The sequence below is a fragment of the Microbispora sitophila genome (genome assembly GCF_014892245.1).
GTDB lineage: Bacteria > Actinomycetota > Actinomycetes > Streptosporangiales > Streptosporangiaceae > Microbispora > Microbispora siamensis.
On record NZ_JADBGC010000006.1, the window covers coordinates 293,138 to 349,015 of the forward strand.

The 55,878-nt window shown below is 71.8% G+C and carries 53 protein-coding genes (2 of these 53 only partly in view); 19 read left to right on the forward strand and 34 right to left on the reverse strand.

All coding sequences use genetic code 11. The features are described 5' to 3' along the window. Both IL992_RS13470 and IL992_RS13475 read left to right on the forward strand, forming a co-directional pair. On the forward strand, window positions 1-42 hold the final stretch of the coding sequence (locus IL992_RS13470; protein WP_226872861.1) for a hypothetical protein. 345 nt of this gene lie to the left of the window's left edge; only the last 42 of its 387 coding nucleotides appear in the window; the start codon falls outside the window, past its left edge; the stop codon is at window positions 40-42. A 124-nt stretch (window positions 43-166) separates the two neighbouring features. Further along, window positions 167-1,765, forward strand: coding sequence for an MFS transporter (locus IL992_RS13475; protein WP_193203676.1), 1,599 nt, complete (start codon window positions 167-169; stop codon window positions 1,763-1,765). Between the two features lie 155 nt (window positions 1,766-1,920). Here the strand turns inward: IL992_RS13475 and IL992_RS13480 are convergent, their stop codons facing one another. Then, on the reverse strand, window positions 1,921-2,943 hold the full coding sequence (locus tag IL992_RS13480) for a hypothetical protein (protein WP_193203677.1): 1,023 nt from the start codon (window positions 2,941-2,943) through the stop codon (window positions 1,921-1,923). 94 nt (window positions 2,944-3,037) lie between these two features. Next, window positions 3,038-3,991, reverse strand: coding sequence for a DMT family transporter (locus tag IL992_RS13485; protein WP_193203678.1), 954 nt, complete (start codon window positions 3,989-3,991; stop codon window positions 3,038-3,040). On the opposite strand from IL992_RS13485, the gene IL992_RS13490 reads away from it, so the two are divergent. From IL992_RS13490 to IL992_RS13510, 5 genes are all read left to right on the forward strand, one after another. Further along, window positions 3,990-5,402, forward strand: a complete 1,413-nt coding sequence (locus tag IL992_RS13490) for an aminotransferase-like domain-containing protein (RefSeq protein WP_193203679.1) — start codon at window positions 3,990-3,992, stop codon at window positions 5,400-5,402. The two genes, IL992_RS13485 and IL992_RS13490, sit on opposite strands and share 2 nt — an antisense overlap. Before the next feature lie 69 nt (window positions 5,403-5,471). Further along, complete coding sequence (locus tag IL992_RS13495; RefSeq protein WP_193203680.1) at window positions 5,472-6,266, forward strand: hypothetical protein; 795 nt, start codon at window positions 5,472-5,474, stop codon at window positions 6,264-6,266. Window positions 6,267-6,472: 206 nt separating this feature from the next. Further along, window positions 6,473-7,018, forward strand: a complete 546-nt coding sequence (locus IL992_RS13500; protein ID WP_193203681.1) for a CGNR zinc finger domain-containing protein — start codon at window positions 6,473-6,475, stop codon at window positions 7,016-7,018. A gap of 38 nt (window positions 7,019-7,056) precedes the next feature. Beyond that, window positions 7,057-7,659 carry a GNAT family N-acetyltransferase gene (locus tag IL992_RS13505; RefSeq protein ID WP_193203682.1) on the forward strand — a complete coding sequence of 201 codons (603 nt, stop codon included), beginning with the start codon at window positions 7,057-7,059 and terminating at the stop codon, window positions 7,657-7,659. A gap of 162 nt (window positions 7,660-7,821) precedes the next feature. Next, window positions 7,822-8,694: a 1,4-dihydroxy-2-naphthoate polyprenyltransferase gene (locus IL992_RS13510; protein WP_079315756.1), complete on the forward strand. Its 873-nt coding sequence runs from the start codon at window positions 7,822-7,824 to the stop codon at window positions 8,692-8,694. A 12-nt stretch (window positions 8,695-8,706) separates the two neighbouring features. On the opposite strand, the gene IL992_RS13515 is transcribed toward IL992_RS13510, so the two are convergent. The 3 genes from IL992_RS13515 to IL992_RS13525 all read right to left on the reverse strand — a co-directional run bounded on the left by IL992_RS13515 (window position 8,707) and on the right by IL992_RS13525 (window position 13,704). Beyond that, window positions 8,707-9,921 carry an FAD-dependent monooxygenase gene (locus IL992_RS13515; RefSeq protein ID WP_193203683.1) on the reverse strand — a complete coding sequence of 405 codons (1,215 nt, stop codon included), beginning with the start codon at window positions 9,919-9,921 and terminating at the stop codon, window positions 8,707-8,709. A 35-nt stretch (window positions 9,922-9,956) separates the two neighbouring features. Then, window positions 9,957-12,857 (reverse strand): BTAD domain-containing putative transcriptional regulator, encoded by a 2,901-nt coding sequence (locus IL992_RS13520; RefSeq protein WP_193203684.1) that lies wholly within the window; start codon window positions 12,855-12,857, stop codon window positions 9,957-9,959. Between the two features lie 67 nt (window positions 12,858-12,924). After that, the gene (locus IL992_RS13525; protein ID WP_193203685.1) at window positions 12,925-13,704 is read right to left on the reverse strand and encodes an SDR family NAD(P)-dependent oxidoreductase; all 780 of its coding nucleotides are present in this window, start codon (window positions 13,702-13,704) and stop codon (window positions 12,925-12,927) included. 143 nt (window positions 13,705-13,847) lie between these two features. Between IL992_RS13525 and IL992_RS13530 the strand changes: the two genes are divergently transcribed. Continuing rightward, window positions 13,848-14,306, forward strand: coding sequence for a GNAT family N-acetyltransferase (locus IL992_RS13530; RefSeq protein WP_193203686.1), 459 nt, complete (start codon window positions 13,848-13,850; stop codon window positions 14,304-14,306). Between the two features lie 71 nt (window positions 14,307-14,377). On the opposite strand, the gene dapB is transcribed toward IL992_RS13530, so the two are convergent. From dapB to rimP, 13 genes are all read right to left on the reverse strand, one after another. Beyond that, window positions 14,378-15,118, reverse strand: coding sequence for a 4-hydroxy-tetrahydrodipicolinate reductase (gene dapB / locus IL992_RS13535; protein ID WP_193203687.1), 741 nt, complete (start codon window positions 15,116-15,118; stop codon window positions 14,378-14,380). Between the two features lie 125 nt (window positions 15,119-15,243). After that, complete coding sequence (locus IL992_RS13540) at window positions 15,244-16,554, reverse strand: M16 family metallopeptidase (RefSeq protein ID WP_193203688.1); 1,311 nt, start codon at window positions 16,552-16,554, stop codon at window positions 15,244-15,246. After that, a complete protein-coding gene (locus IL992_RS13545) occupies window positions 16,551-18,869 on the reverse strand; it encodes a polyribonucleotide nucleotidyltransferase (protein WP_193203689.1) in 2,319 nt (772 codons plus the stop codon). The genes IL992_RS13540 and IL992_RS13545 overlap by 4 nt, the downstream gene beginning before the upstream one ends. Before the next feature lie 283 nt (window positions 18,870-19,152). Next, window positions 19,153-19,422, reverse strand: a complete 270-nt coding sequence (gene rpsO, locus IL992_RS13550) for a 30S ribosomal protein S15 (RefSeq protein ID WP_193203690.1) — start codon at window positions 19,420-19,422, stop codon at window positions 19,153-19,155. A 191-nt stretch (window positions 19,423-19,613) separates the two neighbouring features. Further along, window positions 19,614-20,558, reverse strand: a complete 945-nt coding sequence (locus tag IL992_RS13555) for a bifunctional riboflavin kinase/FAD synthetase (protein ID WP_193203691.1) — start codon at window positions 20,556-20,558, stop codon at window positions 19,614-19,616. 123 nt (window positions 20,559-20,681) lie between these two features. Continuing rightward, window positions 20,682-21,581, reverse strand: coding sequence for a tRNA pseudouridine(55) synthase TruB (gene truB / locus IL992_RS13560; protein ID WP_193203692.1), 900 nt, complete (start codon window positions 21,579-21,581; stop codon window positions 20,682-20,684). Then, window positions 21,578-22,594 carry a DHH family phosphoesterase gene (locus tag IL992_RS13565; RefSeq protein WP_193203693.1) on the reverse strand — a complete coding sequence of 339 codons (1,017 nt, stop codon included), beginning with the start codon at window positions 22,592-22,594 and terminating at the stop codon, window positions 21,578-21,580. The genes truB and IL992_RS13565 overlap by 4 nt, the downstream gene beginning before the upstream one ends. Further along, complete coding sequence (gene rbfA, locus IL992_RS13570) at window positions 22,591-23,079, reverse strand: 30S ribosome-binding factor RbfA (RefSeq protein WP_193203694.1); 489 nt, start codon at window positions 23,077-23,079, stop codon at window positions 22,591-22,593. Before rbfA ends, IL992_RS13565 begins: the two co-directional genes overlap by 4 nt. A 47-nt stretch (window positions 23,080-23,126) precedes the next feature. After that, window positions 23,127-23,426 (reverse strand): DUF503 domain-containing protein, encoded by a 300-nt coding sequence (locus tag IL992_RS13575; protein WP_079315765.1) that lies wholly within the window; start codon window positions 23,424-23,426, stop codon window positions 23,127-23,129. A gap of 68 nt (window positions 23,427-23,494) precedes the next feature. Next, the gene (gene infB / locus IL992_RS13580) at window positions 23,495-26,578 is read right to left on the reverse strand and encodes a translation initiation factor IF-2 (RefSeq protein ID WP_193203695.1); all 3,084 of its coding nucleotides are present in this window, start codon (window positions 26,576-26,578) and stop codon (window positions 23,495-23,497) included. Window positions 26,579-26,762: 184 nt separating this feature from the next. Next, entirely contained in the window at window positions 26,763-27,065 is a 303-nt protein-coding gene (locus IL992_RS13585; RefSeq protein ID WP_193203696.1) for a YlxR family protein, read from the reverse strand. Further along, window positions 27,049-28,038 (reverse strand): transcription termination factor NusA, encoded by a 990-nt coding sequence (gene nusA, locus IL992_RS13590; protein WP_226872862.1) that lies wholly within the window; start codon window positions 28,036-28,038, stop codon window positions 27,049-27,051. Before nusA ends, IL992_RS13585 begins: the two co-directional genes overlap by 17 nt. 23 nt (window positions 28,039-28,061) lie before the next feature. Next, on the reverse strand, window positions 28,062-28,589 hold the full coding sequence (gene rimP / locus IL992_RS13595; protein WP_193203698.1) for a ribosome maturation factor RimP: 528 nt from the start codon (window positions 28,587-28,589) through the stop codon (window positions 28,062-28,064). 174 nt (window positions 28,590-28,763) lie between these two features. Between rimP and IL992_RS48340 the strand changes: the two genes are divergently transcribed. Then, entirely contained in the window at window positions 28,764-29,276 is a 513-nt protein-coding gene (locus tag IL992_RS48340) for a hypothetical protein (RefSeq protein WP_193203699.1), read from the forward strand. Continuing rightward, the gene (locus IL992_RS47595; RefSeq protein ID WP_193203700.1) at window positions 29,269-29,844 is read left to right on the forward strand and encodes a ferritin-like domain-containing protein; all 576 of its coding nucleotides are present in this window, start codon (window positions 29,269-29,271) and stop codon (window positions 29,842-29,844) included. The genes IL992_RS48340 and IL992_RS47595 overlap by 8 nt, the downstream gene beginning before the upstream one ends. 98 nt (window positions 29,845-29,942) lie before the next feature. Here the strand turns inward: IL992_RS47595 and IL992_RS13610 are convergent, their stop codons facing one another. Next, a complete protein-coding gene (locus IL992_RS13610) occupies window positions 29,943-31,685 on the reverse strand; it encodes a proline--tRNA ligase (RefSeq protein WP_193203701.1) in 1,743 nt (580 codons plus the stop codon). Between the two features lie 189 nt (window positions 31,686-31,874). Continuing rightward, on the reverse strand, window positions 31,875-32,405 hold the full coding sequence (locus IL992_RS13615; protein WP_193203702.1) for a hypothetical protein: 531 nt from the start codon (window positions 32,403-32,405) through the stop codon (window positions 31,875-31,877). Window positions 32,406-32,630: 225 nt separating this feature from the next. Here IL992_RS13615 and IL992_RS13620 point away from each other — a divergent pair, with 225 nt between their 5' ends. Further along, window positions 32,631-33,953: an FAD-dependent oxidoreductase gene (locus tag IL992_RS13620; RefSeq protein ID WP_193203703.1), complete on the forward strand. Its 1,323-nt coding sequence runs from the start codon at window positions 32,631-32,633 to the stop codon at window positions 33,951-33,953. A gap of 12 nt (window positions 33,954-33,965) precedes the next feature. Here the strand turns inward: IL992_RS13620 and IL992_RS13625 are convergent, their stop codons facing one another. After that, window positions 33,966-34,610: an NYN domain-containing protein gene (locus IL992_RS13625; protein ID WP_193203704.1), complete on the reverse strand. Its 645-nt coding sequence runs from the start codon at window positions 34,608-34,610 to the stop codon at window positions 33,966-33,968. Between the two features lie 209 nt (window positions 34,611-34,819). On the opposite strand from IL992_RS13625, the gene IL992_RS13630 reads away from it, so the two are divergent. Both IL992_RS13630 and IL992_RS48345 read left to right on the forward strand, forming a co-directional pair. Beyond that, window positions 34,820-35,998 carry a DUF6986 family protein gene (locus IL992_RS13630; protein WP_193203705.1) on the forward strand — a complete coding sequence of 393 codons (1,179 nt, stop codon included), beginning with the start codon at window positions 34,820-34,822 and terminating at the stop codon, window positions 35,996-35,998. Window positions 35,999-36,097: 99 nt separating this feature from the next. Further along, window positions 36,098-37,684 carry an FAD-dependent oxidoreductase gene (locus tag IL992_RS48345; protein ID WP_193203706.1) on the forward strand — a complete coding sequence of 529 codons (1,587 nt, stop codon included), beginning with the start codon at window positions 36,098-36,100 and terminating at the stop codon, window positions 37,682-37,684. 18 nt (window positions 37,685-37,702) lie between these two features. Here IL992_RS48345 and IL992_RS13640 read toward each other — a convergent pair whose 3' ends face one another. From IL992_RS13640 to IL992_RS13650, 3 genes are all read right to left on the reverse strand, one after another. Further along, window positions 37,703-38,383, reverse strand: coding sequence for a copper homeostasis protein CutC (locus IL992_RS13640; protein ID WP_193203707.1), 681 nt, complete (start codon window positions 38,381-38,383; stop codon window positions 37,703-37,705). A 51-nt stretch (window positions 38,384-38,434) separates the two neighbouring features. After that, on the reverse strand, window positions 38,435-39,097 hold the full coding sequence (locus tag IL992_RS13645) for a GNAT family N-acetyltransferase (protein WP_193203708.1): 663 nt from the start codon (window positions 39,095-39,097) through the stop codon (window positions 38,435-38,437). Between the two features lie 216 nt (window positions 39,098-39,313). Further along, window positions 39,314-40,066, reverse strand: a complete 753-nt coding sequence (locus IL992_RS13650; RefSeq protein WP_193203709.1) for a GntR family transcriptional regulator — start codon at window positions 40,064-40,066, stop codon at window positions 39,314-39,316. 556 nt (window positions 40,067-40,622) lie between these two features. Between IL992_RS13650 and IL992_RS13655 the strand changes: the two genes are divergently transcribed. Genes IL992_RS13655 through IL992_RS13665 form a run of 3 tightly spaced genes read left to right on the forward strand, consistent with a single transcriptional unit; the run spans window position 40,623 to window position 42,446 of the window. Beyond that, window positions 40,623-41,156 (forward strand): flavin reductase family protein, encoded by a 534-nt coding sequence (locus tag IL992_RS13655; protein WP_193203710.1) that lies wholly within the window; start codon window positions 40,623-40,625, stop codon window positions 41,154-41,156. Window positions 41,157-41,188: 32 nt separating this feature from the next. Continuing rightward, window positions 41,189-41,944: an SDR family oxidoreductase gene (locus tag IL992_RS13660; protein ID WP_193203711.1), complete on the forward strand. Its 756-nt coding sequence runs from the start codon at window positions 41,189-41,191 to the stop codon at window positions 41,942-41,944. Between the two features lie 10 nt (window positions 41,945-41,954). Then, window positions 41,955-42,446: a TIGR00725 family protein gene (locus IL992_RS13665; protein WP_193203712.1), complete on the forward strand. Its 492-nt coding sequence runs from the start codon at window positions 41,955-41,957 to the stop codon at window positions 42,444-42,446. Here the strand turns inward: IL992_RS13665 and IL992_RS13670 are convergent. From IL992_RS13670 to IL992_RS13680, 3 genes are all read right to left on the reverse strand, one after another. Continuing rightward, window positions 42,436-43,260: an ATP-grasp domain-containing protein gene (locus IL992_RS13670; protein ID WP_193203713.1), complete on the reverse strand. Its 825-nt coding sequence runs from the start codon at window positions 43,258-43,260 to the stop codon at window positions 42,436-42,438. The two genes, IL992_RS13665 and IL992_RS13670, sit on opposite strands and share 11 nt — an antisense overlap. Before the next feature lie 46 nt (window positions 43,261-43,306). Further along, window positions 43,307-44,794 carry a glycoside hydrolase family 3 protein gene (locus IL992_RS13675; protein WP_193203714.1) on the reverse strand — a complete coding sequence of 496 codons (1,488 nt, stop codon included), beginning with the start codon at window positions 44,792-44,794 and terminating at the stop codon, window positions 43,307-43,309. 98 nt (window positions 44,795-44,892) lie between these two features. Beyond that, the gene (locus tag IL992_RS13680; RefSeq protein ID WP_193203715.1) at window positions 44,893-46,269 is read right to left on the reverse strand and encodes an alkaline phosphatase D family protein; all 1,377 of its coding nucleotides are present in this window, start codon (window positions 46,267-46,269) and stop codon (window positions 44,893-44,895) included. Between the two features lie 86 nt (window positions 46,270-46,355). On the opposite strand from IL992_RS13680, the gene IL992_RS13685 reads away from it, so the two are divergent. Continuing rightward, entirely contained in the window at window positions 46,356-47,036 is a 681-nt protein-coding gene (locus IL992_RS13685) for a TetR/AcrR family transcriptional regulator (RefSeq protein WP_193203716.1), read from the forward strand. Next, window positions 47,033-47,713, forward strand: coding sequence for a DNA alkylation repair protein (locus IL992_RS13690; protein WP_193203717.1), 681 nt, complete (start codon window positions 47,033-47,035; stop codon window positions 47,711-47,713). The genes IL992_RS13685 and IL992_RS13690 overlap by 4 nt, the downstream gene beginning before the upstream one ends. Window positions 47,714-47,727: 14 nt before the next feature. On the opposite strand, the gene IL992_RS13695 is transcribed toward IL992_RS13690, so the two are convergent. The 3 genes from IL992_RS13695 to IL992_RS13705 are packed head-to-tail and all read right to left on the reverse strand — an operon-like array spanning window position 47,728 to window position 51,822. Further along, on the reverse strand, window positions 47,728-49,125 hold the full coding sequence (locus IL992_RS13695; protein WP_193203718.1) for an aldehyde dehydrogenase family protein: 1,398 nt from the start codon (window positions 49,123-49,125) through the stop codon (window positions 47,728-47,730). Window positions 49,126-49,135: 10 nt separating this feature from the next. Further along, window positions 49,136-50,539: an NAD(P)/FAD-dependent oxidoreductase gene (locus IL992_RS13700; RefSeq protein ID WP_193203719.1), complete on the reverse strand. Its 1,404-nt coding sequence runs from the start codon at window positions 50,537-50,539 to the stop codon at window positions 49,136-49,138. After that, complete coding sequence (locus IL992_RS13705; RefSeq protein ID WP_193203720.1) at window positions 50,536-51,822, reverse strand: glycosyltransferase; 1,287 nt, start codon at window positions 51,820-51,822, stop codon at window positions 50,536-50,538. Before IL992_RS13705 ends, IL992_RS13700 begins: the two co-directional genes overlap by 4 nt. A 118-nt stretch (window positions 51,823-51,940) precedes the next feature. Here IL992_RS13705 and IL992_RS13710 point away from each other — a divergent pair, with 118 nt between their 5' ends. After that, window positions 51,941-52,558 (forward strand): TetR/AcrR family transcriptional regulator, encoded by a 618-nt coding sequence (locus tag IL992_RS13710; protein ID WP_193203721.1) that lies wholly within the window; start codon window positions 51,941-51,943, stop codon window positions 52,556-52,558. A 30-nt stretch (window positions 52,559-52,588) separates the two neighbouring features. Here the strand turns inward: IL992_RS13710 and IL992_RS13715 are convergent, their stop codons facing one another. The 4 genes in view from IL992_RS13715 to IL992_RS13730 are tightly spaced (each overlapping or abutting the next) and all read right to left on the reverse strand, a layout consistent with a single transcriptional unit that may run on beyond the window. After that, window positions 52,589-53,638 carry an ABC transporter ATP-binding protein gene (locus tag IL992_RS13715; RefSeq protein WP_193203722.1) on the reverse strand — a complete coding sequence of 350 codons (1,050 nt, stop codon included), beginning with the start codon at window positions 53,636-53,638 and terminating at the stop codon, window positions 52,589-52,591. Then, window positions 53,635-54,408, reverse strand: coding sequence for an ABC transporter permease (locus tag IL992_RS13720; RefSeq protein ID WP_319018528.1), 774 nt, complete (start codon window positions 54,406-54,408; stop codon window positions 53,635-53,637). Before IL992_RS13720 ends, IL992_RS13715 begins: the two co-directional genes overlap by 4 nt. Further along, window positions 54,401-55,267: an ABC transporter permease gene (locus IL992_RS13725; protein WP_226872863.1), complete on the reverse strand. Its 867-nt coding sequence runs from the start codon at window positions 55,265-55,267 to the stop codon at window positions 54,401-54,403. The genes IL992_RS13720 and IL992_RS13725 overlap by 8 nt, the downstream gene beginning before the upstream one ends. Next, window positions 55,264-55,878, reverse strand: the 3' portion of a protein-coding gene (locus IL992_RS13730) for a polyamine ABC transporter substrate-binding protein (protein ID WP_193203723.1). Its footprint extends 477 nt past the window's final position; only the last 615 of its 1,092 coding nucleotides appear in the window; the start codon falls outside the window, past its right edge; its stop codon occupies window positions 55,264-55,266. The genes IL992_RS13725 and IL992_RS13730 overlap by 4 nt, the downstream gene beginning before the upstream one ends.

Here is a 55,878-nt window from a genome sequence, read left to right on the forward strand (position 1 = left end):
GCGGCCCTCGCCGCCGCCAAGGCCGCGAACACCCCTGCCTGACCCCCGGCCTGATCCGTGCGGGCCGCAGCCGGCGGTCCGCGCGACGAGCCCCTGTTCTGCCCTTCTTCGGCGACCGGTCCTGTCCCGGCGCTGATTCTGCATGCCCTTTTTAAGAGAGGAAATCATGAGTGGCAACCAGCCTCCCCAGGCGGCGGCCGCGCCGGTGAGCGGCGAGGGTACGCCGGACGCGCGTCAGCTGCGCGCGATCCTGATCACCGTGTCGATCGCGCTGATGGCCGTCATCGCGTCGGTGTCCGGCCTCAGCGTCGCCCAGACCCACATGGCCGTCGAGTGGGGCGCCTCGCAGACCACCGTCCTGTGGATCATCAATAGTTACACCCTTGCCCTGGCCGCTCTGCTGCTGCCACTCGGTGCGATCGGTGACCGATTGGGCCGCAAGCCCATGCTGATCACCGGACTGATCGTCTTCGGTGCGGCCGGCGTCGTCGCCGGGCTCGCCCCGTCGGCCGCAGTGATGATCGGCGCCCGGGTGGCCGCGGGCATCAGCGCCGCGATGATCATGCCGATCACGCTGGCCGTCATCACCTCCACATTCCCCGAGGACGAACGGGGCAAGGCAATCGGTGTATGGACCGGCGTCGCTGGAGGCGGCGGCATCCTGGGCATGTTCCTCTCCGCGCTCCTCGTGGACGTCGCGAACTGGCGGTGGCTGTTCGTGCTGCCCGTGGTACTGGTCGTCGTCGCGCTGGCGATGACCCTGAAGTCGGTGCCCAACTCCCGCGAACGCTCCGCCCAATCCTTCGACACCATCGGCGCACTGGTCTCCACCGTCGCCGTGATCGGACTCATCTTCGTCCTGCAGGAAGGCCCCGAGCGCGGCTGGACCGACCCCGTCACCCTGGTCAGCCTGGCCGTCGGTGTCGTCGCCGCCATCGCCTTCGTGGCCTGGGAGCTGCACCGCCGGGACGCATCCCTGCTGGACGTACGCCTCTTCCGTGAGCGCGGCCTGGCCGGCGGCTCCATCACGCTGCTCGTCGTCTTCGGTGTCCAGGCCGGTATCGCCGTCGTGCTCTTCCCGTTCTTCCAGGCCGTGCTGGGCTGGTCGGGCCTGCTGTCCACCGTGGCGATGATGCCCATGGCCATCATGATGATGATGACGTCCGGCCTGGCCCCCAAGATGGCCGCCAAGATCGGCGCCCACTCCACCATTACCGTGGGCATCGCCCTGTCCACCCTCGGCCTCGCGCTGATGGCGCTGTTCGTCTCCGTCGACGGCGGCTACCTGTCCATCCTCGCCGGCATGCTCGCCATGGGCATCGGCATGGGCCTGTCGATGACGCCCTCCACCGAGGCCATCACCAGCTCCCTGCCCCGCGCCAAGCAGGGCGTTGCCTCGGCCCTCAACGACGTCACCCGCGAGCTCGGCACCGCCCTGGGCGTCGCGATGCTCGGCGCGCTCCTGGCCAACGGCTACCGCAGCGCCATCGACGACAAGCTCGGCGGCATCCCCCAGGGTGCCGCGGACACCGCACGCGAAGGCATCGCCAACGCCGTCGAGGTGGCCCCGAGCACTGGCAGCCACGCCCAGGACCTGTTGCACACCGCGCAGCAGTCCTTCGTCGACGGCTGGCGGCAGGCCTTGTGGGCAGGCGTCGCCGTCATGGGCGTGCTGCTCGTCTACGTCGCTCTTCGCGGGCCGAAGGGCTCAGACCTCGCCATCGCGGACGAGGCGGAGACCACGGAGACCGTCGCCGTCCGATGACCGCGTGACAACTGGGCGGATCATCCGTCTGGCGTCAGGCATCGCGATACCGCGATGCCTGACGCCCCAGCTCAGCAGCGCACGCGCAACGATTACGCCCATGCCGAACGAGCTCCTGGTCACCGTCAACACCGATCGGACCACCCGTCCAGGAGTCAGAAGACCGGGATGATGTCCTCCGGGTCGATGACGTCGACATTCACGCCGTCGATGTCGAGTTCGGGGATCGCGGGGAACTCGATGCCCCACCGCTCGACGATCGCGCGTACGCGGGCCATCGCCAGCCGCCAGTTGTCGGCCTGCTCCTCGTACGACAGCACGCCGAGGCCGCCCTCCCGCGCGTGGTCCATCAGCACGCGATGGTTGTGCAGGAAGTAGGGCGGGAGCTCCCAGAAGCCCTCGGGGGGCTCCCAGAGGATCATGGACAGGAACACGAACCCGGCGCGCAACTGCCGGGTGATCAGGCCGCGTACGTCGTCGGTGAGGCCGGGCCACTCGTTCTCCAGGATCGTCATGCAGATCTGGAGGTGGCGCGACTCGTCCCGGCCGATCTTGTGGAACATGTCCGAGAACAGCGGGTGCTCGGTGCCGGAGGCCATTCCCCGGAACAGCGTCGAGGCCGCCATCTCCCCCATCATGAAGCTCGTGAACAGCACGGCGAGCGAGTACTTGCCCACGGCCGCGTTGTAGCCGTTCCAGTAGCGCCCGCCGTTGTGGTAGAGCCAGCCGATGTTGTTGTGCGCCGCCCGCTCCAGGTCACTGGAGGGCTGCCAGTCGAGCGGGCCGCCGGGCCACAGCCGTGCGATCGTACGCTGGCAGCACTCCTCATGGTTCATCTCGTCACGGGTGATCGAGAAGAAGCACTTGCGGACGGGATCCTCCTCGTGCTTCTCGAACGCCTGGATGGTGGCGCGGGCGAAGACCGCAGGTCCCGAGGCGTCGAAGTTGGCCAGCACGGAGAACCAGTACATGATCCCCAGCCGCTGCTCGGCGGTGAAGTCCCCGGGGTCGAGCAGGTCCCACGGCAGGTCGGCGGGGTTCCAGACCATCCGCTTGGACTTCTCGTAGATCGCCGCGAGCTTCTCGGTCTCCACCCGCCACTCCATCGGGTAGATGTTGGGCTGCGGGATCTCGGGCGCCGGCCAGAACCCACCCTCAGGAACCACGACGTCCGACATCGCCTCACCATCCCGCGCGCTTGTGACCGGCTCGCCTGCGTAACCCCACCTTGTAACACCGTCAGCCTCATCCTGCGCCGTGCCGTCACACCAATCAAGTGCCCACACCGCGCCGCCGGCGGCTGGCCTGTGTGACCGCCACGCACACGAGCACGGCCAGGGCCGCCACGATCGTCGCGGCGCCGATCTCCTCGCGCAGCAGCAGCCAGGCCCACACCAGCGTGAGCAGCGGCTGCGCGAGCTGGATCTGCCCGGCACGGGCGATCCCGCCCATCGCGAGCCCGGCGTACCACGGGATGAACCCGAGGAACATCGACACCAGGCCGACGTACGCGAACCCGGCCAGCGACTCGGCCGAAGGCTCCATGGGCGTGGTGACCGCCAGCACCGCCGTCACGGGCACGGTGAGCGGGGCCGCGAGCACCAGGGCGTACGAGATGACCCGCCAGCCGGGCGTCTCCCTCGCCAGGCGCCCGCCCTCGGTGTAGCCGACGGCGGCCGACAGCAGGGCGAGCACGAGCAACACGTCCGCCCCGGCGAAGCGGCCGGTCCCCCGGGTCAGCGTGAACACGGTGATCGACAGCGCGCCCGCCGCGCAGGCCGCCCAGAACAAGGGTCTCGGCCGCTCCCCCGCCCGCAGCACGGCGAACGCGGCCGTGGCGGCCGGGAGCAGGCCGATGACGACGGCCGAGTGGGCCGTGCTCGCGCCGCCGTCCAGGGCCAGGCCGCTGAACAGCGGGAAGCCGAGGACCACGCCCAGCGCGATCATCGCGTACGACCGCAGGTGGGCGCGGGGCGGCAGGAGCGGCGCCCCGGCGGCCTTGAGGCAGATCACCGCGGTGAGCGCCGCGAGCGCCGCGCGCCCGATCGCGACGAGGTACGGATCGAACCCCCGCATCGCGAACACGGTCGCGGGAAACGACCCCGAGAACGACAGGACACCCGCGCCCGCCAGGAGGCTGCCCCGCCATGCCAGGGGGCGAGGGGCATCCGCGGCGGGGGCGTCCGCTATCGGAAGGACATCGATAGCGCTATCGTCAGCTTTCATGCACGACGATAGCAGTATCGCCCGTCTCGCCGCGATGCTCCGCGAGGAGACGGAACGGTCGCGACCGGGCGAACGCCTGCCGCCCAGCAGGGAGATCATGCGCCGCCACGGCGTGGGCCCGGTGACGGTCTCGCGGGCGATCGCGCAGCTCGCGGCGGAGGGGCGCGTCGTCACCCGTCCCGGCGCGGGCGTGTTCGTGGCCCCGGCCCGGCGGCCGGTCGCGGAGGCGCCCGACCTGTCGTGGCAGACCGTGGCCCTGGGCGACCGGGTGGTGGACGACTCGGCGACGGCGAGCCTGCTGGCCCAGCCGCCCGACGGCGTCGTGCCGCTCACCGGCGGCTATCTCAACCCCGACTTGCGCCCCGTGAAGGCGCTGGCCGCGGCGGCGGCGAGAGCCGTACGCCGGCCGGAGACGTGGAGCATGCCCCCGCTGAACGGCCTGCCGGAGCTGCGCCGGTGGTTCGCCACCGAGGTCGGCGGCGCGGTGACGCAGAACGACGTGCTCGTGGTGAGCGGCGGGCAGTCGGCGCTCACCCTCGCGTTCCGCGCGCTGGCGGCTCCCGGCTCGCCGGTCCTCGTCGAGACCCCCACCTACCCGGGCGCGCTCGCTGCGGCCAAGGCGGCCGGACTGCGGGCGAGCGCGGTGCCGCTCGACCAGGGCGGCGTACGGCCCGACCTGCTGGCGGAGGCGTTCGCGATGACGGGGGCACGGGTGTTCTACTGCCAGCCCACGCTGCACAATCCCACGGGGGCGACGCTGACCCGTGAGCGCAGGGAGCAGGTGCTCGCCGTGGCCCGGGCGGCGGGGGCGTTCGTGATCGAGGACGACTACGCGCGATATCTGGCAACAGGCCCGGTCCCGCCGCCCATGGTCACCATGGACGCTCACGGCACGGTGGTCCACATCCTGTCACTGAGCAAGATCACTTCGCCCAGCCTGCGGGTGGCGGGGCTGACCGCGCGGGGCCCGGCCGCGCACCGGCTGCGGGCCTGCCAGGTGGTGGAGTCGTTCTTCGTCGCCCGGCCCCTGCAGGAGACGGCCGTCGAGTTCGTCGGCTCCACCGCCTGGCGACGCCACCTCGGCGCCGTCCGCCAGGAGATCGGCGTACGGCAGGCCGCGCTGCTGGCGGGGCTCGCCCGCCACGCGCCCGCCGCCGAGGTGCACCTGGCGCCTCCCGGTGGCCTGCACGTCTGGGTACGGCTGCCGCCCGGCACCGACGAGGCGGAGGTGGCCGAGGCGGCGCAGGCACAGGGTGTGCTGGTGAGCCCGGGGCGCATCTACTACCCCTCCGAGCCTCCGGGGCCACGGCTGCGGCTGACCCATACGGCCGCGGCCGGCCTGGCCGAGCTGGAAGAGGGCATCCGCCGCCTCGCCCCGGTCCTGTCCCGTCAGCCACATCAGCCCCAGTAGTGAACCTTTGCCACGGTTGAACCGTCTTTTCTCTGTCGCCCTTCATCCCCCCTTCACAGAGGAGACATTGTGCGCATCCGTTCACTGCTGATCGCGTTATGCGCCGTGCTCGCGTCAGCCGGCCTGCTCGTCGTCCCGTTCGCCGCCGAGGCCGCCTCCGCCGGGGTCTCCTCCGCCTCGGCGGGCTGCTACGGACAGGTCGGGGACCACTGGGAATGCGTCACTCCCGGCGCCTTCTGCCCGGCGGCGGCTCACGGCAGGAACGGAACCTCGGAGGACGGCGACTCCTACCGGTGTGTGCAGGACGGCTCCTCCTGGCGGTGGAAGCCGGCCGGCTCCTCCGGCGGCTCGGCACCGAAGCCGACGGCCAAGCCGACTCCGAAGCCCACACCGACCGCGAAGCCCACACCGACTTCGAAGCCGACGGGGGCGAAGTGCTCCCAGAACTACCTGCCGCTGCCGGACCCGAAGTGCCAGCCGGGGGCGCGTAACCCCGCCGTCACCCAGGAGACGATCAAGTCGACCATCTGCGCGTCCGGCTACAGCAGGAAGGTCGCGCCTCCGGCGAGTTACACCAACGCGCTGCGCGTCACGCAGATCGCCCAGTACGGCTACGCGGACAGGAAGCCGGCGCACTACAAGGAGGACCACCTCATCCCACTGTCCCTGGGCGGGTCGCCCAAGAGCGCGAAGAACCTGTGGCCCCAGCCGGTTCTGGCGGGCAAGGGCAAGACCCCGGCCGACAAGGACGCGGTCGAGCTCACCCTGTGGAGGGCCGTGTGCCACGGCGAGGTGCCGCTCGCCACGGCGCAGCAGGCTATCGCCAAGAACTGGCGGACCGCGGTGCGGCGGCTCGGACTCTAGATCCCTGGGTCATCGGCGCTCCCTCCCGCCGGCGCTCCTCCGACAGGCGGTCGCGGCGCTCCTTGTTTCGCAATGCCAGATAGGCCAGGTAGCTGACACGCATGAGATCCTCCTCGGAAATAGCAAGCACCAGTGAAACGCTTTCGATGGTGTTGGTATTTCGCGACCTCCGACTGTCGTACAGTGGTCACGAGGGGTGATCGATCATGACGGGCCCGGCGGAGCTGCTCCGCGACTTCGTGAACACCTACGACGTCGAGGGAGACGCCGACGAGCTGGCCTCGCCGGCCGAGCTGTCCGTCTGGCTGCGCGAACGGGGGCTGATCGGCGACGACGACCGCGCCGCCGACGAGGACCTCACGGTGGCGACCCAACTGCGCGAAGGGCTGCGGACCGCGCTGCGCGGCAACCACGACGGGGGTCCGTACGAGGTTCCGGAGGGGCTGGACGCGGCGCTGGCGGGACTGCCGGTTCGCGTGACGCTCTCGGCGGGGACGCCGGCGCTCGAGCCCGTGGGGTCCGGAGTGGCGGGCGGGCTCGCGCGGCTCGCCGCGCTGATCCCGGCCGCCCATGCCGACGGCACCTGGCCACGGCTGAAGGTCTGCGCCGAGAGCACCTGTCAATGGGCGTTCATCGACTCCTCGAAAAACCGGTCTCGCTCCTGGTGCTCCATGCGCGTCTGCGGAAACCGCACAAAAACCCGGGCATATCGGGCACGACGCCAGGCGGAAGGTACGCCGAGGCCCTCCTGACCAGTACGGTGTTACAGGCTAAGAAAGGAGCCCGCCGAATGGGTGTTAGAGCTGCCCGCCTCGAGGACGTCGACGCGGTGACCAGCACCCAGATCCGGGCGTGGAAGGCGGTTTATCGCGACTTCCTGCCACCGATCCCGTTGGAGCAGATGACCGGGCCGGCGGCGGAGAAGATGTGGCGCCGCCAGTGGGAGGAGGCGATCCTCTCGCCGCCCACGCCCCGTCACCGCCTGCTCGTCGCCGTCGAGCGGGTGGTGCCCGACACCGACGCGTTCACCGCGCTCGGCCCCGGCGGCATCCTGGCGACCGCGGCCCAGCGTGCCTCCGACCGGGTCGTGGGGCTGGCGTCGCACGGACCCGCCGAGGACCCCGATCTTCACCCGGCCACGACGGCCGAGTTGATGACGTTGCTCGTCGATCCCAACCACATCAGGCGCGGACACGGCAGCAGGTTGCTCAACGCCACCGTCGACCACCTGCGCGAGGACGGCTACAACACGGTCGTCACCTGGGTCTTCGCCGACAACCACCCGATGCTCGGCTTCCTGGAGTCGGCCGGCTGGGGCGAGGACGAGGCCGAGCGCGTCCTCGACATGGGCCGCCCGATCAGGATGATCCGCCTCACCACCGACATCAGCTGAGTCCGCACCGGACCACGATCCACGCCTCCCTTCCCGCCCGTCCGTACGGCTTTCGCCCCCGGCGGCGTCGCCTCCGCCAACCCCGCTGTCACGAGATGACGGGGGATTGGCCAAACTAGGTAGGCCTTCACCGGCTACGCACAGGTAGGAAAAGGGAGTCACGTGGCCACCCCAGCTCAATGGTTAGCGGGCGCACGCCCCCGTACGCTGCCCGCCGCCGTCGTCCCGGTCGCCGTCGGCACCGGAGCCGCCGTCGCGGAGGACGGCGCGGTCTGGTGGCGAGCCCTGCTCGCGCTGTTCGTCGCGCTGGCACTGCAGGTCGGCGTCAATTACGCCAACGACTACAGCGACGGCGTGAAGGGCACCGACAAGGACCGGGTGGGGCCCCTGCGGCTGGTCGGCTCGGGTGTCGCGGCCCCGAAGCAGGTGCTCGCGGCCGCTCTCGGCTGCTTCCTCGCCGCCGCCGTCGCCGGGCTCGTCCTGGTGGTGGCCACCCGCGCCTGGTGGCTGCTGCTCGTCGGCCTCGCGTCCATCCTGGCCGCCTGGTTCTACACCGGAGGCTCCCGCCCGTACGGCTACCGGGCGCTCGGGGAGATCTCGGTCTTCGTGTTCTTCGGCCTCGTGGCCGTCGCCGGGACGACGTACGTCCAGGTGGAGCGGCTGACCTGGCTCTCGCTGGCCGCGGCCGTGCCCGTCGGGCTGCTGGCCTGCGCGCTCCTCATGGTCAACAACCTCCGCGACATCGTGACCGACGGCCCCTCCGGCAAGCGCACGCTCGCCGTGGTGCTGGGCGACAGCCGCACGCGCCTGGCCTACTCGGCGACCCTGGTGCTGCCCTTCGTGTTCGCGCTCGCCCTGGTGCCGGTGCGGCCCTTCGCCGCGCTGACCGTGCTGGCGCTCCCCCTCGTGGTGGCCCCGATCAGGACGGTCCGCTCGGGGGCGACCGGCCCGGCGCTCATCGCGACGCTCCAGCAGACCGGCCGCCTGCAACTCGTCTTCGGCGCCCTGTTCACCCTCGGCCTGGCCCTGTTCTGACCGGTGCCCGTCCTACCGTGAGCGGGCGTTGTTCACCGTGTAGTCGCGGAAGGTGATGTTCTCGGCGGTCTTCCGGGCGATCTTGGCGGCCATGTTCTTTCCCGGCAGGTAGGGCATGATCTTGTAGTAGCGGTTGAGGACCGAGGCCAGGAAGCGGCTGCCGGGGACCATGAGTGCGGCGACGCCGTCGCCCATCTTCTGGCAGCCCTCCGCGTACTCGCGCATCTCCCGCTCGTAACGGGCGAACGCGACGCGGTGGTCGCCGTGCGCGGCGGCCAGTTCGCCCGCCAGGACGTACGCGCCGACCAAGGCGAGGCCGGACCCCATGCCGGACAGGGAGGATGGGCAGTAGGCGGCGTCGCCGACCAGGGCCACCCGCCCTCGGGTCCAGGAGTCCATGCGAACCTGGCCGACCGAGTCGAAGTAGAAGTCCGGCGCCAACCGCATGTCCCGCAGCAGCCGATCGCTCTCCCAGCCGTTGCCGGTGAAGTGCTCGGCGAGGACGGCCTGCTGCCGGGCCACGTCACGGCGGTCCAAGTCCAGGGCCGGCGAGCCGAAGTAGAAGACGGCCTTCGCCTCGGTGTTGTGACGCGCGCTGTACATCGCCACCAGCCTGTTGCCGGTGCGGTAGGCGTGGCCGATGTGGTCGAGGCCGAGGTGGTTGGCGGTGGTGAAGATCGCGCAGTAGAGGCCTAGGTGCCTGACGTAGTCCTCCTCGGGTCCGAAGGCCAGGCGCCGGGTGGTGGAGTGCAGGCCGTCGGCGCCGACGACCAGGTCGAACCGGCGCGGCGCGCTCCGTTCGAAGGTGACGGTCACCCCGTCGGCGTCCTCGGTGAGCGAGGTGATGGAGTCGCCGAAGACATACTCGGTGTGCTCCTTGGTGGCGTCGTAGAGGATGCGGGCCAGGTCGCCGCGGAGGATCTCGATGTCTCCGGAGAACAGGTCGGCGGGCAGCGTGGCCAGCGGCTTTCCGGCGCTGTTGACGTACGACATGGAGCCCATGCCGGTGCCGGCGCGTTCGAGGTCGTCCAGGATGCCCATCCGGCGCAGGATCGACAGGTGCGCCTCACCCCGGAAGTCGACGGCGTAGCCGCCGTCGCGCAGCGCCGGGGCGCGCTCCACGACGGTGGGGGTGAAGCCGTGGCGGTGGAGCCAGTAGGCGAGGGCGGGACCGGCGACGGAGGCGCCGGAGATCAGCACGCTGCGGTTGGTCGTTGCGTTGTCCATGGCGAAGAGCCTGCCGGTGAGGGCTCACCGAAGGCTCACCGCCCGCTCACCGCCGCTGCCAGGGCATCGGAAAGGGCACCGGGAAGCCCCAGCAGGCGCAGTGCGTCCGGGGTGGAGCCGCCTGCCGCCGCAGCCCCGGCGGCCTCCCGGTAGCGTGTCCGGGCCATGGCGTGGTCGCCGCGCGCTTCGGCGACGCGGGCCAGCCCGGCGAGCGTGCGCACCCGGTTGCCGAGGCTTCTGATCCAGTGCGGATCCAGCCGTTGCGCGGCCTCGGCGTACAGCCGTTCCGCCTCGTCCAGGTCGCCCTCCCGCAGGGCGATGTCGCCGAGCCCGCGCAGAGCCGCGCCCAGGCAGGTGGCGCTGCCGGCGCGGCGGGCCAGATCGGCGGCTTTCGCATAGTCGGCGCGGGCCGCCTCCGCGTCGTCGGCGGCGGCGAAGTAGTCGGCCCGGTTGACCAGCAGGTCGGCGGCGTCCTCCTGAGCGCCGAGCCGCCCGGTCAGGGTGAGGGCCTCATCGGTCAGCGCGATCGCCCGCGCGTGGTCGCCGCCTCCGCCCGCCAGCCCGGCGAGCATGTCCAGGGCCAGTGCGGTGCCCCATCGGTCGCCGAGGACGCGGAACTCCTCGGCGGCCGCGCCGAATTCCCGCGCCGCCGCTTCGACGTCCTTCTCACCCAGGGCTCCGAAGCCCGACACGTATCGGGCGACGGCTCGCGCCCACGGCTCGGGACAGTCGTGCTGGGCCGTCAGGAGCGTGAACGCGGCCTGTGCGTCGCTTGCGCCGGCGTTCCGCAGCATCCACAGCAGCAGGGCCGCGGGGTAGTGGCCCGCCCGGTCGCCGGGCCAGGCGGCGGCCAGTGCCCTCTCCGCCGTCGCCCGGTGGCGTCGCCAGATTTCGCGGTCGGACGAGGCAAGCAGCACTGTGGTCGCGTACTCCTCGCCGAGGCCGGGCGGGGGCGTGTCGCCGATCGCGTCGAGCAGCCTGATCGCGTACGGCGCGGCCGTGGCGGACGCGCCCCGGATCCACAGGTAGGTCGAGGCCGAGGCGAGCAGTTCCAGGGCCGTCGCGGCATCCGGAGCCTCGACCGCCCAGCGCACGGCGGCCAGCAGGTTCTCGTGCTCGGCGACGACGATCGGCAGCCATTCCAGTTGCCCGGCTCGCCGCAGATGCGGATCGGCGGTGCGCACCAGTTCCAGGACGTGCCGGGCGTGCGCGTGCCGGGCGGAGTCGCTTTCGCCCGCTTCGTCGAGCCGCTCGGCGCCGTAGGCGCGGATCGTCTCCAGCATCCGGTAACGGCCGTGGGAGACCTCCAGAAGCGACTTGTCGACCAGCGATTCCAGCGTCTCGGCGTCCGTGCCGCACACCCGCCGCGCCGACTCCGCCGTCGCGCTCCCGGCGAAGACGGTGAACCGCCGTGCGGCCCGCTGCTCGGGTTCGGTGAGCAGGTCCCAGCTCCACGCGACCACCGAGCGCAGCGTCCGGTGCCGGCCGTCGGCCGGGCGGCTGCCGCGGGCCGCGACCCCGAGCCGGTCGTTCAGCCGTCCCTCGAGTTCACCGAGGTCCAGCGCGCGCAGCCGCGCCGCCGCGAGTTCGATGGCCAGCGGCAGGTCGTCCAGGGCCGCGCAGATCCGCCGTAGGCGCTGAGGGTCGGCGGCGAAGCCGCGCCGCACCGCGCGGGCCCGATCGGTGAACAGCCGCACCGCCGCGTCGGCGTCGAGCGGGCGCACCTGGTGGAGGTGTTCGCCGATGACTCCCAGCGGTTCGCGGCTGGTGGCCAGGACCCGCAGCCGCGGGCAGGCCGCCAGCAGCCGCGCCGCCAGCGCGGCCGTTTCCTCGATGAGGTGCTCGCAGTTGTCCAGCACGAGCAGGAGCACCCGGTGGGACAGCGCCGCGATCAGGCGGTCGACCGGCGTCTGCGGGCCGTCCTCCACCTGCAGCCCGCGCTCGCGCAGGCCGAGCGCGCCGAGCAGTGCCGGTGCCAGCCCTGCCCCGTCGCCCAGCGCGGCCAGCTCCACGAAGCACACCTCGTCGGCCGCCGCCCCTGCCACCTCGACCGCCACCTCGACCGACAGCCGGGTCTTGCCGACGCCGCCGGGGCCGAGCAACGTGACCAGCCGGGCCACCCGAAGCAGGCCGGCGACGTCGGCGACCTCCTCGTCGCGGCCGACGAAGGAGGTCAGCTGGGCGGGCGGCGCGGCCGGCGACGGCGAAGGATCGGCGCTCAGCAACTCCCGGTGCAGCGCGACCAGCTCGGCCGAAGGATCGGCGCCCAGTTCCTCCGCCAGGTGGCGCCTGGTCTCCTCGAACACGACCAGCGCCTCGGCCCGCCCGCCCTCCGCGTACAGCGCGCGCATCAGCAACCCGGCCGGCCGTTCCCTGAGCGGGTGGCGGCCGGCCAGCTCGCGCAGCTCCGGAATCACGGCGCGGTGCTCGCCGAGCCGCAGTTCGCCCTCGATCCGGTCTTCCAGCGCCGCCAGCCGCAGCTCCTCCAGCCGCGTCGCGGCGGCCCGGGCCGTCTCGCTCTCGGCGAGCTCGGCCAGCGCGGTCCCGCGCCACAGATCGAGCGCCTCGCGCAGCAGCGTCACCGCTCGTTCCGCCTCGCCGTCGCGCAGCGCCATCCGGCCCTGCCCGGCCAGCCGCTCGAACCGGCAGGCGTCCACGTCGTTGTCCGCGACCACGATCCGGTATCCCGATCCGCTCCGCTCGATCGCGGCCGCCGGCCCCAGCGCGGTGCGCAGCCGGGACACCTGCGACTGCAGCGCGTGCGCCGACAGCACGCCGTCAGGATCGATCTCCTCGGTCAGCCGGTCGGACGGCACGACCTGACCGGGACGGATCAGCAGCAGCGCCAGCAACCCACGCCGCGCCGGTCCGCCCAGCGGGACCTCGGTCCCGTCGTCGCGCCACACCCGGGTCTCGCCGAGGATTCCGAACCGCATGCCGGTGATTATCCCGTGATATCCCCCGGCAGCCCGCCGACGATCACAGAGACGATCACGGTGGAGATCATGCGGGGACGATGGGCCCCAGGTAGGTCCCGCCCGACACGTCGACGGTCTGCCCGGTCACCCACCGGCCGCGCGGACCCGCCAGGAACCCGACCACGTCCGCGACGTCCTCCGGCTCGCCCAGCCGTCCCAGCGCGACCATCGCCTCCAGCCCCGCCACCACCTCGGGGATCGAGGTGTAGCCGGCGGTCATGTCGGTCCGGACCGCGCCGGGTGCCACCGTGTTCACGGTGATACCGCGCCTGCCCAGCTCGTTGGCCAGCGACGGGGCCATCGACTCCAGCGCCGCCTTGCTGATGGTGTAACCGATCTGTATGGTGACCGCGAACCGGCTGGCCGTCGAGCCCATGTTGATGATCCGGCCGCCGTCGTTCAGCAGCGGCAGCGCCCGCTGGATTACGAAGAACGGCGCGCTCACGTTGATCGCCAGCAGCCTGCCGAACTCCTCCTCGGTGACCTGCGCGACAGGGCTGACGGAACCGATGCCCGCGTTGTTGACCAGGATGTCCAGGCCGTTCGCGCCGTGTTCCGCCAGCCCGGCGGTCAGCCCCTCGAACAGCCTGTCCACCGCGCCGTCCTCGCCGAACCGGGCCCGTACGGCGAGCGCCCGGCCACCCGCCTCCCGGATCCGCGTGACGGTCTCCTTGGCCGCGTCCTCGTTACCGCTGTGATGGACGCAGACCAGAGCCCCCTCAGTGGCCAGCCGCACCGCGACCGCGCGCCCGATCCCCCGCGATCCACCCGTCACCAGCGCCGTCTTGCCGCTCAGCTCGCCCATCGTCGTGTTCCCTCTCCGAGGCCGGTCCCCGGTGGATCCGGCGTCGGCTCAACACTGACGACGACCGCTCACCGTTCCCTCACCGCCGGCTCACCGGCCTGCCATCGGTCGCGGCGCCTCCGACGATCCGGTAAGGAGGTCGTATGACCGTCATAGGGTTGCGGCCGGCGACGCAGGCCGACAGCGAGTTCTGTTTCCGGCTGCACAAGGCCGCCCTGGGCGAGTACGTCGCGGCGATCTGGGGCTGGGACGAGCAGGATCAGCGGGGCCATCATGCGCGCGTGTTCGACCCCGGCAACACGCGGATCGTCACCGTCGACGGCGCCGATGCCGGCATGCTCAGCGTCGACTACCGGCCCACCGAGATCTACCTCGGCCGCATCGAGATCGACCCCGCCTATCAGGGGCGCGGGATCGGCACCCACCTCATCACCGCGCTGCTGGACGAGGCCCGGCGGCGAGGTCAGGACCTGCTCCTTGACGTTCTGACGGTCAACCACCGCGCTCACGCCCTCTACCGGCGACTCGGTTTGGAGGACGTGGCACGCCACGGCGACGGCGACATCAAGATCAGAATGCGCTACACCCCGCCGCCTCGCTGATCGGAAAACTCAGCGGCCGCCCGGCCTGTCCGGCGTGGCGTGCTCGGTGCGGGACAGGCCGGGCGGCGCGACTACTGCAGGTCGAGAAGGCGCTCCAGGCCCACGGTGAGGCCGTCGAGCCCCTGCACGCGGCGTACGCCCAGCAGGACGCCCGGCGTGAACGACGCCCGGTTCATCGTGTCGTGCCGGATCGTGAGGGTCTCCCCCTCGCCGCCCAGGATGACCTCCTGATGGGCGATCAGCCCGGCGAGCCGTACGGCGTGCACGTGGACGCCGTCGACGTCCGCGCCCCTGGCGCCGTCGAGCGCGGTGGTGGTCGCGTCGGGAGAGGGGCCGAGCCCCGCCTCGCGCCGCGCCCGCGCCACCAGTTCCGCCGTACGGCGGGCCGTGCCGGAGGGGGCGTCGGCCTTGTGCGGGTGGTGCAGTTCGACGATCTCGACCGACTCGAAGTGCTTGGCCGCCTGCGCGGCGAAATGCATCATGAGCACGGCCGCGATGCCGAAGTTGGGGGCGATGAGCGAGTTCGTGCCGGGGTTGGCGGCCAGCCAGCCCCGCACGGTCTCCAGCCGTCCGGCGTCGAAGCCGGTCGTGCCCACGACGGTGTGAATGCCGTGGGAGACGCACCACTCGAGGTTGCCCATGACGACGTCGGGGTGGGTGAAGTCCACCACCACCTCGGCGCCGGTCAGCGCGTCGAGCGGGTCGCCCTGGTCGACCTCCGCCACGAGCTCCAGGTCATCGGCCGCCGCGACGGCCTTGCACACTTCCACACCCACGCGCCCGCGGGCGCCCAGAACACCGACCTTAATCACGCGCCCAAGGCTATACGTGACGGCGAGGGGCGGGACGGCGAGGCGCGGGCCGACGCGCCCGCGCCCGTGGAACGACGAGGCCGCGCCGGCCCTGAAGGGCACCGGCGCGGCCTCCAACGGCACGGTCAGGCGATGGCGGAGCCGAAGTCCTTGTCGGAGTAAGGCCCGATCACCGCGAGCGTCAGCGGCCGGTTGAGGATGTCCTCGGCGACCGCGGCGATCTCCTCGGGGGTGACCGCCTCGATGCGCCCGAGCACCTCGTCGACCGTCATGAGCCGCTCGTACACGAGCTCGCTCTTGCCGATCCTGGACATGCGCGACCCGGTGTCCTCCAGGCCGAGCACCAGCCCGCCGCGCATCTGGCCCTTGCCGCGGGCGATCTCCTCGAGGGTGATGCCCTCGGCCACGACCCTGGCCACCTCGTCACGGCAGATCTTCAGCACGTCGTCCACCTTCGAGGGCAGGCAGCCCACGTAGATGCCGAACTGGCCGGTGTCGGCGTACTGCGAGGTGTAGCTGTAGGCGCTGTAGGCCAGGCCCCGCTTCTCCCGGATCTCCTGGAACAGGCGCGACGACATGCCGCCGCCGAGCGCGGCGTTCAGGACGCCGAGGGCGAAGCGCCGGTCGTCGTTGCGGTGGAAGGCGGTCATGCCGAGGACCAGGTTGGCCTGCTCGGTGGGCCGGTCGAGCACCCGGACGCCGGTCCGGACGTCCACGCCGGGGCCGCCGATGCGCGGGGCCGCGGGCGCGGCGGAGCCGCCCAGCGCGCCCGCCCGCTCGTACGCCGCCGCGACCAGCGCGACCACCCGCTCGTGGTCCACGTTGCCCGCAACCGACACGACCGTGCGGGGCGGGACGTAGAACCGCTGGTAGTACTCGCGGATGCGGTCACGGGTGAGCGCGTTGATCGACTCCTCGTTGCCGAGGATCGGGCGGCCGATCGGTGTGTCGCCGTACAGCTCGGCGGAGAACTGCTCGTGCACCACGTCGGAGGGGTCGTCGTCGTGCATGGCGATCTCTTCCAGGATCACGCCGCGCTCCGACTCCACGTCCTCCTCGGTGATCAGCGAGGAGGTCACCACGTCGGCGAGCACGTCGATCGCCAGCGGCAGGTCCTCGTCGAGCACCCGGGCGTAGTAGCAGGTGTACTCCTTGGCGGTGAACGCGTTGATCTCACCGCCGATGCCCTCGATGGACGCCGAGATCTCCATGGCGTCGCGCGTGGGCGTGCCCTTGAAGAGCAGGTGCTCCAGGAAGTGCGTGGCCCCCATGTGCTCGGGGGCCTCGTCACGCGACCCGATGCCCACCCACAGGCCGACCGCCACACTGCGCACGGTCGGCATCGTCTCGGTCACGACCCGCAGGCCGCCGGGGAGGACGGTGCGGCGGATGACCCCCGCGCCGTCCTTGCCCGGGAACAGGGTCTCGGTCGTCACGAGTTGCGCTCGTCCCGGCCGCCACGGGTGCGGCTGCGGCTGCGGCGCGGAGTCCGCGGCTGCTCCTCCTCCGCCGGCGCGGCGGCCTCCACCGGAGCGGGCGCGGCCTCGCCGTTCTCGGCCGCGGCGGCCTTCTCGGCGGCCTCCTTCTCGACCACCTCGACCGGGACCAGCGAGAGCTTGCCGCGCGAGTCGATCTCGGCGATCTCCACCTGGATCTTCTCGCCGACGTTCATGACGTCCTCGACGTTCTCGATCCGGCGGCCGCCGTGCAGCTTGCGGATCTGCGAGACGTGCAGCAGGCCGTCCTTGCCCGGCAGCAGCGAGACGAACGCGCCGAAGGCGGCGATCTTGACGACCGTGCCCAGGTAACGCTCGCCGACCTCCGGCATATGCGGGTTCGCGATGCCGTTGATCAGCGTACGTGCGGCCTCGGCGGACGGGCCGTCGGTGGCGCCGATGTAGATCGTGCCGTCGTCCTCGATGGTGATCTCGGCGCCCGTGTCGTCCTGGATCTGGTTGATCATCTTGCCCTTGGGGCCGATGACCTCGCCGATCTTGTCGACCGGGACCTTGATCGTGATGATGCGCGGCGCGGTCGGGTTCATCTCCGCCGGGCTGTCGATGGCCTCCTGCATCACGTCGAGGATCGCCAGCCTGGCGCCCCTCGCCTGCTTCAGCGCGGCGGCGAGCACGTGGGCCGGGATGCCGTCCAGCTTGGTGTCGAGCTGGAGCGCGGTGATCAGATCCTTGGTGCCGGCGACCTTGAAGTCCATGTCGCCCATGGCGTCCTCGGCGCCGAGGATGTCGGTCAGCGTGACGTAGGTGTCGCCCTCGCCGATGAGGCCCATCGCGATGCCGGCGACCATCTCCTTGAGCGGGACGCCCGCGTCGAGCAGGGCCATCGTGGAGGCGCAGACCGACCCCATGGAGGTCGAGCCGTTCGACCCGAGCGCCTCCGACACCTGGCGGATGGCGTACGGGAACTCCTCGCGCGACGGCAGCACGGGGATCAGCGCCCGCTCGGCCAGCGCGCCGTGGCCGATCTCGCGGCGCTTCGGCGAGCCGACGCGGCCCGTCTCGCCCGTGGAGTACGGCGGGAAGTTGTAGTTGTGCATGTAGCGCTTGGTCCGCTCGGGATTGAGCGTGTCGATCATCTGCTCCATGCGCAGCATGTTCAGCGTCGTGATGCCGAGGATCTGCGTCTCACCCCGCTCGAACAGGGCCGACCCGTGCACCCGCGGCACCACGTGGACCTCGGCGTTGAGCTGCCGGATGTCCTTCGGGCCACGGCCGTCGATGCGGACGCCCTCGCTGATGACGCGCTCGCGCATCAGCTTCTTGGTGAGCGACCGGAACGCGGCGCCGATCTCCTTCTCACGGCCCTCGAAGTCGGGCAGCAGCTTCTCCGCCGCCAGCATCTTGACGCGCTCGATCTCCAGCTCGCGCTCCTGCTTGCCCGCGATCATCAGCGCCGAGGCGAGCTCGCTCTTGACGGCGGCGGTCACGGCCTCCAGGGCGTCGTCCTGGTAGTCGAGGAAGATCGGATACTCTGCGGTCTCCTTGCCGGCGACCTCGGCCAGCTTCGACTGGGCCTCGCAGAGCACCTTGATGAACGGCTTGGCGGCCTCCAGGCCCTGGGCCACGGCCTCCTCGGTCGGGGCGACCGCGCCCTCGGCGACCAGCTTGAGCGTGTCGCGGGTCGACTCGGCCTCGACCATCATGATCGCGACGTCGCCGTCGGCCAGGACGCGTCCGGCGACGACCATGTCGAACGTGGCGCGCTCGAGCTCGGTGTGGGTCGGGAACGCCACCCACTGGCCGTCGATCAGCGCGACGCGCACGCCGCCGATCGGGCCGGAGAACGGCAGCCCGGCGAGCTGCGTGGACATGCTCGCGGCGTTGATCGCGATCACGTCGTACAGGTGCTCGGGGTGCAGGGCCATGACCGTCGCGACGATCTGGATCTCGTTGCGCAGGCCCTTCACGAACGACGGGCGCAGCGGCCGGTCGATGAGGCGGCAGGTGAGGATCGCGTCCTCGGACGGCCTGCCCTCCCGGCGGAAGAACGAGCCGGGGATGCGGCCGGCCGCGTACATCCGCTCCTCGACGTCGACCGTCAGCGGGAAGAAGTCCAGGTTCTCCTTGGGATGCTTGGACGCGGTGGTCGCGGACAGGATCATCGTCTCGTTGTCCAGGTACGCGACGGCGCTGCCCGCCGCCTGCCGGGCCAGCCGCCCGGTCTCGAACCTGATCGTGCGCGTGCCGAACGGACCGTTGTCGATAACGGCCTCTGTGCTGTGGACACCCTCCACGGGGGACCTCCTCTTCGGGTCGGTCTCCCCACGTCCTCGGTCGCCGGGCTCCCCGTTCAGGTGCAGTGCCGGTCTTCGATCGAAGCGCCCGGTCCGTCCGCGCGGCTCTCGCCGTGCCGACCGGGGGCCACTACCGAGGACCGGCCCTCTCACGCCGCGGGATCGCGCTGCGGCTTGCGTGCGGACGCGGGGCACTGTGTCTCGGCTATTCAGTTGTTTCGCTCGGGCCATTGTGGCCGGTTATGGAAAAGGAGCGGCGAAGAATCGCCGCTCCTTCCTCACCTTATCGGCGAAGGCCCAGACGCTCAATGAGGGAGCGGTAGCGGGTGATGTCCTTGGCCTGCAGGTACTTCAGCAGCCGGCGCCGGCGGCCCACCAGCAGGAGCAGACCACGGCGGCTGTGGTGGTCGTGCTTGTGGGTCTTCAGGTGCTCGGTGAGGTCGCTGATCCGCTTGCTCAGAAGCGCGATCTGGACCTCCGGCGACCCGGTGTCACCCTCGGTGGTGCCGTACTCGCCGATGATGGCCTTGGTGGTAGCGGCGTCAAGCGACACTGCTTCTCCATTCTGGTGAAATGGCACGCGCAACGATTCCGAGCCCGCGAACGACCGTGCGTGCCTACAGTCGCCGTGACAGGACAGCCGGGTGGCCAACGCCACCTGAGCATGGCTGACATACAACCCTACCAGCTCGTCGGACACACCCTGTCACGACGCGCCACGCAGAAGGTTCGGGAGTGGCAGGTTCAGGAGGTGAACTCGCGGGCCCTGGCCACGTCGTCGTGCATCTGCTCGATCAGCGCCTCGATCGAGTCGAACCTGAGCGTGTCGCGCAGCCGCTCGCCGAAGTCCACCGCCACGTGCGCGCCGTACAGGTCCAGGTCGTCGCGGTCCAGCGCGTACGCCTCGACCGTGCGCTCCACCCCGTCGAAGGTGGGGTTGGTCCCGATCGAGATCGCGGCCGGCCACCGCTCCCCCTCGTACGGCGAGGGGCTCTGGGTGCACTGCAGCCATCCCGCGTAGACGCCCTCGGCGGGGATGGCGGTGTGCTGCGGCGACTCCACGTTGGCGGTGGGGAAGCCGAGCGCCCGGCCGCGCTGGTGGCCGCGGACCACCACGCCCTCCACCCGGTGGGCACGGCCCAGCAGGACGGCCGCGCCCGCGACGTCACCCACGGCCAGCCGCTCCCGGATCAGCGTGGAGGAGATGGCGTCGCCATCGCTGACCAGGGGCACGCCCTCGGCCTGGAAGTCGTACTTCTCCCCCAGCGTCCGCAGGGTCTCCAGGTCGCCCGACGCCTTGTGGCCGAAGCGGAAGTTCTCCCCCACCACGACCCCCGCCGCGTGCAGCCGGTCGACCAGAGCCGTCTGGACGAACTCATCCGGCGACATCCGGGAGAACTCCAGCGTGAACGGCAGCACACACACCGCGTCCACGCCCAGCGCGAACAGCAACTCGGCCCGGCGGTCGGTGGTGGTCAGCCGCGGTGGGTGGCTGCCCGGCCGTACGACCTCGTCGGGGTGCGGGTCGAAGGTGACCGCCACGGCGGGCAGCCCCAGGTCGCGGGCCATGTCCACCGCCCGGGCCACCATCCGCTGGTGACCGAGATGCACGCCGTCGAACACGCCGATCGTGACGACGGACCTGCCCCAGTCCTGCGGGACCTCGTCCAGCCCGTGCCAGCTCTGCACCTCGACCTCGCTTCTGTTCCGATTGCCTTGCCTTCGGCAAGGCGGCTGAGCTGCCTCGCCTGGGACGCGCGCAGTAGACAAGACTGCCATGCCCCGCGGGGTGCCGGGGAACCAGCCCCGACGTCAGGAGGCGAACACCACCAGAGGCCTGGCCGTCCCGCCGCTCTCCTCGGCGAGCGCGAGCAGCGCGCCGTCCGGCCCGAAGACGCCGATCGGGCCCGGTCCGAGGCCCGCCGCACGCAGCCTCCCGCCGTGCGCGACCAGCCGCGCCTCGTCCTCGCCCACGTCCCTGCGGGGGAAGGCCGCCGCCACCGCGTCGGCCATGGGCATGATCACGCACTCCCGGGCGAGGTCCTCGATCGTGCGCGCCGCCTCGATGCCGTACGGCCCGACCCGGGTGCGGCGCAGCCGGGTGAGATGGCCGCCGACACCGAGGGACGCGCCGAGATCGCGGGCCAGCGCCCGGATGTAGGTGCCGCTGGAGCAGGTGATCACGGCGTCCAGGTCCACCGTCTCCGGGGTCCGCCGGATCTCCCCCACCTCGAACGCGTGGATCGTGACCGGCCGGGCGGCCAGCGCCACCTCCTCGCCGGCGCGGGCCCGCTTGTAGGCCCGCTGCCCGTCGACCTTGATGGCGCTGACCTGCGGCGGCACCTGCATGATCTCGCCGGTGAGCGCGGCGACGCCCTTGCGCACCTGCTCGTCGGTCACGTGTCCGGCGAGGGTGGTGGCGACCACCTCGCCCTCGGCGTCGTCGGTGTTCGTCGTCACGCCGAGGCGGATCGTCGCCTCGTAGACCTTCTCGGTCAGCGCGAGGTGCCCGAGGAGGCGGGTCGCCTTCTCCACCCCGATCACCAGCACGCCGGTGGCCATCGGGTCGAGCGTGCCCGCGTGGCCGACCTTGCGGGTGCCCGCGATGCCGCGCATCTTGCCGACGACGTCGTGCGACGTCCAGTCGGCCGGCTTGTCCACGATGATCAGACCGCTCGGCGGCGGAGTCCTTCTGGCTCTGGCCGTGCTCATGACCGGCTCCCTTCCGGGGCGAGGAGGGGGCGCAGGGCGGCCATCGTGTCCGCCACGGACAGCGCCGAGGAGAACCCGGCGGCACGCGGATGGCCGCCGCCGCCGAGCGCGGCGCAGGCGCGCGCCATGTCCACCGCGCCCTTCGACCGGGTCGAGACGTTCCAGCCGGCCTCGTCGTCCTCCTTGAGCACGACCGCGACCTCCGCCTCGTCGACCCGGCGCACGACGTCGATCATGCCTTCCACCTCGTCGTACGGCAGGCCCTCCGCCGCGCGGTCGGCCCGGCTCACGTAGGTCCACACCAGCCCAAGGCCGCCCGCGGCGTCCGGCTCCAGCGTGGCCCGCCCGAGCGCCGTGCCGAGCACCCGCAGGTACGCGAACGGCGAGCGGTCCCACAGTTCCCTGGCGATCTCCTCCGGACGCAGCCCCGTGGCCAGCAACCGGCCGGCCATGGCGTGCGCGGCCGGGGTGGTGATGGAGTGCCTGAAGGAGCCGGTGTCGGTCACCAGGCCCGCGTACAGGCAGGTGGCGACCTCCCGGTCGATCGTCAGGCCGAGCCGGTTCATGAGCTCCTCGACGACCATCGTGGTCGAGGCCGCCGCGGGATCCACGAGGTGGACCGTCCCGAAGCCGGTGTTCGACACGTGGTGGTCGATCACGACGAGTTCGCCGGCCTTGCCCGCGTGGGGCGCGAGCAGGCCCAGCCGCTCCATCGTGGACGCGTCGAAGGCGACCATCAGCTCGGGCTCGGCGGGGTACGCCGAGGGCTCCACCAGCAGGTGCTGCCCGGGCAGGAACCGCAGCAGCCGGGGCACGGCGAAGACCCGGTCGCCGAAGGAGGCGACGACCTTCTTGCCCGTACGCGCAAGCGCCAGTCCGAGGCCCAGCATCGAGCCGAGGGCGTCCGCGTCCGGAGACACGTGACAGGCGAGCGCCAGCGTGCCGGCGGAGCGGATCAGTTCGATCGCGCGCCGCCAGTCCGCCTCGCCGAGGGCGCTTTCGTTCGTGGTCACCGGGCGGGGTGCCCCGCCCGGCCGGTGGGCTCGTCCTCGCCCTCCTCCTCGGCCGCCTCGGCGTCGAGGTCCTCCTCGAAGCGGTAGGGGTCGGCGTCCCCGGCGAACTGCGCGCCCTCCGCCTGGCGGGCGATCTCGGCGTCCTTCGCCTTCGCCAGCGCGAACAGGTCGTTCATGTGGCGGGCGCTGTCGGGGAGCGGGTCGTGCACGAACGTGAGGCCGGGGGTGTGCCGCAGGCCGGTCTGCCGCCCGACCTCGGATCGGATGATGCCCTTCGCGCTCTCCAAGGCGGCGGCCGTGTCGGCCCGCTCCGCCTCTGAGCCGAAAACCGTGTAGTAGACGGTCGCGTCGCTCAGGTCCGCGGTGACCCTGGCGTCGGTCACCGTCACGAACCCCAGCCGCGGATCCTTGATCCGCCGCTCCAGCATCTCCGCGACCACCTGCTGGATGCGATCGGCCAGCTTCCTGGCACGCGCTGCGTCCATGCTCACGCTCCCTCGTATCTGTACGGCTGACGGCGGGCCCCGGCCGTCTATTCCTCGTGGTCGTTGAAGAGCCGCCGCCGCGCGGACAGCAACTCGATCTCGGGGTGGTAGGCGACCAGTCGTTCGCAGGCGTCCAGCACCTCGTCGCAGTTGGCCGCGGACGCCGACACCACGGCGACGCCGATTTCGGCGCGCCGGTGCAGGTCGTGGTGGCCCGCCTCGGCGACGGCGACGGCGGGATACTTGCGCTGGATCTCGGCGATGATCGGCCGGACCACCGACCGCTTCTGCTTCAGCGAACGGACGTCGCCGAGCAGGATGTCAAGAGTAAGAGCACCGATGAACATGGGTTGTCACCACGTCACGGACGACCGGCCGCCGCCCCCGCGCATGGCGGGGGCGGCGGGACGGCGCGTCAGACGCGCGGCTTCTCCTGCATCTCGAACGTCTCGATGACGTCCTCGACCCTGATGTCGCTGTAGCCGATACCGATACCGCACTCGAAGCCCTCGCGGACCTCGGTCGCGTCGTCCTTGAAGCGGCGCAGCGACGAGACGGTGAGGTTGTCGGCCACCACGACGCCGTCGCGGATGAGCCGGGCCTTGCTGTTGCGGGTGATCACGCCCGAGCGGACGATCGAACCGGCGACGTTGCCGATCCGCGGGACCTTGAAGACCTCGCGAATCTCGGCGGTTCCGGTCCTGACCTCCTCGAACTCCGGCTTAAGCATGCCCTTGAGGGCCGCCTCGATCTCCTCGATCGCCTGGTAGATGACCGAGTAGTACCGGATGTCGACGCCCTCGCGCTCGGCCAGGTCGCGCGCCCGCACCTCGGGCCGCACGTTGAAGCCGATGATGACGGCGTTGTCGTCGCCCATCGCCAGGTTGACGTCGTGCTCGGTGATGGCGCCGACCGCACGGTGGAGCACCCGCAGGCGCACCTCGTCGCCGACGTCGATCTTGAGCAGCGCGTCCTCCAGGGCCTCGACGGAACCGGAGACGTCACCCTTGATGATGAGCTTGAGCTCGTCGACCTGGCCCTTCTCGAGGTCCTTGAACAGCTCCTCGAGGGTGCGCCGGCGGCCGGACTTGGCCATGTCGGCGATCCGCTGCCTGGCCGCCCGCTGCTGAGCGATCTGGCGGGCCATGCGGTCGTCGGTGACGACGATGAAGTTGTCACCGGCGCGCGGGACGGCCGTCAGACCGAGGACCAGGACCGGACGCGACGGGTCGGCCTCCTCGACCGTCTCGCCGTTGTCGTCCAGCATCGCGCGGACGCGGCCGAACGCCTCGCCACAGACGATCGAGTCGCCCACCCGCAGCGTGCCGCGCTGCACGAGCACGGTCGCCACCGGGCCGCGGCCCTTGTCGAGGTGCGCCTCGATCGCGAGGCCCTGGGCGTCCATTTCCGGGTTGGCCCGCAGGTCGAGCTCGGCGTCCGCGGTCAGCAGGATGGCCTCGAGCAGGTTGTCGATGCCGACGCCCTGCTTGGCGGAGATGTCCACGAACAGGGTGGAGCCACCGAACTCCTCGGCCACCAGGCCGTACTCGGTGAGCTGGGCCCGCACCTTGGTCGGGTCCGCGCCCTCCTTGTCGATCTTGTTGACCGCCACCACGACCGGGACGTTCGCCGCCTGGGCGTGGTTCAGCGCCTCGATCGTCTGCGGCTTCACACCGTCGTCGGCCGCGACCACCAGCACCGCGATGTCGGTGGCCTGCGCACCACGGGCACGCATGGCGGTGAACGCCTCGTGACCCGGGGTGTCGATGAAGGTGATCTTCCGCTGCTCGCCCTCGTGCGTCGTCGCCACCTGGTAGGCGCCGATGTGCTGGGTGATGCCGCCGGCCTCGCGGGCCACCACGTTGGTGTGGCGGATCGCGTCGAGCAGCTTCGTCTTACCGTGGTCGACGTGACCCATGACGGTCACGACCGGCGGACGCGGCGCGAGGTCGGCCTCGTCGCCCTCGTCCTCACCGAACTCGATCTTGAAGGACTCGAGGAGCTCGCGGTCCTCCTCCTCCGGGCTGACGACCTGGACGTCGTAGTCCAGCTCGGCGCCGAGGAGCTGCAGCGTCTCCTCATTGACCGACTGGGTCGCCGTCACCATCTCGCCGAGGTGCAGCATGATCTGCACGAGCGAGGCGGGGTTGGCGCCGATCCGGTCGGCGAAGTCCGACAGGGACGCGCCACGCGGGAGGCGGATGGTCTGGCCGCCGCCGCGCGGAACCTGCACGCCGCCGATCGCCGGGGCCTGCATGTTGTCGAACTCCTGGCGCCTCTGGCGCTTGGACTTGCGGCCACGGGTCGGACGGCCGCCCGGACGCCCGAACGCGCCCGCCGTGCCGCCACCGCGGCCACGGCCGCCGCCGCCACCCGGACGGCCGGCGAAACCGCCGCCACCACCGCCAGGACCGCCGCCGGGACCACCGGGGCGACCGGCACCCGTGGCGCCGCCGGGACGCGGACCGCCGAAGCCCCCACCGGGACGACCGCCGCCGCCACCCGGACGGCCACCGCCACCGGGACCACCGGGGCGACCGCCGCCGCCGGGACGCGGGCCACCGCCGCCCGGCGCGGCCGGACGGCCCTGCGGCATCATCATCGGGTTCGGACGCGGACCACCGGGACGCGGACCACCGGCACCGGGGCCGGGGCGAGGACCGCCCATGCCCGGCCCGGGACGCGGACCCGCGGGTCCGGGACGCGGGCCGCCGGCGCCCGGAGCGCCGGAACGCGCGCCCGGCGGACGCGGCATGCCGCCGTCGCGCGCGCCGTCACGACGCGGCTCGCGGGGGGCGCCGTCGCCACGCTCGGGACGGTCCCCGCGGTCGGGACGACCGCCGTCACGGCCGCCTGGCCGCGCGGGGCGCTGGCCCATGCCGCTTGCGGTCGAGGAGAACGGGTTGTTGCCCGGACGCGGGCCGCGCGGACCCGGCTTGGGCGCGCCGGGGCGCGGAGCGCCACCGGTGGGCGCGCCGGGACCGGCGGGTGCGCCACCCGGGCGCGGGGCCGGGGCCGGCCTGGGGCCCGGCTTGGGCGCACCGGCGCCGGGGACACCCGGCCTCGGGCCGGCGGCCGCGGGACGCGGGGCCTCCGGACGAGGCGCCTGCGGACGGGCGGCCTCGGGGCGCGCCGCGTCCGGCTGTGACACCGGCGGGTGAGGCATCGGAACCGGACGCGGAGCGGGCCGCGGACCGGGCTTCGGGCCCGGCTTGACCACCGCGCCGGTGGACTGGGAAACGGGCGCCTGTGGGGCGCCCCCGTTGGCCTGGCTCTCTGCCGGCCTCGGCGCAGGCTTCGGCTGCGCCGGACGGGCGGGCTTGCCCCCGCCCTTGGAGGCGTCACCCTTGAACGCCTCGGTCAGTTTGCGGACGACCGGCGCCTCGATTGTCGAGGACGCCGACCTCACGAACTCGCCCATTTCGGTGAGCTTGGCCATGACGACCTTGCTCTCGACCCCGAACTCCTTGGCGAGCTCGTATACCCGGACCTTCGCCACTGCACTCCCTAACTCGGCCCGGGAGGCTCGCAGTGCCGCCGGACCGTCGCTACCTGAACGTACTCATCGCCGCGTGCTCATCAGGCGCTCATAGCAATCTGACTCCGCCCATCAACTCGGCGTCCTACATGACAATTTCGTGCCCTGGCTCCCGGAGCCGATACCGAGGGCCAGCGGTAACCATTCACCCGGACCGCCCCGGCGTCAACCCCTCCAAGTGAGCTTGCAAGAGCGACGTGTCAAGCGATCCCTCCGCGCGGAACGCGCGTGGGAACGCCCGGCGACGCTCTGCGAGCTCCAGACAGCGCGGGGACGGGTGCAGCGAGGCACCGCGTCCCGGGAGCCGTCCTCGCGTGTCGGGGACGATCACGCCCTCGACCACGACCAGGCGGAGCAACTCGGACTTTACCGTGCGAACCCGGCAGCCCACACACGTTCTCAGTGGGGCTGCCTGGTAACCATATTCCAGCTTACCTTGCCGACGCATCAGCGGGATCAGCAGGTGCCTGCTCGGTGTCCGGCCGGATGTCGATCCGCCAGCCCGTCAGACGGTTGGCGAGGCGGGCGTTCTGGCCCTCCTTGCCGATCGCCAGGGACAACTGGTAGTCGGGCACGATCACCCGCGCGGTGCGGTTGTCGGCGTCGACCACCTCGACACGGGAAACACGCGCGGGCGACAGGGCATTCCCGACGAACTCGGCCGGATCCTCCGACCAGTCGATGATGTCGATCTTCTCGCCGTGCAGCTCCGTCATGACGTTGCGCACGCGCGAGCCCATCGGGCCGATGCAGGCGCCCTTGGCGTTGACGCCGGGCTTGCGCGACCTCACCGCGATCTTGGTGCGGTGACCGGCCTCGCGGGCGATGGCCGCGATCTCCACCGTGCCGTCGGCGATCTCCGGCACCTCCAGCGCGAAGAGCTTCTTCACGAGGTTGGGGTGCGTGCGCGAGAGGGTGACAGACGGCCCCTTGGGCCCCTTCTTCACCTGCACCACGTAGCAGCGGATGCGCTCGCCGTGCGCGTACTCCTCGCCCGGGACCTGCTCGTTGTGCGGCAGGATCGCCTCGATCTTGCCGAGGTCGACCAGCACCACCCGCGGGTCCTTGCCCTGCTGGATGACGCCCGCGACCAGCTCGCCCTCGCGGCTGGCGAACTCGCCGAAGTTGACCTCGTCCTCGGCGTCGCGCAGCTGCTGGAGGATCACCTGCTTGGCCGTGGTGGCGGCGATCCGGCTGAAGTTGGACGGGGTGTCGTCGTACTCCCGCACGACCTCGCCGTTCTCGTCCAGCTCGGCGGCCCAGATGATCACATGGCCCGTGTCGCGGTCCAGCTCGGCCCGCGCCTTCTGCGCCGCGCCCTCCGTGCGGAAGTACGCGATGAGCAACGCGTCCTCGATCGCCTTGACGACCAGGTCGAAGGAGATGTCCTTCTCCCGCTCCAGGCTGCGCAGGACGCTCATGTCAATGTCCACAAGGCTCCCCCCTAGCCCTCGTCGTCGGCGTCGTCGATGTCTTCGTCGACATCGAGGTCCTCATCAAGTTCGTCGTCGAGCCCGGCCTCGCGCCGGTTGAACTCGACCTGCACCCGGCCGCGCACCAGCTCGCCGTACGCGATGCGGCGCGCACCGTCCAGCTCCACGCCGGTCTCGTCGGCCTCGGTCACGCGGCCCTCCGCGGCGGTGCCGTCACGCAGCTCCGCCTTCACCAGCCGCCCGCGCGCCCGGCGCCAGTGGCGCGGCTCGGTGAGCGGCCTGTCGACTCCGGGAGAGGTGACCTCGAGGACGTACGGGCTGCCGCCGAGGACGTCCACCTCGTCCAGCCGCTTGGAGACGGACTGGCTCACGTCGGCCACGTCGTCCAGGCTCACGCCGCCGTCCCGGTCCACCACGACGCGCACCAGTCGCCGGCGACCCGCCGGTGTGACCGTGACGTCCTCCAGGTCGAACCCCTCGGCGGCGACCACCGGGCCGAGCAGCTCAACCAGGCGGCCGCGTCGAGCGTCGCTGCCCATGCCGACCTCCCAATGACCGTGTGGCTGTGACCGTGTGCCTAGCCCGATGTGCCAACAGCCTATCGACACCGGGAGGTGGAAACAGCGCCACACCCGAGCGGCGATCCGACACGTGCACGATCATCAGGGTCACGGGCGATGACCAGTGGGCGGCGCGCCGTACGATGCTGTGTCGTGAGACACAGCGGCGGGGCACAAGTGACGAGACGCGCGTTGCTGGGCTCCGCCGCCGCGGCCGGTCTGGCCGCGGCCGGCTGCTCCTCGGCCCCGCGGAAACCCGCCGCGCCGGCCCCTCCGGATCCGCAGACCGTGCTGCTCACCTCGCTGATCGCGGGCAAGGAACAGCTGCTGTCGCTCTACGGGCGCGCGGCCTCCGCCCTGCCCGGCCGGGCCGCCGCGCTTGAGCCGTTCCGCCAGCGTCACGCGGCCCATCTGCAGGCCCTGCGCGCGCTCCTGCCCGCCGGGAGCGGCACGGGAACGTTCCCCGCGAGCCCCACGCCGTCGGCCTCCGCGTCCCCATCGGGGAGCCCGGTCTCGGTCGGGGCGCTCAGGGACGCCGAGCGGCGCGCGGCGTCGGCGCGGCCGGCGCAGATGGCCACGGCCTCCCCCGCGCTCTCCCAGCTCCTGGCGAGCATCGGCGCGTGCGAGGCCGTCCACGTCGTCGCCCTGGGGAGGGTGCGTGACTGAGAGCGCGACCGAGCCCGCCCGGGCGCCGGTCGGCGACGCGCTCGGCCGGGCCCTGTCCGCCGAGCACGCCGCCGTGTACGCGTACGGAGTGATCGGCGGGAAGACGAGCGGCGCGCTGCTCAGGCGCGCCACCACGGGGTTCGACGCCCACCGGGCGCGGCGCGACCAGCTACGCGCGCTCATCACCCAGCGGGGCGGCACGCCCGCCGAGCCCGGCCCCACCTACCGCCTGCCCTTCGAGGTGCGCGGACCGGCCGACGCGGTGCGCCTTGCCGTGCTCGTGGAGCAGCGGATGACCACCGCCTACCTGGAGCTCGCCGCCGACCGCGACCCGGCGCTGCGGCGGATCGCCGCGCTGGCCGCGCAGGAGTGCGCGACCCGGGCGTACGGCTGGCAGCCGAAGATCGGTGACCCGTTCCCGGGTATGGGCCGGGACGGCGCCGATTTCGACGTTCCCACGCCGGAGGCCGAGTCTTCGTCTGCGGCCTCCTCCGGACCGGCCGGGTCCGCGGGGACGTCCGGTTCTGAGGAGGCCCAGCCGGAGCCGTCCGCGCCGGACGGCCAGTAGCCGGCCCACGGCACGGCACGGCCCTGTGCGGCTCCTGCGAAAGGCGGCGCCGCCGCCCCCTGTGAGCACGAGGGACGGCGGCGCAGGATGTTCGGCGATCAGGACCGGCAGGCGGCCAGCACCCGCTCGACGGCCTCGTCCAGCGGGATCTCCTCCTTGGTCCCGGTGGCCCGGTCGCGCAGCTCGACCACGCCGTTGGCCAGGCCCCGGCCGACGATCAGCACGGTGGGCAGGCCGAGCAGCTCGGAGTCCTTGAACTTGACGCCGGGCGACACACCGGGGCGGTCGTCCACGAGCACGCGCAGCCCCCGCGCCTCGAGGGTCTCGGCGAGCGTGCTGGCGACCTCGATCTGGTTCTCCTTGCCGGTGCCGACGATGTGCACGTCGGCGGGCGCCACCTCCCTGGGCCACACCAGGCCCAGCTCGTCGTGGCGCTGCTCGGCGAGCACGGCCACGGCCCGGGACACGCCGACGCCGTACGAGCCCATGGTGATGCGGATGGGCTTGCCGTCGGGCCCGAGCGCGTCGAGCTGGGCGGCGTCGGCGTACTTGCGGCCGAGCTGGAAGATGTGGCCGATCTCGATGCCCCGGTCGATCGACAGCGGGTGCGCGCAGCGGGGACAGGCGTCGCCCGCCCGCACCTCGGCGGCCTCGATCGTGCCGTCGGGCTGGAAGTCGCGGCCCACGACGACGTGCGCGGCGTGCTTGCCCGGCTCGTTGGCGCCCGTCACCCAGGCCGAGCCCTCGACCACGCGCGGGTCGACCAGGTAGGTGATCCCCAGGTCCCTGAGCACCTGCGGGCCGATGTAGCCGCGCACCAGCCCGGGGTGGCGGGCGAAGTCCTCGGCCTCGAAGATCTCCGGCACGCCGGGCGAGAGCGCCGCCTCCAGGCGCTTGAAGTCGACCTCGCGGTCGCCGGGCACGCCGACGATCACCGTCTTGACCTCGTCGGAGCCCGGCGTGCGGACCTTGACGACGAGGTTCTTCAGCGTGTCGGCGGCGGTGATGCCGAGACCGTGGTGCTCGTTGACGTACGAGACGAGCGACTCGATCGTCGGGGTGTCGGGCGTGTCGAGCACCTTCATGGGCGGCTGGGTGGCGGTGACGGCGGGCGGCGCGGGCGTGACGACGGCCTCGGCGTTGGCCGCGTATCCGCAGTTGTGACAGGCCACGAAGGTGTCCTCACCGGTCGAGCAGGGGGCGAGGAACTCCTCGGAGGCCGACCCGCCCATCGCGCCCGACATCGCGAAGCAGATCCGGTAGTCGATGCCGAGACGCTCGAAGATCCGGATGTACGCCTCGCGGTGCATCTCGTAGGACCGCTTCAGGCCGTCGTCGTCGAGGTCGAAGGAGTAGGAGTCCTTCATGACGAACTCGCGGCCCCGCAGGATGCCCGCCCGGGGCCGGGCCTCGTCGCGGTACTTGGTCTGGATCTGGTACAGCGTGACGGGGTAGTCCTTGTAGGAGGAGTACTCTCCCTTCACCATGTCGGTGAACATCTCCTCGTGGGTCGGCCCGAGGAGGTAGTCGGCGCCCTTGCGGTCCTTCAGCCGGAACAGCGTGTCGCCGTACTCGGTCCAGCGGCCCGTGGGCTCGTAGAAGTCCCGGGGCAGCAGCGCGGGGAACAGCACCTCCTGCGCGCCCATCCGGTCCATCTCCTCGCGCACCACCCGCGCGACGTTCTCCAGCACGATCTTGCCGAGCGGCAGCCAGGAATAGATGCCCGGCGCGACGCGGCGGATGTAGCCGGCGCGGACGAGCAGCTTGTGGCTCGGCACTTCCGCGTCCGCCGGATCCTCACGCAGGGTGCGCAGGAACAGGGTCGACATACGCAGCAGCACGGCTACTCCTTGCTCGTGAGAGGTCTCGTCCGCGGCGCCTCCTCGGGATGCCCGCGATGCGGATCTCCTCGCGGACCCTCGGAGACGACCTGAGAGACGAGACGAAGACGATGTGCTCCCAAGGCTATCGACTCCGGGGGCCCCACCGCCTCACGTAAACGACGGGCGGGTCGATATCAGTCGCCGATATCAGCCGCCGAGCAGTTCCTCCCAGTGCTGACGGGACCGCCCGCCCGTGCCGACGGGCCCGGCCGGGCCGTCCAGCGCGGCCGACAGCCGCCACAGGCCTGGCCTGGTCCGCAGCCGCTCCATGCCGAACGGGTCGATGGCCCGCAGCACGAAGGTGACGCCCATCACGTTCAGCATCGCCGTCGACGTGGTCGCCGGGCCCGCGGGCGCCGCCCGCACGGCGTCCGGGCCCGGCTGGCCGATCCGTTCCAGGAGCAGCGCCGCCACCTCGGCGGCGTACGGGCCGTCGCGCCACTCGATGTGCCAGGAGCGGTCGGTGCCTCGCCACCACGTGAGGTCGCGGCACGCCTCCAATGTCTCTGCCTCGCCGGACAAGGCGGCCATGACCCGCCCCAGCGCCTCGTACCTGAGCCCGTCCGGCCCGGAGCCGTGCGGCGGTGGCGCGTCGCCGTCCTCTTGACCGTTCTGCGGGCCGTACACCGTGGCCGGTGAGGCCCCGGGCTCGTCCCGCCCCCCGCGGAGTCCCCTCATGTCAGGGAGGGTGCCACCGCCCGGCCTTCTCGTCCGCGGGTTTCCCCGTCTTTTAGCCCCACTGCCCACGGGCATCACTTTGATCGTGGCCGCCTGGTCGCCGCAACCCCGCGAACCATCACAACACGGATGACAATCCGGTCCCACGGCACGGCGTTCCCCTGGCAGGGCGACCGGCGGTGATAAAGAATCATTGATAGGGAGCGCCCGCCGCTGCTGGAGGCCATGGTGACACTGCGCGTCGCGATCGTCGGGTCGGGCCCGGCCGGGATCTACACGGCCGAGGCGCTGGTCAAGCAGTCGCACGATCCCGTCGAGGTGGACGTCCTCGAACGCCTGCCGACGCCGTACGGGCTCGTCCGGTATGGCGTGGCCCCCGACCACACGTCGATCAAGTCGATCGCCGGCTACCTGCGGAGGGTGCTGGAGACCCCGGGAGTGCGCTTCCTGGGCGGCGTCGAGCTGGGCGCGGACCTCTCGGCGGACGACCTCCTGTCCTGCTACGACGCCGTCGTCTACTGCACCGGGGCGATGGTCGACAGGCACCTCGGCGTCCCGGGCGAGGACCTGCCGGGCAGCGTCGCGGCGACCGACTTCGTCAACTGGTACTGCGGCCACCCCGACGTCCCGCCGGACACGTTCTCCCTCGACGCGGAGGAGGTCGTCGTCATCGGCGTCGGCAACGTCGCCGTGGACGTGGTGCGGATCATGGCCAAGACGGCCGACGAGCTGCGCGGCACCGACGTGCCCGAGGAGGTGCTCGACCGGCTGGCCGCCTCGCGGGTCAAGCGCATCCACATGGTCGGCAGGCGCGGCCCCGAGCACGCGAAGTTCACTTTGAAGGAGCTGCGCGAGCTCGGCGAGCTGCTGAACGCCGACGTCCTCACCTTCCCCGACGAGATCGCGGTCGCCGACCTGACCACGCTGTCGCGCCAGGTCAGGGGCAACGTGGACGTGCTTCGGTCGTGGTCGGAGCGCAAGCCTGCCGACCGGCCGCGCCGCCTGGAGGTGCGCTTCTGGCTGCGCCCCGTGGAGATCCTCGGCGTGTCCCGGGTCGAGGGCGTACGGCTGGAGCGGACGCGGCTGGAGAACGGGCGGGTCGTCGGGACGGGGGACTTCGAGACGATCCCGGCGGACATGGTGATGCGCTCGGTGGGATATCAGAGCGTGGCGCTGCCGGGGGTGCCGTTCGACCCGGAGTCGATGACGGTGCCGAACACCGCAGGCAAGGTGACGGACCGGCAGTACGTCGCGGGCTGGCTCAAGAGGGGGCCGACGGGCGTGATCGGGACCAACAAGTCCGACGCCGCGGAGACCGTGCGCACGCTGCTCGCCGAAGCGGTGCCGGGGACCGCGACCGCCCGGCTGGACGACCTGCTCGCCGCGCGCGGGCTGAGCCCGGTGACGTACGAGGACTGGCTCGCGATCGAGGCCGCGGAGGCCGCGCTGGCCGGCAGTCTGCGGCGGGGCGAGCGGGTGAAGCTGGTGGGCAGGGACGCGATGCTGGGCGCGTGCGGCCGGCTGGCCCGGCCGGGGGGCGCGTCCTGACGGGTGTCCCGGTCAGGACCAGTGGGCCGGCCGGTGGTAGCGCGCGCCGTCGCGGCCGGGCACGAGTTCGGGCAGCTGCGACTGCCGGATGAGCGCCTCGCCGAGGGGGAACCAGGCGTCGCTCGCGAGGCGCAGGCCGTCCGAGCGCCTGCCGGGCGGGAAGACGGAGACGACCCGGGTCTTGCCGCCGCGCCGGGCGTCCACCTGGCGCACCGCCTCGATGGCCGCGCACAGGTCGGAGTCCGCCGACAGCAGCAGCACCATGTCCACCAGGTCGAGCGCCACGTCGCCGACCAGGGCGGCGGCCAGGGCGACGTCGGACTGCTTTTCCTCGTAGGTCCGCCAGGAGACGTCGCAGGCCCGGCAGGAGGCCCGCTGCTCCTGGAAACGCCCGAGCACCACCTCGACCCCCAGGCTCTCCAGGGCCGCCTGGTAGGTCTGCTGGCGGGCGAGGGCCCGAGCGTCGCCCCGGATGGGGGCGGTGAAGTAGCGGACGGCGGTCAGCGTCTGCCCGGTCCTCAGCAGCCGAAGGGCCAGCGCCCGTAGATCGAGCCAGAGGTAGCGGCGTCCCCGCAGGGAGCGCAGTCCGTAGTAGAGGTTGAACCCGTCGACGTAGACCCCGACACGCACGACTTGGGGAACGAGGTTGTCGCGCACCGCCATCATCTCCTAACATGGAGTCACCGCGCCCGCGGCTACGTCCCCGGGCTCTACGGCCCCCGACAGGGGGCCGTTTCTTTATCTCCACCGATTCGCTCACCTGTTCGATCGGCTGTTCGAGGAAAAGGGTAGCCAACGCTGCGTTGTCATGCAGCGACGTTGCGTGATTACCCTCGCCGTGGCGGGACTCTGCGAGGATCGTCCCCATGGAGACGACGCTGACCGGCGTGGACGGGCTGCTCGACGGCTTCGCCGGCACCCATGAAGAGCAGCTCGCCCGGTTTCCCGAGCGGGAACCCGTGTGGCAGCCGGTGCACACGGTGTACGTGCCCGCGGACCGGGTGACGGCGGAGATCGTCCAGCAGTGGCGCCACGCCGCCACCGACCTCCTCCACCGGCTCCTGTTCACTCCCGCCGAGCTGGCCGCGCTGTTCGAGCTCGACCCCGAGCTGGCCCAGCCCGTGCACGACCGCGTACGCAGGAAGCTGCACGCCGAGCCGATCGAGGACCTGCGGATCGACTTCGAGGACGGGTACGGCCGGCGCTCCCCGGAGGAGGAGGACCGGCACACCGAGTCGGCGGCGGCGGCCGTGGCCGCGATGCACGAGGCGGACACACTGCCCCGCAGGTGGGGGCTGCGGGTGAAGTCGTTCGCCGACGGCGACCCCCTGCGCTCGGTGCGCACGCTCGACGGGTTCCTGACGGGGGTCGTGCGGCGGGCCGGCCGGCTCCCCGACGGGTTCACGGTGACGTTCCCCAAGGTCCTGATGGAGGACTACCTGCGGCAGTTCGCCGGCTGCCTGGAGGCGCTGGAGCGGGCGTTGCGCCTGCCCTCCGGCATCCTGCGCTTCGAGATGCAGGTGGAGGCCCCGCAGACCGTGCTCATGCTCCAGCGGTCGGCCGGCCTGGTGCCCTCGCTGGGCGGCCGGCTGGCGGCCGCCCACTTCGGGGTGTTCGACTACACGGCCGCGCTCGGGCTGCCGCCGGACGAGCAGCGGCTCGACCACCCGGCCTGCGACCACGCGCGGCACGTCATGCAGACGGCGCTGTCGGGGACGGGGGTGGAGCTGTCGGACGGCTCGCTGGCCGCGGCGCCGGCCTCGGACGCGGCGGCCGACGTGCACGCCCTGCTGCGCAGGCACTCGGCGCTGGTGTCGCACTCGCTGGCGCACGGCTTCTACCAGGGCTGGGACATGCATCCCTCGCACCTCGTCAGCCGCTTCACGACCGTGTACGCGTTCCACCTCGCCTGCTACGAGAAGTATGCCGACCGGGTGCGCGCCTGGCAGGAACGGCGCGAGGCCGCGGGGGGCGTGCTGGACGAGCCCGCGACGATCAAAACCCTGGTCGCCGCGCTGGCCCGGGCCGACCGCACCCTCTGCTGAGATTTGCCATGTCGGCAAGGTTTCTTGCCGCTCTCGCCGCCTGTGCCGCACTGTTCGACAGCAGACATCTGAAGCAGCCGTCGGCACAGGAGGCACGGGGTGGACGAGAAGAAGTACGACGTGGTCGTGGTGGGCGGCGGCCCCGCGGGGCTCAGCGGCGCCCTGGCGCTGGCGCGGGCGCGGCGGTCGGTGCTGGTGGTGGACGCAGGAGAGCCGCGCAACGCACCGGCTGCGCACATGCACAACTACCTCGGCCGGGACGGCACGCCGCCCGCCGAGCTGCGGGCGGCCGGGCGCGAGGAAGTCATCGGGTACGGCGGCGAGATCGTCGCCGGGCGAGCCGAGACCGCGACGCGGGAGGGCGACGACTTCCTCGTGACGCTGGACGACGGGCGCGCCGTCCGGGCCCGCCGGCTGCTGGTGACGACCGGGGCCGTGGACGAGCTGCCCGACGTGCCGGGGCTGGCGGAGCGGTGGGGCCGCGACGTCCTGCACTGCCCGTACTGTCACGGTTGGGAGGTCCGCGACCGGCGCATCGGCGTGCTGGCCACCGGGCCGCTCGCCGTCGAGCAGGCCCTGCTGTGGCGGCAGTGGAGCCAGGACGTGGTGTTCCTGGCCCACCACTGCCCCACGCCGTCCGAGGAGGAGGCCGAGCGGCTCGCCGCGCGCCGGATCCCCGTCGCCGACGGTCCGGTCACGGGGATCGAGGTGACCGGCGACGCGCTCACCGGAGTGCGGCTGGCCTCCGGCGAGGTCGTCGCGCTCGACGCGCTCGTCGTCGCCGCGCCGCTCACCGCCCGGTCCGGGGTGCTGGAATCGCTCGGGCTCAAGCCGGTCGAGGTGGAGCTCGGCGGTCACGTGGCAGGCACCCGGATCGCGGCGGAGCCGACCGGGGCGACCGCCGTGCCCGGTGTCTGGGTGGCGGGGAACGTGACGGACGTACGCGCCGTGGTGATCGCGTCCGCCGCGGCGGGCCTGGCCGCGGGGGCGGCGATCAACATGGATCTCATCGCCGAGGAGACCCGGGAGGCCGTCGACGCCTACCGGCATGAGGTGCGCACGTTGTTCGAGGAGGCGGCCTGGGAGGAGCGCTACCGCTCCCGGCCGGCGATCTGGAGCGGCCGTCCGAACCCGCAGCTCGTCGCCGAGGCCGCGGAGCTGCCCCCGGGCCGGGCCCTCGACGTCGGCAGCGGCGAGGGGGCCGACGCCGTCTGGCTCGCCGCGCGGGGCTGGCGGGTGACGGGAGTCGACATCTCGGCCACGGCGCTGGAGCGGGCCGCCGCCCACGCCGCCGAGGCGGGCGCGGACGTCGCGGACCGCACCGAGTGGGTGCGCGCGGACCTGCGCGACCACGCCTTCCCCGAGGGCACGTACGACCTGGTGTCCGCGCAGTACATGCACCTGCCGGGCGAGGCCAGGCGGACGCTGTTCGCCCGGCTGGCCGCCGCGGTGGCCCCGGGCGGCACCCTGCTGATCGTCGGGCACCATCCGTCCGATCTGCTCACCAAGGCACGGCGGATGCACTTCCCGCAGATGATGTTCACCGCCGAGGAGGTCGCGGCGTCGCTCGATCCGGCCGATTGGGAGGTCGCGGCGGCCGAGGCCCGGCCGCGCACGGCGGTGGACCCGGAGGGAGGCGAGGTCACGATCCGCGACGCCGTCCTGGTCGCCCGCCGCCGCGCCTGAGTCTCAGCGGCCGGGCGGTCACAATCGGTCGACGATGCGGCGCCAGCGCCTGACCCGGTCGGGGTCCACCGGCTCCCGCCACGAGCCCCGCACGGCGGTGCCCACGTGGAAGGCGCGGACGCCGTAGTCGAGCAGCACCGGGACGTGCTCCTCGCGCAGGCCGCCGCCGGCGAGCACGAGCGAGGCGTCTCCCGCCTCGGCCCGCGCGCGTAACACGCCGAGGCCGCTGCCGACGCCCTCGGGCGAGCCGGACGTGAGGACGGTCGCCAGGTTCGGCAGCAGCCGTACGGCACGCCAGGCGGCCCGCACGTCGGCGGCGTGGTCCACGGCGCGGTGGAAGGTCCAGGGCAGCGGCGAGACCGCGTGGATCAGCGCGTCCGTCGCCTCCCTGTCGACCGACCCGTCCTCGGAAAGGAAGCCGAAGACGAAGCCCGCCGCGCCGGCCTCGGCGAGTTCCTTGACGTGGCCGCGCAGCCGGTCGAGCTCCTCCGAAGTCACGGTGAACCCGGCGTTGCAGCGGAGCATGACCATCTGCGGCAGCCCGCACTCGCGCGCGATCGCCGCGACGAGGTCCGCCGAGGGGGTGAGCCCGCCCGAGTCCATGTCGGACACGATCTCCAGGCGGTCCGCTCCGCCCTCCTCGGCGGCCACGGCGTCACGCAGGTCGAGCGCGATCACTTCAAGGAGGGATCCCGTCATGAAGTGAACAGTATCCGGTCCCTTTGCGGCGCCTCACGGCATCCGCCCTGTTCAGCACTCGATCAACTCGTTGTGCGCAGTGATGTCAAGAACCCTCCAGGCTTGCGCCGCATGTCCCGAGCGCTGGGCCGGCACCGCCGGCGTGCGGCGATAGGACGACGCGGCCGGGATCGCGGCGGAGGCGTCCCGCTCGAACAGCGCGCCGGAGGCGCGGTGCGGCAGGTCGACGGTGCGGACGTGCCGGAAGCCCGCCTTCCGGTAGTACGACTGCAGGCGGGCGTTGTCCTTGGCGCAGTCCAGCCGCAGGTACGGCCGGTCGTGAGCGGCGGCCCGCAGGGCGGCCCAGTCGAGCAGCGTCTCCCCCAGGCCCTGGCCCGAGTAGCTCCTGCTCACGGCGAGCTTGTGGACGTAGAGCGCTGCGCCGGGACGGTCGGCGGGGGTCCAGAACTCCGGGTCGGCATGGCCGTCCACGGCGATCGTGGCGGCCGGCACGCGTCCGGCGGCTTCGCCGGCGTCCAGAAGGTACATGACGCCCTCGGCGATCAGCGGTTCGATGCGCTCGGCCGGAAAGCCCCCGGCGGGCCACTGCCGTACGCCGAGGCCGTTCAGCCACCCGGCGGTGCGCGCCAGCAGGGCGAGGACCCCCTGCAGGTCGGCCGGGGTGGCGCGACGCAGCGTGAGTTCCGTAACAAGATCCAGGGTGTTCGCAGGCATGCCTGATTCCTTTCGTGCCGACGGCGGCGAATTGATCACTGAGAGTGACGGCGGGATGCCGTACAGCGTCCGTCCGGAGACGGCGGCCCTCGCTAGGGCGCGCGGGTGCGGCGTGGTCCCCTGCCGGGGTCAGGACGGGAATCGCGGAAACGGCCCTCCGGAGGAGGGCCCGGCGGCCGGGGACGCCCGCTCAGGCGAGGGGGCGTCCGGGCCTCGTCAATGACGTTCCAGCTCGTATCGGATCAGATGCTTGTCTGCGGGCAGCACGGACACGGCGACGCGGACGGGCGTGTCGTCGGCGTCGTAGCCGACCCTGGTGTGAACGACGACCGGAGTGCCGGGCTCCAGCTGGAGCCGTGACGACTCGTCAGAGGTCGGCATGCGGGCCGACAGGTCGTCGATCACGCGAACCTGGAGATGACCCAGCTCCTCCAGCACCCGGTTGGCCCCGCGCGTGATGTCGCCGGGCCGGGCGATCTCGGAGTCCCCCACGATCTCCAGGGGGAAGTACGAGTCCAGCGTGTTGTAGGGCTGGCCGTCCACGAAGCGCAGCCGGCGGCGCACGACGGCCAGCGCGCCGTCGGCGAGGGCGAGGCGGGTGGCCACGTCCTCGGGCGGCTCGACGATCGAGACCTCGATCCTCTGGTCCGCCGTACGGCCCTCGGAGCGGACCGCGTGGACGAACGTGTCGAACCGCGGCCCCTCCTGGTCATGCGGGAGGAACTCGTCCTGGGGGCGCATGAGGAGGGGGCGGCGCTCGCGTACGAACGTTCCACGCCGGCGCATCCGCAGGATGAGACCCTCGTTCTCCAGCTCGCCCAGGGCCAGCCGCACGGTGTTTCGGCTGACGCCGTGCGCCTCCATGAGGTCGGCCTCGGTCGGGATTTGGTCGCCCGGCGCGAGTTCGCCCGCATAGATGGCCCTGCGTACCTCAGCGGCCACCTGCTGGTAGAGCGACGATCGTGCCATCTTTCCTCAATCCACCCTTTTGTTCCAACAAATCTAGAGGATCTCGGTCTACCGGGAAACAACCCCTTGACCTGAGCCCACCCGGCCGCGCATTATCCAAACGTTGGTACAAATCCATCCAATGGAGGTGGGCCCGTGAGGGCGGTCGGTGCGGTAACGCCGAACTCGCCCTGGCGCGAGCCCCCAACGCAGACCTACAGAGCCCAGACCTATCAGAGCGACGGGAACGACATGTCAGAGCTGTCGGTATCCACCGACATGACCGCCTTGTGCGGGAACGGCGTGACATGCCCGAGCACGCGGTACCACCGCACGCCGGAGCGGCCGGTCGAGGACGGCCGTTCCCCCTGGACTCCGTGCGATTGAACGAGATCTCGACCCCAACCCTCGCCGGGGTCGAGGTCTCGCGCCGGGGCGGAGCGGGGGGGGGGGGGGGGGCCCCCCCCCCCCCCCCCCCCCCCGCCACCGTTAGGTCGTGTCCCTACCGCCGGGAATGCATCGCCTCCGGCCCTCCTTGAGTTTCTTGGGGAGGCGCGACCGAGGAGGCACCTGCGCGATGAGCACTCCTGTGTCCAGGAGGGTCGGCCATGACGGCGCCAGGAGGATTCCGGCCGTCAATCCCCAGCACTTCAGGAACGTCCTCGGCAGGTACGCCACCGGCGTCGTGGCCGTCACCGCGATCGACCCGGAGAGCGGGGAGCCGTGCGGCCTGGCCGTCAACTCCTTCACGTCCGTGAGCCTCGATCCGCCGCTGGTCTCGTTCTGCGTCTCGCGGACCAGCACGAGCTGGCCGCGCCTCAAGGCCGCGACGACCCTGTGCGTCAACGTGCTCGCCGACCACCAGGGGCAGGTGTGCGAGCGGCTCGCCGCGAAGGGCGGGGACAAGTTCTCCGGCCTGTCGTGGGCCCTGTCCCCCGGCGGCGCGCCCGTGCTGGACGGCGCGCTCGCCTGGATCGACTGCACCGTGGACCAGGAGCATCCGGCCGGCGACCACGTGATCGTCGTCGCCCGGGTCACCGGGCTCGACCGGTACGACGACGGCGGCCCGCTGGTGTTCTTCCGCGGCGCGTACGGGAGCTTCACTCCCTGACGCGGGAACCGACCGGTCGGTATGCTGCCCGCATGACTCTGTTCTCGGTGGAAGGCAAGACGGTCGTCGTCACGGGCGGGTCCCGGGGCATCGGGAAGATGATCGCGCGGGGGTTCCTCGACGCGGGCGCCGTCGTCTACATCTCCTCACGGAAAAAGGACGAGCTGGAGGCGACGGCCGCCGAGCTGGGCTGCCACGCCGTACAGGCGGACCTGTCCACTCCCGACGGCGTCGAGGCGCTGGCGCAGGCGGTGTCGGAGCGGGAGAGACGGCTCGACGTGCTCGTCAACAACGCGGGGGCGAGCTGGGGCGCTCCGCTGGAGGAGTATCCGGAGCACGCCTTCGACAAGCTCTGGAACATCAACGTCAAGGGCGTCTTCTTCCTCACCCGCCGCTTCCTGCCGCTGCTGCGCGCCGCCGCGTCGCCCGACGACCCGGCACGCGTGATCAACATCGGGTCGATCGACGGGCTCCGGGTGCCGTTCATGGAGAACTACGCGTACTCGGCGGCCAAGGCGGGCGTCCACATGCTGACCCGGCACCTGGCCCGCCAGCTCGCCCGGGAGTCGATCACGGTCAACGCGATCGCGCCGGGTCCGTTCGAGTCGAAGATGATGGCCTTCGCGCTCGACGACCCCCAGATGCGCGGCGCGATCGAGAGCAACGTCCCGCTGGGCCGGATCGGCAGGCCCGACGACATGGCCGGCGCGGCCGTCTTCCTGGCCTCACGCGCCGGGTCGTACCTGACCGGCACCGTGATCCCGGTGGACGGCGGCATCTCCGCCTAGCCTTGTGCGCATGTGGCAGGTGGCGGTGTGCGGGCCGGGCGAGTGCACCCCGCAGGAGGCCGAGGCGGCCCGCGCCGTGGGCCGCCTGCTGGCCGAGCGCGGCGCGGTCGTGCTGTGCGGCGGGTACGGCGGGGTGATGGCCGCCGCGGCGGCGGGGGCGCGGGAGGCCGGAGGCGTCGTGGTCGGCGTCCTGTCCGGCCGGGACCGCGCCGGGGCGAGCCCGGACCTCACCGTGGCCCTTCCCACCGGCCTGGGCGAGGCCCGCAACGCGCTGATCGTGCGGGCCGCCGACGCGGTCGTCGTCGTGGGCGGCTCCTGGGGCACGCTCTCGGAGCTGGCCCTCGCCCAGCGGGGCGGCACGCCGGTCATCACGCTCGGGGGCTGGCGGGTCCTCGACGCCGAGGGACGTCCGGTGCCCGGTCCGGTGGCCGCCGCCGGCCCGGCCGAGGCCGTACGGCTGGCGCTCGCCGCCGCTGAGCGGGCCCGCCCGCTCAGCCCTTGAGCATCTCGGCGAGGGTCTCGGCGAACAGGTCGGGCGCGGCCAGTTCGTCCCGCAGGAACAGGTAGGGCTCGGTGAGCTCCAGCTCGATCAGGACCGGCTCGCCGTCCGGCATCCGCACCAGGTCCACCCGCGCGTACAGCAGGTTCTCCGGCACGGCGGCCAGGACCCGCTCGGCGAGGGCGAACTGATCGTCGTCCGGGTCGCGCAGGGTGGCGCGGTTCTCCGCGGTCTCCGCCTCGCCGGTGAGCATCGGGTGCCGCCGTACGGCGTGGCTGAACTGGCCGCCGAAATACAGCAGCGACAGCTCCCCCTCCTGCTCGACGGACGGGATGTACGGCTGCACCATGACCGTGCGGCCCGCGGCGAGCAGCGTCGCCGCGTGGCCGGCGGCGGCGTCCCGGTCCGTGGTGCGGATGGTGTCGCGGGCCCCCGCGGAGACGGCGGGCTTGACCACGTACTCGTCCCATTCGGGCAGGTCCGTTCCGGATTCGGCCCAGTGGGTGGGAACCGTGGGCACGCCGAGCGTGCGCAGGTAGGTCTTGTCGGTGTTCCACTCGATCACCGGCGCCGGGTTGAACAACCGCGTCACCGACTCCACCCGGTGGGCCCACGCGACGAACTCGTCACGGCGCTCGATGTAGTCCCAGGCCGAGCGGACGACCGCCGCGTCGAACTCCGACCAGTCGACGCGGGGGTCGCGCCAGTTCACCGGCGAGCCCTCGATGCCGGCCCCGAGCCAGGCGGCGAGGGCGATCTCCCGCTCGTCGTCCTGCTCGGCGGCCGGATGGTCCGTGGTGACGTAGGCGACCTTCATGACGCTCCCATTCGCATGTCAGCAGTGACCAATGCTATGGGAAATGTCAGGCGAGACCGGCCAGCACCTCGGCCGCCGCCTGGCCGCAGACCCGGGCGGCGCCGTGCGTGGCGATGTGCACCGCCCCCAGATCCGTACGGCCCGGCAGCCCCATCTCGACCACGACGCCGTCCGGCCGGGCGGCCAGCAGGCGCTCCAGCAGGTCGGTCTGCCAGGGGTGGCGGTGGGCGTCCCGCACCACGATGACGAGGGGCCGGTCGGCGGCCTGGCTCAGCACGGTGCCGGCGACGCCGTTGTGGACGTCCGGCTGCCGCAGCCGGGCGACCGTGGTGCCGGGCAGCAGCTTGCTCAGCGGCTCCCCCGCGCCCCACGGCATGCCCTTGTCGATCGCGAGGTTGGTCTCCGGCGCCAGTTCCACCACGTGCGGGGCGGCGGCCAGCGGCAGCACGCCGTCCGCCCCGCGCCGGGTCACCCGTAGGGCCCGGCGGGCGGCGACCAGCCCGATCTCGTCCTGGCGGTCGTCCAGGGGCGGCGCCTGCATCTGCCAGGCGGTCAGGGCGCGCACCCGCGCGGCCGCGTCGGCGAGCCGCTCCTCCGACAGCCTGCCCTCGGTCACCGCGTCCGCGACGGCGTCGCGGATGTGCTCGTGGGTCGCCTCGTCGGCGTTCTCCCCGCCCACGCAGACCGCGTCGGCCCCCGCCGCCACGGCCATCGCGCTCGCGCCGCCCAGGCCGTACCGGCCGGAGACGGCGGCCATCTCGATGCCGTCGGTGACGATCAGGCCCTCGAAGCCCAGCTCCTCCCGCAGCAGGCCGGTGAGGACGCGGGGGCTGAGCGTCGCCGGCAGGTCCTCGTCGTACGCCGTGACCAGCAGGTGGCCGGTCATGATCGAGCGCACGCCCTCGGCGATGGCCACCCGGAACGGCCACAGCTCGACCTCGGCCAGCTCCTCCCGGGAGACCGTGACGCGCGGGACGCCGTGGTGGGAGTCGACCGACGTGTCGCCGTGCCCGGGGAAGTGCTTGGCGCAGGCCGCCACGCCGGTGGACTGCAGGCCGCGGATCCAGGCGGCCGTGTGCCGCGCGACGAGCAGCGGATCGGCGCCGAACGACCGCAGGCCGATGACCGGGTTGTCCGGGTTGGAGTTGACGTCGGCGGCCGGGGCGAAGTCGATGTTCACCCCCGCCGCCCGCAGGTCCCGCCCGATGTCGCGGGCCACCCGCTCGGTCAGCTCCACGTCGTCCACGACACCCAGGGCGTAGTTGCCCGGCCGTGAGCTGCCCGTGCGGGCCTCAAGCCTCGTCACCTCCCCGGCCTCCTCGTCGACGCCGATCAGGATCTCGGGATTCTCCGCGCGCAGGGCCGAGGTGAGTGCGGCGAGCTGGGCCGGGGTGTCGACGTTCCGGGAGAACAGCACCACACCGGCGAGCCCGCCGGCGAGCCTCCGCCGCACCCAGTCGGGGGCGGTGGTCCCGGTGAAGCCGGGCAACAGGACCGTGTCGGCCAGACGGAGCAGGTCAGGGCTTCGCTTCATGCTGCGCCCGCAGGGCATCGCTCAGGCATGCCCCGCAATCTAATAGGAAAGTTTCCTATTTGCTAGGGGGCAGGCCTGGGTTGTCGCCCGTTTCCCGATCACACGTCGGTGCGGTGGAGCCTGTTCTCCTTCACCTCGAAGCCGGCGATCGTGGTCAGCGGCGCGCCGGGACGGTCCACGAAGGCCACGGCCCGGTAGTCCGCACGGAAGTTCTCCATGTCGGCCACACAGGACACGTAGCCGTGGCGGCTGTCGAAGAACGCGATGTGCGGGTTCAGCTGGAGGATCGCGCTCGCGTCGGTGATGCCCGGCATGCTCGTCACCGACGGCCCGACGAACTCGACCCCGAGGGCGCGGGAGGCCGGATCGGCCCAGTCGGCGCGCACGTCGCAGGCGTACGCGCTGTGCACGTCGCCGCTCAGCACGACCAGCCCGTCGGGGGCGGCGGCGAGCACGCGGGCGCGCGAGTCGGGATAGCCGTCCCAGGCGTCGGCGCTGACGGGTTCGAGCGGGAACTTGCGCTGGGAGAAGAACACCGCCTGCGCGAGCACCTTCCACCGGGCCGTCGATCCGTGCAGCCGGTCGGTCAGCCACTTCTCCTGCTCGGCGCCGAGCATGTCGCGCCCCTCGCGATACTGCCGCGCGTCGGCGAGCAGGAAGTCGGCCACCCGGCCGTACGGCCGCCGGCGGTAGTTCTGCAGGGCGGACCCGGACGGGCGGACACGCAGCGGCTGGTGCTCGTAGTACGCCTTGAACGCGGCGGCCCTGCGCTTGAGGAAGGCGGCGGGGCTGCCGCCGTCACCGGGCAGCGCGCCCGCCCAGTTGTCGCGGACCTCGTGGTCGTCGGGGATCGCGACCCACGGTGCGGCGGCGTGGGCGGCCTGCAGGTCCGGGTCCATCTTGTAGCGGGCGTAGCGGTCGCGGTAGGCGCCCAGCGTCGTGCACTCGGCCGTCGACTCGAGCGGGCGCACCCAGCGGCCCGGTTTGGGGTTCTTCGGCTTGCCGTACTCGTAGATGTAGTCGCCCAGGTGGAGGACCAGGTCGGGCCGCTCGCCGGCGAGGTGGCGCAGCGCGGTGAAGTAGCCGTGCTCATAGCGCTGACAGGAGACGAAGCAGAACCGGACGGGGGCGGTCGAATCCGGGCCGGGCGCGGTCCTGGTGCGGCCCACCGGGCTGACGTGGCCCTCGATGGAGAAGCGGTAGAAGTAGTCGGCCGCGGGCCGCAGCCCGGTCACCCGTACGTGCACGCTGTGCGCCCAGTCCGGCTGCGCGGGCGCGGTGCCCGACTGGACGACCTTCGTGAATCCCTCGTCCTCGGCGAGCTCCCACCGTACGGTCATCGCCCGGTTGGGCATGCCGCCGGGCTGTGTCGGATGCAGCGGCTCGGGGGCCAGACGGGTCCACAGGATCACGCCGTCGGATAACGGCTCTCCTGACGCCACCCCCAACGTGAACGGATACCCCATTTTCGCCATGGGTTCGATCCTGCCCTACCGATCCCGCCCGTGCGGGGAGGTCGGCCGAGGCGAGAATGTGAACAAGCTCTTGCTCAACGGCCATAATGGGAGCCGTGAACCAGCGTAAGGACTCCGGCGGCACGGCCGCGCCGGTCAAGGCGAAGCGGGGGACGGCCGGTTCGGCGTCCGAACGGCGCGACCACCTCGTCAAGCTCGCCGCCGAGTTGTTCGCGCGCAAGGGCTTCCAGGCCACCACGGTGCGGGAGATCGCACTGGAGGCCGGCATCCTCTCCGGCAGCCTCTACCACCACTTCGACTCCAAGGAGACGATCGTCGACGAGGTGCTGCGCACCTTCCTCGAGGATCTGATCACCCGCTACCGCGCGGCGCTGACCACGCACGCCGACCCGCGTTCGGTCCTGGCGGAGATGGTCCGCATCGGCTTCGGCACGCTGGAGGTCCACCGGGCGGCCATCACGGTCATGCAGAACGACTGGAACTACCTGCGCTCGCTGCCCGGCGACCGGTTCGACTACCTGGTGCGGGCCGAGGACGAGGTCGAGCGCATGTGGGTGGAGCAGATCACGAGCGGCCAGGCCGCCGGCCAGTTCCGCCCCGACGTCGATCCCAAGCTCACCTACCGGATGATCCGCGACACGATCTGGGTGACCGTGCGCTGGTTCCGCCCCGGCGGCAGGCTCGACACCGACGCCCTGGCCGACCACTTCGTCAAGCTGCTGTTCGACGGCCTGGCGACGGGCGAGCGGGCGAGCCAGCCGTCATGACGCTACTCAAGGCCGTACGGCACGCGCTGACCGAGCTCGCCGACCCCGCGCGCGCCGCCTCCATGCGGTCGTACATGAAGTCGGAGATGCCGTTCCTCGGGGTGACGGCCGTGCCGAGGCGGGCCGCGCTGCGCAAGGTCTTCGCCGAGCACCGGCTGGACAGCGCCCCCGAGTGGCGCAGGGCGGTGCTGGCACTGTGGCGCGAGGCGGAATACCGCGAGGAGCGCTACGCCGCCATCGAGCTGTCCGCGCACCGCTTCTACCGGTCCTGGCAGACGCTCTACACCATCCCCATGTACGAGGAGATGGTCGTCACCGGGGCCTGGTGGGACCTGGTCGACGACATCGCCGTGCACCGGATCGGCACGCTGCTGCGCCTGTATCCGGAGAGCATGCGCCGCCTGGTGCTGGAGTGGGCGCACGACCCCGACCTGTGGAAGCGGCGCACCGCCATCCTGTGCCAGAACTCCTTCAAGGATCGGACGGACGTCCACCTGCTCTACGCCTGCATCGAGCCGAGCCTGTCGGACACCGACTTCTTCGCCCGCAAGGCGATCGGCTGGGCGCTGCGGGAGTACGCGAAGACCAACCCGCAGGAGGTGCTCCGTTACGTGAAGCACCAGGGCATCAGCGGGCTGAGCCGCCGCGAGGCGCTGCGCAACATCCCCGGCGCGTAGCGCGGACGGGCCGATCAGGCGGGGCGGAAGGAGTCGCGCGCCTGCGGGGCCGCGTGCTTGATCATGAGGTGCCGGGTGACCGAATACTCCTGCACGGCCTCCTGGCTCATGTCCTTGCCGAACCCGCTGCCCTTCACGCCTCCGTGCGGCGCCTCCGAGGCGATCGGCAGGTGGTCGTTCACCCATGTCACGCCCACGTCCAGCCGGTGGGAGACGCGCAGGGCGCGGGCCACGTCGGTGGACCACACCGACGAGGCCAGCCCGTACGGCGTGGCGTTGGCGAGCCGCACCGCCTCGTCCTCGCCGTCGAACGGCATCGCCACCAGCACCGGGCCGAAGACCTCGCTTCGCACGATCTCACTCGCCGGGTCGGCGTCGGCGATCAGCGTCGGCGCGTAGTGGAAGCCGGGGCCGTCGATCGGCGCGCCCCCGTGGACGACGCGGCCGGACGCCCGGGTCACGAAGCCGTGGACCCGCTCACGGTGCTCGGCGCTGATCAGCGGGCCGATGTCGGCGTCCGGCGCCCAGGGGTCGCCGGGCCGGACGCGGGCGACGGCCTCCCGCAGCGCCTCGACCGCCTCGGCGTACCGCGATCTCTCGACGTACACCCTGGTCGCGGCCGTGCAGTCCTGACCGGTGTTGTAGGTGGCGCCCATGACCACCCCGGCGGCCATGTCCTCCAGCGAGGCGTCGGCGAACACGAGCGCGGGGGCCTTGCCGCCCAGCTCCAGATGGACCCGCTTGAGGCCGTCCACCGCGCCGCGCATGACCTCGCGGCCGGTGGCCGTGGACCCGGTGACGCTGACCATGTCCACGCCGGGGTCGGTCACCAGGGCCCGCCCCACGTCCGCACCGCCGGTCACCACCCGTACGAGACCCTCCGGGGCCCCGGCCTCGGCGAACAGCTCGGCGAGCCGCAGCGTGGTGCGGGGCGTCCGGGGAGCCGGCTTGATCACGACGGCGTTCCCCGCGGCGACGGCCGGGCCGATCTTCCAGACCGCCATGATGAGGGGGAAGTTCCACGGCGCGATCGCGCCCACGACCCCGATCGGCCGCCTGATCAGCACGGACGTGTATCCGGCGCTGAACACGCCGGCGCCCGTGCCGTCCAGGGACCTGGCCGCGCCGGCGAAGAACCGGAGGTTGTCGACGGCGAACGGCAGCTCGCCGTCCCGGAACACGGCGGCGGGCTTGCCCGTCTCCTCGACCTCCAGCCGGGTCAGCTCCGCGGCGTCCCGCTCGACCAGGTCCGCCAGGCGAAGCAGCACCAGCGCCCGCTCCCCCGGCGTGGTCTCGCGCCACTGCTCGAAGGCCTCCCGGGCCACGCGTACGGCCCGCGCCACCCCGTCGACCGGGGTGTCGGGCACGTCCTCGACGGCCCGGCCGTCGGCGGGATTGATCAATGTCGTCATGAGGTCGTCCTCAACTGTCGAAGCCGATGCCGAAACGGTCGAGTGACCGCAGCCAGGGCCCCCTGCGGCCCTCGTTCTCGTCGGCGCGGGCGAGTTCGCGGCGGGTGAGCTGCACCACCGGCCAGCGCAGCGGCTCGGGCGGGAACGGCACCGGGTGGCGGCGGGCCATGCCCAGCCGCGTCCGCGCGGTGGACCGCCGGGCCAGCAGGTCGAGGCCGGTCAGCGCGCCGAACCTGGACGCGCCGACGCCGAGGCCGGTGTATCCGAGGGCGTAGGCCAGCCGCCCGCCCATCGCCGTGCCGAAGAACGGGGTGAACCGGCTGGTCGAGTCGATCATCCCGCCCCACCTGTGTGTGAAGCGCAGGCCACGCAGCTGCGGGAACGTCGCGAAGAAGTGCCGCGCGAGCCGCTCGTGTGTGGCGTCGCGCTGTTCGGAGCCGCCGCCGCCGAAGTTGTAGATCGCGTCGTAGCCGCCCCACAGGATGCGATCGTCGCGGGTGAGGCGGTAGTAGTGGAACCGGTTGCCCGCGTCGGTCAGGCCCTGGCCCTCCGGCCACCGGAGCGATGCCCGCTGCTCGGGCGACAGCGGCTCGGTGACGAGCACGTAGTCCCAGACCGGCAGCACGAACAGGCCCAGCCTGCGCAGGGGCGAGGGGAAGGCGTTGGTGGCCAGCAGCACCTGCCCGGCGCTCACCACGCCGTTCACCACACCGCGGCCTCTCGTCCCGGCCTCCACGCCGGTCCGCGTCCGGGTCAGCGCGGTGACCTCGGTGCCCTCGTGGATGCGCACCCCGAGCCGCGCCGCGACGCGGGCCAGGCCCCACGCGAGCGCGGCGGGGTCGAGGACGCCGCCGGTGCCGCGCAGGCGCAGCCCCGCGAGGTAGGTGGGCGACTCGACGTCCGCGCGCATCTCGTCGCGGCCGAGGAACACCGCGTCCTCGCCGTGCCCGCGGTGCAGCTTCTCGGCCCGCCTCAGCTCCTCCACCTGGTGGGGCGCCACCGCGACAGTGGTCTTGCCGACCAGGCGGAGGTCGGCGTCGATGCCGTGGTCGTCGACGAAGCGGGCGATGGCCGCGAGGTTCGCCCGCCCGAGCGCGAGCAGGGCCGCGTTCTCCGACGGCCACAGCCTCGCTCCCTGGCCCAGCCCGTGGGTCAGGGAATCAGAGATGAACCCGCCGTTGCGGCCGCTCGCGCCGTACGCGATCGAACGCGCCTCCAGGAGGACGACGTCGCAGGCCGGGTTCTCCTCCTTGGCCAGCACGGCGGCCCACAGGCCGGTGAAGCCGCCGCCGACCACCAGCAGGTCCGCCGTGGTGCGGCCGTGCAGGGGCTCGTACGGGCCGGGCGCCCCGGGCCGGTCGGTCCAGAAGACCCGTGGAGCGGCGTCCTCGATCAGCCGTCTGCCCCTGGTCATTTGGTCGCGATGTTCTCGATGACGTCCGCGGCCACGCGCAGGCCGTCGCGGCGGCGGATCTCCTCGCCGGCCGCCGCGAGCCGGTCGCGCAGGTCCTGGTCGCCGAGCAGTCTCTCGATGGCCCCGGTCAGCTCCTCGTCGGCGAATCCGTAGGTGTCCAGGCGGACGCCGTGCCCGGTCTCGTGCACGCGCTGGGCGTTGTCGTACTGGTCCCAGAACAGCGGCATGACGATCATGGGCTTGCCGAAGTGGAACGCCTCGGTCGTCGTGTTGTTGCCGCCGTGCGTGATCACCAGGTCGACCAGCGGGATGATCTTCGTCTGCGGCACGAACTCCGCGCCCCACATGTTGGGGGCCAGCTCGATCTCCTCGTGCAGCGGGCCCTTGGAGACGATGTACCGATGCGGCGTGCGGGCCAGCACGGAGATCACGCGGCGCATCAGCTCGACGTCGGCCGAGCCGAGCGAACCCAGCGAGAAGTAGATCAGCGCGCCCTCGCCGGGGATGTCCGGCAGCGTGAACTCCTCGTCGGTCTCCCGTACGGACGAGTCGACGCGGGTCCAGGAGTCCCCCAGGGGACGCTCCGCCGTGTAGTCCGCGATCTCGGGATACACGTACAGGTTCGCGTCGCCCTCGTGGATGAACTCCAGGTCCTGCAGGGCCGGGGCGCCCTGCTCGACCACCCACGCGTTGAACGCCTCCCACATCTCACGGTGGGTCCGGTCGTACTCCGCCCGGAACTCCGCCCAGCCGGTGCCGTCGGCCGGCAGTCCGGAGAACGGCGGGGCCACGCCCGGGCCCTTCACCTCGAGCGGGTTGCACGAGACGATCCGTACGAACGGGACGCCCGCCGTCACCAGGGCGGGGAAGGCCACCACGTTGTCCTCGACGATCACGTCCGGCCGCACCCGCTCGATGATGGCCTTGAGCTGCGGCTCGCAGTACTTGGCACCGTCGATGAGCGCCTCCCAGATCGGCTTGATGACCGTCTCCAGCTGGTCCAGGGTGCTCTTGCGGTACTCCGGCGCCGTGTCGCGAATGAAGTCCTTCCAGAACTGGCCCGCGTCCTGCTCCGCCCCGTCCTCTTCCGGCGCCGGCGGCGCAAGGTCGACCAGATCCTCCTCGAAGCCCAGCGCCTCCAGCTTGCCCTTCCACGACGCCTCTGCGGCGAACACCACGCGGTGGCCGCGGCGGCGCAGCACGTCGCCGATCCCGACGCAGTTGTTCGTCGGCCCGTAGGCGCTCTCCGGCATGAACAGGATCGTCAAAGGCGTGGCCGTCATTCGGGGCTCCTCAAATGCTAGTTGAAGCGTGATTCAAATACCTCGGTGATACACCCGTCAAGACCTGGAGGGGTATCGTGTCGGGCGAAATGAAGCGAGGTGCAATGACAGGGGTGGGATGACTCAGCGCAAGAGCAAGGCGGACCGGCGGCTCGACCTCATCGAGGCGGCCCACAGGGCGATGCTCCTGCACGGCGCGGAGGGGGTCCATCTCAACCAGATCGCCGAAGAGGCGGGGCTGACCTCCGGCGCGGTGCTCTACCACTACCCCGACCTGCGCGAGCTGCTGATCGAGGCCCAGCACGCCGGCATGGAGCGCTTCTACGAGCGGCGCATGAAGAAGATCAGCGGCATCTCCGACCCTGCGGACAAGCTCATCGTCACGATCCGCTCGGGCCTGCCCGACGGCCCGGACGACGCGGGGGTGCGGCTGCTGTGCGAGCTCGGCGGCGCGGCCGGCCGCAATCGCGTCTACGCGACGCTGCTGACCACGCTCTTCGACCGGCAGGTGTCGATGTACCAGACGATCCTGGAGACGGGCGCCGCCCACGGTGTCTTCACGCTGGCGCAGGACTCCGAGACCATCGCCCGCAACCTCGTCGCCCTGGAGGACGCGTACGGCTACCGCATCGTCGCCCGGCACCACTCCATCGACTCCGACACGGCCGTCGAGCTGATCCTCGACTACGCCCGCCTGGCCACCGGCAACCCGCTCAGGCCCGCCGATCGCCGCTGACCCCCCGTCGTCCCCCCCCGGGGGTCCGCGTCACGAGGACATCGGGACGAGGGCCGCGTCGTCGGCGTCCCACGAGACGACGACCTCGGCGCCGGTCTCGACCCTGGCCCGCCCCTGCGTGGCCGCGAGCAGGTTGCGGTCGTGGCCTGCCAGGCTCAGCGCCACGTGGGAGACACCCCCGTAGAAGCTGATGTCGACGACCCGGCCGCGCAGCGCCCCCTGATCGGCCGTGACCGGGCCGAGGTGGATCCGTTCCGGCCGTACCGCGAGCATCGCCGTCCCGCCCTCCGCGAGTCCCGCGGGCGCGGGGAGCAGGCCCAGCCCCTCCACCTCCAGCCCCTTTTCCGTCACCCTGCCGGTGAAGAGGTTGTTGGCCCCGATGAAGCCGGCCACGAACGGCGTACGCGGCCGTTCGTAGAGGTCCGCGGGAGCGTCCACCTGCTCGACCCGGCCGCCGTTCATGACCGCGATCCGGTCGGCGAGCGACATGGCCTCCTCCTGGTCGTGGGTGACCACGACGAACGTGATGCCGACCTCGTGCTGCAGCCGCTTGAGTTCGAGCTGCATCTCCGAGCGGACCTTCTTGTCCAGGGCGCTCAGCGGCTCGTCGAGCAGCAGCAGCCGGGGACGCTTGACGACAGCCCTGGCCAGGGCCACCCGCTGGCGCTGCCCGCCCGACAGTTCGTGCGGCCTACGGCGGGCCTGCGCGGTCAGGCCGACGGTCTCCAGCACCGCGGCGACCCGCTCCCGGATCTCCGCGCGGGGCAGCCGCTCCCGCTCCAAGCCGTACGCCACGTTCTTCTCCACGCTCATGTGCGGGAACAGGGCGTACGACTGGAACATGAGGTTGACCGGGCGGCGGTGCGCGGGGATCGCGAGCAGGTCGGCCCCGTCGAGCCGCACCGAGCCGGTGTCCGGCTGCTCGAACCCGGCGAGGATCCGCAGCAGGGTGGTCTTGCCGCAGCCGGACGGCCCCAGCAGGGCGAAGAACTCGCCCTGCCGGATGTCGAGGCTGACCGAATCGAGGGCGGCCACCTCGCCGAACCGGCGGCTCACGCCGTCGATGGATATGAGAGTCATCGCAGTGCCTCGGTCAGTCTGGTCAGGCGCTGTGCGACGATCACGACGGTGAAGCTCACCGCGAGCAGCAGCGTCGCCAGCGCATTGATCTCGGGAGTCACGCCGAACCGCACCATGGAGTAGATGACGATCGGCAGCGTCGGCTCGGACGGAGCCGCGGTGAAGAACGCGATCACGAACTCGTCCAGCGAGAGCGTGAAGGCGAGCAGCGCCCCCGCGACGATTCCCGGGGCGAGCGTGGGCAGCGTGATCTTCAGGAACGTCGTCAGCGGGGCCGCGCCGAGGTCCCGGGACGCCTCCTCCAGCGACGTGTCCATGCCGCCCAGCCGGGCCCGTACGACGGCCGTGACGAAGGCCATGCCGAAGACGGTGTGCGCGATCAGCACGGAGTGCAGCCCGAGCGTCAGCTTGATCGCGGAGTAGAACACCAGGAGTCCGATCGCGATGACGAGATCGGGCAGGATCGCGGGGAGGGTCGAGAGGGCGTCGAGCAGCCGGGAGCGGGTGTGGCGGGCCAGGCCGACCGCGAGCAGCGTGCCGAGCACCGTGGACAGCACCGTCGAACCGAAGGCGACGATCAGCGTGTTCACCAGCCCGGTGCGGATCGAGTCGTTCTCCGCCAGCCTGCCGTACCAGTCCAGGGAGAAGCCGCCCCACGTGTAGGGCGACTTGTTCCGGTTGAACGACATCACCACGAGGACGACGATCGGCGCGTACAGGAACAGGTAGGTCAGCCAGAAGGGCAGCCGGAGCCAGCCGTGTCTACGCACCGCGTCCCGCCCTTCGCGCGGCCCACGCCTGGGCGAACAGCAGCAACACGAGCACGGCGATCACGGCCAGCGCCAGCACCGAACCGAACGGCCAGTCGCGGGCCTTGAGGAACTGGTCACGGATGAGGTTGCCGACCATGATCCGGCGCCCGCCGCCGAGCAGTTCCGGAATCACGAAGTTGCCCAGGCTCGGCACGAACACGAACACGCAGCCGGTCAGCACGCCGGGCAGCGACAGCGGGAGCGTGACCGACCAGAACGTCCTGGCGGGCCGCGCGCCCAGATTCGCCGAGGCCTCCCGCAGCTCCGGGTCCAGCTTCTCCACGGCCGAGTACAGCGGCAGGATCATCAGCGGGAGGTAGGCGTAGAGCAGCCCGGCGACGATGGCGCCGTCCGTGTAGAGCAGTTCCACCGGCCCCAGCCCGAGCGCCTCCAGCCAGGAGTTCACCGGGCCTTCGGAGTTGAGCAGCACGATCCAGGCGTACGTGCGGATGAGGAAGTTCGTCCAGAACGGCAGCACGACCGCCACCAGGGCGATCACCTTCCACCGGGCGGGCAGCTTCGCGATCAGGTACGCCGTGGGGTACCCGAGCAGCAGGGCGAGCAGCGTCGTGATCGCCGCGAGCTTCACCGACCCGATCACCACGTCGAGGTAGAGCGGGTCGGCGAGGCGGGTGAAGTTCTCCCCCGTCGGCTCATAGACCACTCCCCCGAACCGGCCCCGCCGGAACACGGTGTAACTCAGCACCAGCGCCAGCGGGACCAACATGAAGACGGTCAGGAAGCCGAACCCGGGCCCCATCGTCGCGAGACGGCCGGCCGCCTTCCCGAGAACGCGGGCGGGCTGTCGGGCCGTCATTGCGCCGCCGACACCTCGGTTGACAGGCGCGTGTACGCGCTGGAGGCCTCGCCCAGGTCGACCAGGCTCTCACCCTTGAGCAGCTCGGACGGCGGCTCCGCCAGCGTCGGGTAGCTCTCGAGCAGTTTCGGGTCGACCTTGTCCATGGCCGCCTTGTTGGGAATCCTGTAGAGGATGTTCGCGGGCACCCAGCCGTGGACCTCGGGGTCGAGGATGTAGTTGATGAAGGCGTGCGCCGCCTCCTTGTTCTTGGAGCTCTTCAGGATCACCATCGTGTCCGCCCAGAGGTCGCTGCCCTCCTTCGGCACCACGAACTTGATGTTCTTCTCCGACGTCGGGCACCAGCCGTCCCATGCCTCGACCATCACGGCCTCGCCGGACTTGAGCCGGTCGCCGAACGTGGTGTCGTCGTAGGCCAGCAGGTCGGGCTTGGCCTTCAGCAGCAGCTCCTTGGCCTTGTCGATCGTGGCCTGGTCGGTGGTGTTGACCGAGGCTCCGAGCAGCTTGAGCGCCGGAAGCGCCAGCCACCGCTCGGTGGTCATCATCGTGATCTTCTTCTTCAGCTCGGGGGCCGGCTCGAGCAGGTCCTTCCAGCTCGTCGGCGGCGTCTT

What these genes read in the sequence shown, in the direction of transcription:
- IL992_RS13475 (WP_193203676.1), top strand. Translation starts at nt 167, where the DNA reads ATGAGTGGCAACCAGCCTCCCCAGGCGGCGGCCGCGCCGGTGAGCGGC.
- IL992_RS13480 (WP_193203677.1), bottom strand. Translation starts at nt 2,943, where the DNA reads ATGTCGGACGTCGTGGTTCCTGAGGGTGGGTTCTGGCCGGCGCCCGAG.
- IL992_RS13490 (WP_193203679.1), top strand. Translation starts at nt 3,990, where the DNA reads ATGCACGACGATAGCAGTATCGCCCGTCTCGCCGCGATGCTCCGCGAG.
- IL992_RS13485 (WP_193203678.1), bottom strand. Translation starts at nt 3,991, where the DNA reads ATGAAAGCTGACGATAGCGCTATCGATGTCCTTCCGATAGCGGACGCC.
- IL992_RS13500 (WP_193203681.1), top strand. Translation starts at nt 6,473, where the DNA reads ATGACGGGCCCGGCGGAGCTGCTCCGCGACTTCGTGAACACCTACGAC.
- IL992_RS13505 (WP_193203682.1), top strand. Translation starts at nt 7,057, where the DNA reads ATGGGTGTTAGAGCTGCCCGCCTCGAGGACGTCGACGCGGTGACCAGC.
- IL992_RS13515 (WP_193203683.1), bottom strand. Translation starts at nt 9,921, where the DNA reads ATGGACAACGCAACGACCAACCGCAGCGTGCTGATCTCCGGCGCCTCC.
- IL992_RS13520 (WP_193203684.1), bottom strand. Translation starts at nt 12,857, where the DNA reads ATGCGGTTCGGAATCCTCGGCGAGACCCGGGTGTGGCGCGACGACGGG.
- IL992_RS13525 (WP_193203685.1), bottom strand. Translation starts at nt 13,704, where the DNA reads ATGGGCGAGCTGAGCGGCAAGACGGCGCTGGTGACGGGTGGATCGCGG.
- IL992_RS13530 (WP_193203686.1), top strand. Translation starts at nt 13,848, where the DNA reads ATGACCGTCATAGGGTTGCGGCCGGCGACGCAGGCCGACAGCGAGTTC.
- truB (WP_193203692.1), bottom strand. Translation starts at nt 21,581, where the DNA reads ATGAGCACGGCCAGAGCCAGAAGGACTCCGCCGCCGAGCGGTCTGATC.
- rbfA (WP_193203694.1), bottom strand. Translation starts at nt 23,079, where the DNA reads ATGGACGCAGCGCGTGCCAGGAAGCTGGCCGATCGCATCCAGCAGGTG.
- IL992_RS13575 (WP_079315765.1), bottom strand. Translation starts at nt 23,426, where the DNA reads ATGTTCATCGGTGCTCTTACTCTTGACATCCTGCTCGGCGACGTCCGT.
- IL992_RS13585 (WP_193203696.1), bottom strand. Translation starts at nt 27,065, where the DNA reads ATGCGTCGGCAAGGTAAGCTGGAATATGGTTACCAGGCAGCCCCACTG.
- nusA (WP_226872862.1), bottom strand. Translation starts at nt 28,038, where the DNA reads ATGAGCGTCCTGCGCAGCCTGGAGCGGGAGAAGGACATCTCCTTCGAC.
- rimP (WP_193203698.1), bottom strand. Translation starts at nt 28,589, where the DNA reads ATGGGCAGCGACGCTCGACGCGGCCGCCTGGTTGAGCTGCTCGGCCCG.
- IL992_RS13615 (WP_193203702.1), bottom strand. Translation starts at nt 32,405, where the DNA reads ATGAGGGGACTCCGCGGGGGGCGGGACGAGCCCGGGGCCTCACCGGCC.
- IL992_RS13620 (WP_193203703.1), top strand. Translation starts at nt 32,631, where the DNA reads ATGGTGACACTGCGCGTCGCGATCGTCGGGTCGGGCCCGGCCGGGATC.
- IL992_RS13630 (WP_193203705.1), top strand. Translation starts at nt 34,820, where the DNA reads ATGGAGACGACGCTGACCGGCGTGGACGGGCTGCTCGACGGCTTCGCC.
- IL992_RS13640 (WP_193203707.1), bottom strand. Translation starts at nt 38,383, where the DNA reads ATGACGGGATCCCTCCTTGAAGTGATCGCGCTCGACCTGCGTGACGCC.
- IL992_RS13645 (WP_193203708.1), bottom strand. Translation starts at nt 39,097, where the DNA reads ATGCCTGCGAACACCCTGGATCTTGTTACGGAACTCACGCTGCGTCGC.
- IL992_RS13650 (WP_193203709.1), bottom strand. Translation starts at nt 40,066, where the DNA reads ATGGCACGATCGTCGCTCTACCAGCAGGTGGCCGCTGAGGTACGCAGG.
- IL992_RS13655 (WP_193203710.1), top strand. Translation starts at nt 40,623, where the DNA reads ATGAGCACTCCTGTGTCCAGGAGGGTCGGCCATGACGGCGCCAGGAGG.
- IL992_RS13660 (WP_193203711.1), top strand. Translation starts at nt 41,189, where the DNA reads ATGACTCTGTTCTCGGTGGAAGGCAAGACGGTCGTCGTCACGGGCGGG.
- IL992_RS13665 (WP_193203712.1), top strand. Translation starts at nt 41,955, where the DNA reads ATGTGGCAGGTGGCGGTGTGCGGGCCGGGCGAGTGCACCCCGCAGGAG.
- IL992_RS13670 (WP_193203713.1), bottom strand. Translation starts at nt 43,260, where the DNA reads ATGAAGGTCGCCTACGTCACCACGGACCATCCGGCCGCCGAGCAGGAC.
- IL992_RS13675 (WP_193203714.1), bottom strand. Translation starts at nt 44,794, where the DNA reads ATGAAGCGAAGCCCTGACCTGCTCCGTCTGGCCGACACGGTCCTGTTG.
- IL992_RS13680 (WP_193203715.1), bottom strand. Translation starts at nt 46,269, where the DNA reads ATGGCGAAAATGGGGTATCCGTTCACGTTGGGGGTGGCGTCAGGAGAG.
- IL992_RS13685 (WP_193203716.1), top strand. Translation starts at nt 46,356, where the DNA reads ATGGGAGCCGTGAACCAGCGTAAGGACTCCGGCGGCACGGCCGCGCCG.
- IL992_RS13690 (WP_193203717.1), top strand. Translation starts at nt 47,033, where the DNA reads ATGACGCTACTCAAGGCCGTACGGCACGCGCTGACCGAGCTCGCCGAC.
- IL992_RS13695 (WP_193203718.1), bottom strand. Translation starts at nt 49,125, where the DNA reads ATGACGACATTGATCAATCCCGCCGACGGCCGGGCCGTCGAGGACGTG.
- IL992_RS13700 (WP_193203719.1), bottom strand. Translation starts at nt 50,539, where the DNA reads ATGACCAGGGGCAGACGGCTGATCGAGGACGCCGCTCCACGGGTCTTC.
- IL992_RS13705 (WP_193203720.1), bottom strand. Translation starts at nt 51,822, where the DNA reads ATGACGGCCACGCCTTTGACGATCCTGTTCATGCCGGAGAGCGCCTAC.
- IL992_RS13710 (WP_193203721.1), top strand. Translation starts at nt 51,941, where the DNA reads ATGACTCAGCGCAAGAGCAAGGCGGACCGGCGGCTCGACCTCATCGAG.
- IL992_RS13715 (WP_193203722.1), bottom strand. Translation starts at nt 53,638, where the DNA reads ATGACTCTCATATCCATCGACGGCGTGAGCCGCCGGTTCGGCGAGGTG.
- IL992_RS13725 (WP_226872863.1), bottom strand. Translation starts at nt 55,267, where the DNA reads ATGACGGCCCGACAGCCCGCCCGCGTTCTCGGGAAGGCGGCCGGCCGT.